Origin of the sequence: Arthrobacter sp. TMP15, assembly GCF_039529835.1 — a bacterium.
In the GTDB taxonomy this organism is placed as follows: domain Bacteria; phylum Actinomycetota; class Actinomycetes; order Actinomycetales; family Micrococcaceae; genus Specibacter.
In genome coordinates this window covers 690,696-747,736 of sequence record NZ_CP154262.1, presented here as the reverse complement: position 1 = coordinate 747,736, position 57,041 = coordinate 690,696, and the positions used below count along the sequence as shown (strand labels likewise).

At 58.5% G+C, this 57,041-nt stretch carries 54 protein-coding genes, 1 tRNA gene and 2 riboswitches (2 of these 57 cut by a window edge); of the genes, 29 read left to right on the top strand and 26 right to left on the bottom strand.

All coding sequences use genetic code 11. The annotated features are described in order from the left end of the window. Together AAFM46_RS03315 and AAFM46_RS03310 are read right to left on the bottom strand one after the other, a co-directional pair. Positions 1–101 carry the beginning of a lipoyl domain-containing protein gene (locus AAFM46_RS03315; RefSeq protein WP_283530777.1) on the bottom strand. It extends 142 nt beyond the left edge of the window, so 101 of the gene's 243 nt are visible here — the first part of the coding sequence; the start codon lies at positions 99–101; its stop codon lies beyond the left edge, outside the window. A 101-nt stretch (positions 102–202) separates the two neighbouring features. Continuing rightward, positions 203–346 (bottom strand): hypothetical protein, encoded by a 144-nt coding sequence (locus tag AAFM46_RS03310; RefSeq protein WP_283530778.1) that lies wholly within the window; start codon positions 344–346, stop codon positions 203–205. A 152-nt stretch (positions 347–498) separates the two neighbouring features. Between AAFM46_RS03310 and AAFM46_RS03305 the strand changes: the two genes are divergently transcribed. Then, the gene (locus AAFM46_RS03305) at positions 499–1,593 is read left to right on the top strand and encodes a VIT1/CCC1 transporter family protein (RefSeq protein ID WP_343319554.1); all 1,095 of its coding nucleotides are present in this window, start codon (positions 499–501) and stop codon (positions 1,591–1,593) included. 90 nt (positions 1,594–1,683) lie between these two features. Here the strand turns inward: AAFM46_RS03305 and AAFM46_RS03300 are convergent, their stop codons facing one another. After that, positions 1,684–2,829, bottom strand: coding sequence for an LOG family protein (locus AAFM46_RS03300; protein WP_343319553.1), 1,146 nt, complete (start codon positions 2,827–2,829; stop codon positions 1,684–1,686). Between the two features lie 81 nt (positions 2,830–2,910). On the opposite strand from AAFM46_RS03300, the gene AAFM46_RS03295 reads away from it, so the two are divergent. Then, positions 2,911–3,216, top strand: a complete 306-nt coding sequence (locus AAFM46_RS03295) for a rhodanese-like domain-containing protein (protein ID WP_283530781.1) — start codon at positions 2,911–2,913, stop codon at positions 3,214–3,216. Positions 3,217–3,296: 80 nt separating this feature from the next. Here the strand turns inward: AAFM46_RS03295 and sucD are convergent, their stop codons facing one another. From sucD to pcrA, 4 genes are all read right to left on the bottom strand, one after another. Further along, positions 3,297–4,199, bottom strand: coding sequence for a succinate--CoA ligase subunit alpha (gene sucD, locus AAFM46_RS03290; RefSeq protein WP_283530782.1), 903 nt, complete (start codon positions 4,197–4,199; stop codon positions 3,297–3,299). Positions 4,200–4,214: 15 nt separating this feature from the next. Beyond that, complete coding sequence (sucC, locus tag AAFM46_RS03285; protein WP_283530783.1) at positions 4,215–5,384, bottom strand: ADP-forming succinate--CoA ligase subunit beta; 1,170 nt, start codon at positions 5,382–5,384, stop codon at positions 4,215–4,217. Positions 5,385–5,582: 198 nt separating this feature from the next. Further along, the gene (locus tag AAFM46_RS03280) at positions 5,583–6,314 is read right to left on the bottom strand and encodes a hypothetical protein (RefSeq protein ID WP_343319550.1); all 732 of its coding nucleotides are present in this window, start codon (positions 6,312–6,314) and stop codon (positions 5,583–5,585) included. A gap of 4 nt (positions 6,315–6,318) precedes the next feature. Next, positions 6,319–8,889: a DNA helicase PcrA gene (gene pcrA, locus AAFM46_RS03275; protein ID WP_343319548.1), complete on the bottom strand. Its 2,571-nt coding sequence runs from the start codon at positions 8,887–8,889 to the stop codon at positions 6,319–6,321. Here pcrA and AAFM46_RS03270 point away from each other — a divergent pair. Beyond that, complete coding sequence (locus AAFM46_RS03270; protein ID WP_283530786.1) at positions 8,888–9,025, top strand: hypothetical protein; 138 nt, start codon at positions 8,888–8,890, stop codon at positions 9,023–9,025. The two genes, pcrA and AAFM46_RS03270, sit on opposite strands and share 2 nt — an antisense overlap. Positions 9,026–9,038: 13 nt before the next feature. Here AAFM46_RS03270 and AAFM46_RS03265 read toward each other — a convergent pair whose 3' ends face one another. Beyond that, on the bottom strand, positions 9,039–9,902 hold the full coding sequence (locus AAFM46_RS03265) for an inositol monophosphatase (RefSeq protein WP_343319547.1): 864 nt from the start codon (positions 9,900–9,902) through the stop codon (positions 9,039–9,041). A gap of 32 nt (positions 9,903–9,934) precedes the next feature. Between AAFM46_RS03265 and AAFM46_RS03260 the strand changes: the two genes are divergently transcribed. The 5 genes from AAFM46_RS03260 (at position 9,935) to AAFM46_RS03240 (ending at position 12,561) form a co-directional block, all read left to right on the top strand. After that, a complete protein-coding gene (locus tag AAFM46_RS03260; protein ID WP_283530788.1) occupies positions 9,935–10,561 on the top strand; it encodes a hypothetical protein in 627 nt (208 codons plus the stop codon). A gap of 62 nt (positions 10,562–10,623) precedes the next feature. Continuing rightward, positions 10,624–10,695, top strand: a tRNA-Arg gene (locus tag AAFM46_RS03255). A gap of 119 nt (positions 10,696–10,814) precedes the next feature. Next, the gene (gene rarD / locus AAFM46_RS03250; RefSeq protein WP_343319545.1) at positions 10,815–11,744 is read left to right on the top strand and encodes an EamA family transporter RarD; all 930 of its coding nucleotides are present in this window, start codon (positions 10,815–10,817) and stop codon (positions 11,742–11,744) included. A gap of 34 nt (positions 11,745–11,778) precedes the next feature. Beyond that, positions 11,779–12,114, top strand: a complete 336-nt coding sequence (locus AAFM46_RS03245; RefSeq protein WP_343319544.1) for a YnfA family protein — start codon at positions 11,779–11,781, stop codon at positions 12,112–12,114. Positions 12,115–12,138: 24 nt separating this feature from the next. Next, positions 12,139–12,561: an NUDIX domain-containing protein gene (locus AAFM46_RS03240; RefSeq protein WP_343319542.1), complete on the top strand. Its 423-nt coding sequence runs from the start codon at positions 12,139–12,141 to the stop codon at positions 12,559–12,561. A 56-nt stretch (positions 12,562–12,617) separates the two neighbouring features. On the opposite strand, the gene AAFM46_RS03235 is transcribed toward AAFM46_RS03240, so the two are convergent. Continuing rightward, positions 12,618–14,519: an ABC transporter ATP-binding protein gene (locus AAFM46_RS03235; protein ID WP_343319540.1), complete on the bottom strand. Its 1,902-nt coding sequence runs from the start codon at positions 14,517–14,519 to the stop codon at positions 12,618–12,620. 342 nt (positions 14,520–14,861) lie between these two features. On the opposite strand from AAFM46_RS03235, the gene AAFM46_RS03230 reads away from it, so the two are divergent. From AAFM46_RS03230 to AAFM46_RS03205, 6 genes are all read left to right on the top strand, one after another. Continuing rightward, complete coding sequence (locus AAFM46_RS03230) at positions 14,862–15,680, top strand: amino acid ABC transporter substrate-binding protein (RefSeq protein WP_343319539.1); 819 nt, start codon at positions 14,862–14,864, stop codon at positions 15,678–15,680. A gap of 26 nt (positions 15,681–15,706) precedes the next feature. Beyond that, positions 15,707–16,366 (top strand): amino acid ABC transporter permease, encoded by a 660-nt coding sequence (locus AAFM46_RS03225; RefSeq protein ID WP_283530794.1) that lies wholly within the window; start codon positions 15,707–15,709, stop codon positions 16,364–16,366. Continuing rightward, positions 16,353–17,201, top strand: a complete 849-nt coding sequence (locus AAFM46_RS03220; protein ID WP_343319537.1) for an amino acid ABC transporter ATP-binding protein — start codon at positions 16,353–16,355, stop codon at positions 17,199–17,201. Before AAFM46_RS03225 ends, AAFM46_RS03220 begins: the two co-directional genes overlap by 14 nt. A 219-nt stretch (positions 17,202–17,420) precedes the next feature. Next, on the top strand, positions 17,421–18,281 hold the full coding sequence (locus tag AAFM46_RS03215) for a hypothetical protein (protein WP_343319536.1): 861 nt from the start codon (positions 17,421–17,423) through the stop codon (positions 18,279–18,281). Beyond that, complete coding sequence (locus tag AAFM46_RS03210; RefSeq protein WP_343319535.1) at positions 18,278–19,726, top strand: hypothetical protein; 1,449 nt, start codon at positions 18,278–18,280, stop codon at positions 19,724–19,726. The genes AAFM46_RS03215 and AAFM46_RS03210 overlap by 4 nt, the downstream gene beginning before the upstream one ends. Positions 19,727–19,738: 12 nt before the next feature. After that, positions 19,739–20,140, top strand: a complete 402-nt coding sequence (locus tag AAFM46_RS03205) for a hypothetical protein (protein ID WP_343319534.1) — start codon at positions 19,739–19,741, stop codon at positions 20,138–20,140. Here AAFM46_RS03205 and fdhD read toward each other — a convergent pair. Next, the gene (gene fdhD / locus AAFM46_RS03200) at positions 20,137–20,970 is read right to left on the bottom strand and encodes a formate dehydrogenase accessory sulfurtransferase FdhD (RefSeq protein ID WP_343319532.1); all 834 of its coding nucleotides are present in this window, start codon (positions 20,968–20,970) and stop codon (positions 20,137–20,139) included. The genes AAFM46_RS03205 and fdhD overlap by 4 nt on opposite strands. A gap of 65 nt (positions 20,971–21,035) precedes the next feature. Here fdhD and AAFM46_RS03195 point away from each other — a divergent pair, with 65 nt between their 5' ends. Then, positions 21,036–23,369 carry an FdhF/YdeP family oxidoreductase gene (locus AAFM46_RS03195; protein ID WP_343319530.1) on the top strand — a complete coding sequence of 778 codons (2,334 nt, stop codon included), beginning with the start codon at positions 21,036–21,038 and terminating at the stop codon, positions 23,367–23,369. Positions 23,370–23,435: 66 nt separating this feature from the next. On the opposite strand, the gene AAFM46_RS03190 is transcribed toward AAFM46_RS03195, so the two are convergent. The 6 genes from AAFM46_RS03190 to AAFM46_RS03165 all read right to left on the bottom strand — a co-directional run bounded on the left by AAFM46_RS03190 (position 23,436) and on the right by AAFM46_RS03165 (position 28,853). Continuing rightward, positions 23,436–24,701 (bottom strand): molybdopterin molybdotransferase MoeA, encoded by a 1,266-nt coding sequence (locus tag AAFM46_RS03190; RefSeq protein WP_343319528.1) that lies wholly within the window; start codon positions 24,699–24,701, stop codon positions 23,436–23,438. A 10-nt stretch (positions 24,702–24,711) separates the two neighbouring features. Continuing rightward, positions 24,712–25,020 carry a DUF6457 domain-containing protein gene (locus tag AAFM46_RS03185; RefSeq protein ID WP_283530802.1) on the bottom strand — a complete coding sequence of 103 codons (309 nt, stop codon included), beginning with the start codon at positions 25,018–25,020 and terminating at the stop codon, positions 24,712–24,714. 3 nt (positions 25,021–25,023) lie between these two features. Continuing rightward, positions 25,024–25,671 (bottom strand): NTP transferase domain-containing protein, encoded by a 648-nt coding sequence (locus AAFM46_RS03180; protein WP_343319526.1) that lies wholly within the window; start codon positions 25,669–25,671, stop codon positions 25,024–25,026. A gap of 157 nt (positions 25,672–25,828) precedes the next feature. Then, the gene (locus tag AAFM46_RS03175) at positions 25,829–26,623 is read right to left on the bottom strand and encodes an NlpC/P60 family protein (RefSeq protein WP_343319524.1); all 795 of its coding nucleotides are present in this window, start codon (positions 26,621–26,623) and stop codon (positions 25,829–25,831) included. A 4-nt stretch (positions 26,624–26,627) separates the two neighbouring features. Next, a riboswitch (cyclic di-AMP (ydaO/yuaA leader) is annotated at positions 26,628–26,826 on the bottom strand. Positions 26,827–26,977: 151 nt separating this feature from the next. Continuing rightward, positions 26,978–27,793, bottom strand: coding sequence for a M23 family metallopeptidase (locus AAFM46_RS03170; protein ID WP_343319522.1), 816 nt, complete (start codon positions 27,791–27,793; stop codon positions 26,978–26,980). Positions 27,794–27,795: 2 nt separating this feature from the next. Then, a riboswitch (cyclic di-AMP (ydaO/yuaA leader) is annotated at positions 27,796–28,051 on the bottom strand. Positions 28,052–28,157: 106 nt separating this feature from the next. Next, complete coding sequence (locus AAFM46_RS03165) at positions 28,158–28,853, bottom strand: metal-dependent transcriptional regulator (protein ID WP_283530806.1); 696 nt, start codon at positions 28,851–28,853, stop codon at positions 28,158–28,160. 229 nt (positions 28,854–29,082) lie between these two features. Here AAFM46_RS03165 and serC point away from each other — a divergent pair, with 229 nt between their 5' ends. Further along, entirely contained in the window at positions 29,083–30,210 is a 1,128-nt protein-coding gene (gene serC, locus AAFM46_RS03160) for a phosphoserine transaminase (protein ID WP_343319520.1), read from the top strand. A 90-nt stretch (positions 30,211–30,300) separates the two neighbouring features. Here serC and AAFM46_RS03155 read toward each other — a convergent pair whose 3' ends face one another. Both AAFM46_RS03155 and AAFM46_RS03150 read right to left on the bottom strand, forming a co-directional pair. Next, complete coding sequence (locus AAFM46_RS03155; RefSeq protein WP_343319518.1) at positions 30,301–30,849, bottom strand: DUF3027 domain-containing protein; 549 nt, start codon at positions 30,847–30,849, stop codon at positions 30,301–30,303. A gap of 11 nt (positions 30,850–30,860) precedes the next feature. Continuing rightward, a complete protein-coding gene (locus AAFM46_RS03150) occupies positions 30,861–31,241 on the bottom strand; it encodes a cold shock domain-containing protein (RefSeq protein ID WP_283530809.1) in 381 nt (126 codons plus the stop codon). A 200-nt stretch (positions 31,242–31,441) separates the two neighbouring features. On the opposite strand from AAFM46_RS03150, the gene AAFM46_RS03145 reads away from it, so the two are divergent. The 4 genes from AAFM46_RS03145 to AAFM46_RS03130 all read left to right on the top strand — a co-directional run bounded on the left by AAFM46_RS03145 (position 31,442) and on the right by AAFM46_RS03130 (position 36,124). Next, positions 31,442–31,681, top strand: coding sequence for a hypothetical protein (locus AAFM46_RS03145; RefSeq protein WP_343319517.1), 240 nt, complete (start codon positions 31,442–31,444; stop codon positions 31,679–31,681). A gap of 31 nt (positions 31,682–31,712) precedes the next feature. Further along, positions 31,713–33,611: a helicase-associated domain-containing protein gene (locus AAFM46_RS03140; RefSeq protein WP_343319516.1), complete on the top strand. Its 1,899-nt coding sequence runs from the start codon at positions 31,713–31,715 to the stop codon at positions 33,609–33,611. Further along, on the top strand, positions 33,604–35,268 hold the full coding sequence (locus tag AAFM46_RS03135; protein WP_343319515.1) for a DNA repair helicase XPB: 1,665 nt from the start codon (positions 33,604–33,606) through the stop codon (positions 35,266–35,268). The genes AAFM46_RS03140 and AAFM46_RS03135 overlap by 8 nt, the downstream gene beginning before the upstream one ends. 199 nt (positions 35,269–35,467) lie before the next feature. Further along, entirely contained in the window at positions 35,468–36,124 is a 657-nt protein-coding gene (locus AAFM46_RS03130; protein ID WP_343319513.1) for a class I SAM-dependent methyltransferase, read from the top strand. A 189-nt stretch (positions 36,125–36,313) separates the two neighbouring features. Here AAFM46_RS03130 and AAFM46_RS03125 read toward each other — a convergent pair whose 3' ends face one another. After that, positions 36,314–37,768 (bottom strand): sulfatase-like hydrolase/transferase, encoded by a 1,455-nt coding sequence (locus tag AAFM46_RS03125; protein WP_343319512.1) that lies wholly within the window; start codon positions 37,766–37,768, stop codon positions 36,314–36,316. A 41-nt stretch (positions 37,769–37,809) separates the two neighbouring features. After that, on the bottom strand, positions 37,810–38,805 hold the full coding sequence (locus AAFM46_RS03120) for a TIM barrel protein (RefSeq protein ID WP_343319510.1): 996 nt from the start codon (positions 38,803–38,805) through the stop codon (positions 37,810–37,812). Between the two features lie 94 nt (positions 38,806–38,899). Between AAFM46_RS03120 and AAFM46_RS03115 the strand changes: the two genes are divergently transcribed. Then, complete coding sequence (locus AAFM46_RS03115) at positions 38,900–40,369, top strand: sulfatase-like hydrolase/transferase (protein ID WP_343319508.1); 1,470 nt, start codon at positions 38,900–38,902, stop codon at positions 40,367–40,369. 64 nt (positions 40,370–40,433) lie between these two features. Here the strand turns inward: AAFM46_RS03115 and AAFM46_RS03110 are convergent, their stop codons facing one another. From AAFM46_RS03110 to AAFM46_RS03095, 4 genes are read right to left on the bottom strand one after another with little or no spacing between them, the layout of a single operon-like run. Next, positions 40,434–42,254 carry an alpha-L-fucosidase gene (locus AAFM46_RS03110; protein WP_343319506.1) on the bottom strand — a complete coding sequence of 607 codons (1,821 nt, stop codon included), beginning with the start codon at positions 42,252–42,254 and terminating at the stop codon, positions 40,434–40,436. Positions 42,255–42,298: 44 nt separating this feature from the next. Further along, entirely contained in the window at positions 42,299–44,221 is a 1,923-nt protein-coding gene (locus tag AAFM46_RS03105; RefSeq protein ID WP_343320338.1) for a DUF2264 domain-containing protein, read from the bottom strand. Then, positions 44,221–45,213, bottom strand: a complete 993-nt coding sequence (locus AAFM46_RS03100) for a Gfo/Idh/MocA family oxidoreductase (RefSeq protein WP_343319504.1) — start codon at positions 45,211–45,213, stop codon at positions 44,221–44,223. The genes AAFM46_RS03105 and AAFM46_RS03100 overlap by 1 nt, the downstream gene beginning before the upstream one ends. 6 nt (positions 45,214–45,219) lie before the next feature. Next, on the bottom strand, positions 45,220–46,359 hold the full coding sequence (locus AAFM46_RS03095) for a substrate-binding domain-containing protein (protein ID WP_343319502.1): 1,140 nt from the start codon (positions 46,357–46,359) through the stop codon (positions 45,220–45,222). Between the two features lie 295 nt (positions 46,360–46,654). Here AAFM46_RS03095 and AAFM46_RS03090 point away from each other — a divergent pair, with 295 nt between their 5' ends. The 8 genes from AAFM46_RS03090 to AAFM46_RS03055 all read left to right on the top strand — a co-directional run bounded on the left by AAFM46_RS03090 (position 46,655) and on the right by AAFM46_RS03055 (position 55,372). Then, positions 46,655–47,959 carry an ABC transporter substrate-binding protein gene (locus AAFM46_RS03090; protein WP_283530820.1) on the top strand — a complete coding sequence of 435 codons (1,305 nt, stop codon included), beginning with the start codon at positions 46,655–46,657 and terminating at the stop codon, positions 47,957–47,959. Further along, on the top strand, positions 47,959–48,924 hold the full coding sequence (locus tag AAFM46_RS03085) for a sugar ABC transporter permease (RefSeq protein WP_343319501.1): 966 nt from the start codon (positions 47,959–47,961) through the stop codon (positions 48,922–48,924). Before AAFM46_RS03090 ends, AAFM46_RS03085 begins: the two co-directional genes overlap by 1 nt. A gap of 9 nt (positions 48,925–48,933) precedes the next feature. Further along, a complete protein-coding gene (locus AAFM46_RS03080) occupies positions 48,934–49,857 on the top strand; it encodes a carbohydrate ABC transporter permease (RefSeq protein ID WP_343319499.1) in 924 nt (307 codons plus the stop codon). A gap of 7 nt (positions 49,858–49,864) precedes the next feature. Continuing rightward, positions 49,865–51,292 (top strand): sulfatase, encoded by a 1,428-nt coding sequence (locus AAFM46_RS03075; RefSeq protein ID WP_343319497.1) that lies wholly within the window; start codon positions 49,865–49,867, stop codon positions 51,290–51,292. Further along, positions 51,289–52,617 (top strand): sulfatase-like hydrolase/transferase, encoded by a 1,329-nt coding sequence (locus AAFM46_RS03070; protein ID WP_343319496.1) that lies wholly within the window; start codon positions 51,289–51,291, stop codon positions 52,615–52,617. The genes AAFM46_RS03075 and AAFM46_RS03070 overlap by 4 nt, the downstream gene beginning before the upstream one ends. Before the next feature lie 87 nt (positions 52,618–52,704). Further along, a complete protein-coding gene (locus tag AAFM46_RS03065) occupies positions 52,705–53,415 on the top strand; it encodes a response regulator transcription factor (protein ID WP_283530876.1) in 711 nt (236 codons plus the stop codon). Positions 53,416–53,439: 24 nt separating this feature from the next. Further along, the gene (locus AAFM46_RS03060; RefSeq protein ID WP_343319494.1) at positions 53,440–54,942 is read left to right on the top strand and encodes a HAMP domain-containing sensor histidine kinase; all 1,503 of its coding nucleotides are present in this window, start codon (positions 53,440–53,442) and stop codon (positions 54,940–54,942) included. 94 nt (positions 54,943–55,036) lie between these two features. Continuing rightward, positions 55,037–55,372, top strand: coding sequence for a WXG100 family type VII secretion target (locus AAFM46_RS03055; protein ID WP_343319492.1), 336 nt, complete (start codon positions 55,037–55,039; stop codon positions 55,370–55,372). A gap of 60 nt (positions 55,373–55,432) precedes the next feature. Here the strand turns inward: AAFM46_RS03055 and AAFM46_RS03050 are convergent, their stop codons facing one another. Together AAFM46_RS03050 and groL are read right to left on the bottom strand one after the other, a co-directional pair. Then, positions 55,433–56,467 (bottom strand): RNase H family protein, encoded by a 1,035-nt coding sequence (locus AAFM46_RS03050; RefSeq protein ID WP_343319490.1) that lies wholly within the window; start codon positions 56,465–56,467, stop codon positions 55,433–55,435. 320 nt (positions 56,468–56,787) lie between these two features. Next, positions 56,788–57,041, bottom strand: partial view of a chaperonin GroEL gene (groL, locus tag AAFM46_RS03045; protein WP_283530829.1) — the final stretch only. The gene runs 1,375 nt beyond the window's last position; the window shows 254 of its 1,629 coding nt (coding positions 1,376–1,629); the start codon falls outside the window, past its right edge; its stop codon occupies positions 56,788–56,790.

Below are 57,041 nucleotides of genomic sequence, written 5' to 3'. Positions count from 1 at the left end.
TGTTTTTCAGCAACCATCTCACCATCTGCAACGTGCCAGGTTGCCAGCACACCAGGCTCAGTTGCATCTCCTGTCATCATGGGAAAGAGGACTTCATTCACTTCGCTACCGCCTTTTCGAACCGTGGTCCCGATGCGCGGGGCCCATTGGCATCACAGCCTATGCGAGTTCACAGCCGAAAGTAATGGCGGGGCGTGCGGAGCTATTTCTTGTTCTTCGCTGCGGTTACTGCTGCTGCCCAGCTCGCGCCCAAGCCGGCACTAATGGTTGATGCCATGACCATCATGCCGGCGTTGGACTTGACCAGCCCGGCGATGAAGAGGGCCACCCTGCAAGCCAGTCCCATGGCGTTGCATCAACTGCACGAAAATACTTTCTATAATTTGTTTCTTGTGGGGGTAACTTCCGGGATCCCGAAACTTTTTCGCTAGGACTACCGGCCGGAAATCAGCCCGGATCCGGGCTACAGTAAGGGCTGACTTTAAGGAGTACGCCCACGTGTCTGAACCTATCCCCACACCAGCGCAGATCAAGCGGTGGCGCCAGTATTTGGCCGATGAGCGCGCCGAGGCTGCCGTCTACCGCGACCTGGCCAAGCGCCGTGACGGTGAAGAAAAGCTGATCCTGCTGGCGCTGGCCACAGCGGAAGGCCGCCACGAGAAACACTGGCTGGACTTACTCGGCGAGCATGTTGGCCCCCCTAGGCGTTCCTCAAATCGCAACCAAGTATTGGGTTTTCTGGCCCGCCGTTTCGGCTCTGTATTTGTGCTTGCCCTAGCGCAGCGTTCGGAATCAAGATCACCCTACGCAAGCGATGCTGACGCCACTGATGCCATGGCAGCCGATGAGTCAATCCATGAAGAAGTAATTCGTGGGCTCTCCGCCAGGGGCCGCACCAGGCTCTCCGGTTCTTTTCGGGCTGCCGTTTTTGGCGCCAATGACGGGCTCGTTAGCAACCTGTCGCTGGTGGTGGGCATGGCGGCCACCGGAGTTGGCAGCCAAGTGGTGCTCTTTAGCGGTATTGCCGGTTTGTTGGCAGGGGCATTGTCCATGGGCGCGGGAGAATTTGTGTCCGTGCGTTCTCAGCGGGAAATGCTTGACGCGTCAGCGCCAACTCAGATCACCCTCACAGCAGCGTCATCGCTTGACCTGGAAAATAATGAACTTGTGCTTGTTTATTTAGCCAGGGGCATGACACGCGAAGCTGCCGAACACCGGGCTGCCGAACGCCTCAGCGAACTAGCCTGTGATTGTGATCCAAGCCTGTCCGCCTCCACCGAAAATGTTGAATCAGCACAGGAACTTCAGACTCTGGGTACGGCCTGGGGCGCGGCAAGTTCAAGTTTCTGCTTCTTTGCGTCAGGCGCTGTCATTCCCATCCTGCCGTTCGTATTCGGCATGACCGGCTTTGGCGCCCTTGCCCTTGCCTGCGCTTTGGTGGGGTTGACGCTGCTAGGAACCGGCGCCATTGTGGGCCTACTTTCTGGTGCTTCACCGCTATGGCGCGGAATTCGACAACTAGCCATCGGAATGGGCGCCGCCGCAGCTACATATCTGCTGGGGATCCTCTTCGGTGGCTTAGTAGGCGCGTAGCGGTCCCCCACCCCCACGCTCGCTCACTCCACGTCGTGTTTTGGCCCACGCTCGCTCACTCCAAGTCGTGTTTTGCGCCACGCTCGCTCACTACGCGCGAGTTCGATTCACCGAATGGGAGTTAACCAGCACTTCACAGGCTTCCTCCACAGACTCCACCACATGAACAAAGCTGTCCATAGCCCGGCCAGCTGCCAATGTCTTCAGAAGCGGCAACACTGGAACCTCCGCCTCCCAGTAGTGACGCCCAACTAACACCATAGGAGTCACTGCCTGCTCGGGAGCATAGTAGTTCTCGCAGGCATCCTGAAAGATCTCCTGCACGGTGCCGGCAGCTCCTGGCAGGAAAACTATTCCGCCACGGGAACGCTCAAGTAAGATCGCCTCGCGTAAGGCGTTGGTGAAATATTTGGCGATCTTCGTGGCGAACATGTTGGGTGGCTCGTGTCCGTAAAACCAGGTGGGGACCCCTAAAGTGTCAGCACCCTCCGGATGCTCCTGACACACCCTGTACGCAGCCCGGGCCCACTCGGTGACCGACGGACGGAAGCCGGGAACGGCTGCCAAGGTGAGAAGGGCACTTTCCAAGGTTCCGGCGTCGTACATGGAAAGATAGGCACCCAGATTAGCCGCCTCCATAGCACCGGGGCCGCCGCCAGTTGCCACAAGAAATCCTGCCTTACTCAGGGCGCGGCCCAGCCATGCCGCTTGGGCATATTGGGCGCTACCTCGCTTCGCCGCGTGGCCGCCCATGACACCCACAACAGGGACCAAGATCTGCCCTAAGAAATCATCAAGTGCGTCAGATATGGCGTGATCATGCATGGCGGTGGCCATCGAGGCATGCAGCCCGGACGCGCGGCCAGTCTGCAGGGTCCATTGGTAGATGAGAGCATCTGGGACCGTCTCATACTGTGCGTGGGCAATACCTCTAAAGAGCTCCTCGCCCGTGTAAAGGTGCCCGCGGTAGGCGTTGAAAGGGACGTGCGGCAGCGTGGGGAAGATCAATGCACCTTGGCTGCGCAGCAAATCCTCAATGCCCGGATCGAAGCGGCACCCCATGAAAACAGCCCCCGCAGCGCACACAGTTGATAGCTCCACAGCCCGACCACGCAGATCTACGGACTGAACGTGCCAGCCGCGCATCGATTTCACGCCACCATCGATCAGCTGGTCAAATTCTCTCAGGTCTTCAATTTCAATGTCCCTGGCGCGGGGTGCAAGTGGTGAATTCACGCCTCTAGCCTAGTCTGGAAGTGATATTTCTTCTTCGACGCCGGCTCCGTATTGGGGCTGGCACCATTTTCAGGAGCACCCATGCAAGAGATCACCCCGGCCGATATCTTGGCCGCAGACCCGGATGTCCAAATCATCGACGTCCGCGAAGCCTCAGAACTAGCTACGGGAATGATCGAGGATGCTGTCCATATCCCTTCCGGTGAGATTCTCCAGCGTGTGGGGGAACTAGATAAGTCCCGACGCATCATTGCTGTTTGTCACGGAGGAGGACGCAGCGAAAAAGTTGCACAAGCACTGACAGCACGTGGGTACAACGCTGACACCCTTGGCGGTGGAATGACAGGCTGGGAGGCACAGGGCCTGCCAACGGTTCCAGAGCAGTAGCACCACCAAAGGGCAGAAAAAAGCGCGGCTACACCACAAGAAATTCGTGATGTAGCCGCGCTTTTAGCGATGCAGAAGACTTACAGTGCCGCGTAAACTTCGCGCAGCAGTGTGGCTGTCTCGGACGGCGTCTTGCCAACCTTGACACCGGCAGCCTCGAGGGCTTCCTTCTTGGCCTGTGCCGTGCCCGCGGAGCCGGAGACGATGGCGCCGGCGTGGCCCATGGTCTTGCCCTCGGGAGCGGTGAAGCCTGCAACGTAGCCAACAACAGGCTTGGTGACGTGAGCCTTGATGTATTCAGCGGCGCGCTCTTCAGCGTCGCCACCAATTTCACCGATCATGACGATGGCCTTGGTCTCCGGGTCTGCCTCAAATGCAGCCAGCGCGTCAATGTGCGTGGTGCCGATGACGGGGTCGCCACCGATGCCGATCGCTGAGGAGAAGCCCAGATCGCGCAGTTCGTACATCATCTGGTAGGTCAGGGTACCGGACTTGGAAACCAAGCCGATGGGGCCCTTCTGAGTGATGTTGTTTGGCGTGATGCCAACCAGTGCTTCACCGGGGGTGATGATGCCGGGGCAGTTGGGCCCAATGATGCGGGTGATCTGGTTGCCGTTCGCATCAACCTTGGACTGAGCCAATGCCCAGAACTCGGCTGAGTCCTGAACCGGCACGCCTTCGGTGATAACAACAACCAGGGGCACGCCAGCTTCGATGGCTTCAACCACAGCGTCCTTGGTGAATGCCGGGGGCACAAACACGATGGAAACATCTGCGCCGGTCTTGGCGACAGCTTCGGTCACGGTGCCGTAAACGGGCAGTTCAACATCACCGTGGGTAACCGTGGTGCCGGCCTTGCGTGCGTTCACGCCACCAACAACCTGGGTACCAGCCTTGAGCATCAGGGCGGTGTGCTTGGTGCCTTCGCCGCCGGTGATGCCCTGGACGATGACCTTAGAGTCCTTGTTCAAGAAAATAGACATGTGTTTTCTAAACCTCTACTTTGCAGCGTGGGCGAGTTCGGCAGCCTTATCGGCGCCCTCGTCCATCGTGGCGGCCAGGGTGACCAACGGGTGGTTGGCTTCGTTGAGGATGCGGCGGCCCTCTTCAACGTTGTTGCCGTCGAGACGGACTACCAGCGGCTTGTTGGCAGCTGAGCCCAGCTCGGCCAGTGCGCCAACAATGCCCTTGGCAACAGCGTCACAGGCGGTGATTCCACCGAAGACGTTGACGAAAACGCTCTTCACCTGAGGGTCGTTGAGGATGACGTCCAAACCAGCGGCCATGACCTCTGCGGATGCTCCACCGCCAATGTCCAGGAAGTTGGCGGGCTTGACGCCGCCATGCTTTTCGCCAGCGTAGGCAACAACATCCAGCGTGGACATAACCAGGCCGGCACCGTTGCCGATAACTCCAACTTCGCCGTCGAGCTTGACGTAGTTCAAGCCGGCAGCCTTAGCCTTGGCTTCCAAAGGATTTGCAGCGGCTGCATCCTCTAGCTCAGCGTGGTGCGGGTTGCGGAATTCGGCATTCTCATCGATGGAGACCTTGCCGTCCAGCGCAACGATGTCCCCTGCTCCGGTGAGAACCAGCGGGTTAACTTCAACCAACGTGGCGTCTTCTTTCTTGAAGACGTCCCACAGCTTGATGATGGCTGCCGCAACCTTCGGCGCCAATTCGGCCTTGAAGCCTGCTGCTGCCACAATCTCATCGGCCTTGGCGGCGTCGATGCCCACAGCGGGGTCAACAGCAACGCGAGCCAGGGCTTCCGGACGTTCCACGGCCAAGACCTCGATCTCCACGCCGCCTTCCACCGAGCACATGGCCAGGTAGTTGCGGTTGGCGCGGTCCAACAGAACTGAGAAGTAGAACTCCTCAGCGATGTCGGCACCTTGAGCGATCATGACCGTATTAACGGTGTGACCTTTGATGTCCATGCCAAGAATGGCGGAGGCGTACTCAAACGCTTCGTCAGCGTTTTTAGCAACCTTCACGCCGCCGGCCTTGCCGCGGCCACCGACCTTTACCTGTGCCTTGACGACTGTGACGCCGCCAATTTTCTCGGCTGCTGCCTTTGCTTCTTCAGGGGTGTGCGCCACGATGCCGGCCAACACGGGAACGCCGTGAGCCTCAAACATGTCGCGCGCCTGGTATTCAAACAGGTCCACGGATTTGTGTCCTTCTACGTCGAAGTAGTGATTTTGAGGGGCGTTGACCCCTTTCACACATTACCGCGTAGTTGGTAAAGCACATACTTCACTCATGCGCCACCACCAGAATTGGTTATTCAGCTCACAATGGAGCCCGTTCAGCGCACGACGGCGTGACCCGGCTCGCATACAGGGGCACCGTTCGCTGGGCTCACGTTATTTCATGCTGGAGGCGCTTGTGGTGGGGGTGGGGCTCTGCTCTGTCTTTTTCTCCGGGCTGAACAGTTCATACTTACCGGGGGAAATGAAAAACCCGGTTCCATTGGCCAAGTTTGCGCACGCAACGCCATCATCCATGGGTGAGCAGCGGTACCCTTGCTCATCCATGGCCAGTCCCGGCGGCAGCACCGGGATGCTGCCCATCTCTTGATTCACTGTTCCATCAGCACCAAAGGCGGCTTCAACGGCTGTGACACCTGCTCGACAACCACCGTAAGTGGCCTTGTCCGGATACAGCACGGCCGTACCACCAAGCAATCCAACGTTGGTTCCGGCGCAGGATTCATGGTCATCCGCGGCTTGTATCTGCGGGTAAGTAACCATTTGGCAGTTCACCACAGGAATTATGGGTGCAGCGTCATTGGCCTTGTCACTAAAGTTTTTTGGTTCCCAGGGTTGATTTAGGTTGCCCGCTTTGGCTGAGGTGAAAACACAGGCGATGTTCCGTGTATCGGTGATGAACTGTGGCAGTTCGGCGGGGGTATCCTCCTCACCTGGCTGGCCAACCGGTGTGTCTTTGAGCCGGTCCAGGTATGTTTGTGCTGCCGTGGAGCTGTGGGTGGCGGTGGGTTCCCCGTTCCCCACAGGCACTGTTATACAGCCAGAGAGTACTAGGGTTGCCGCCACCGCAGTCATCAAGGCAGCAACAATCCGTGCGTGTGCACCCATGGCCTTATCCATCCACCTTGACCACGGGCGCATAACGCAGCAGCAGGCGTTTTTCGCCAATTTCAAAGCGCACTTTTGCCACCGACTTATCTCCGGCGCCGCTGACTTCTAACACTGTGCCGTTACCAAAGCTTGTGTGATTGACCTTGTCGCCAACGGTGACTGAAACGACTTCTTTTTGCGGCTGTACACGTCCGGCAGCGGTCCTGGCCGAAATACTTGGCGGCAACACTCCTGAATCACGCCCACCAACTGCCGACCCGGCACCCCAGGACGACCCCGAATACCGGCTACTGCCAAAGTTCCCGGCAAGGGGGGCCGCACGTGTAGTGCCTTCACGTTTCCACTGAATAAGTTCGGCCGGAACTTCATCAATAAACTGGCTGGCCGGGTTGTACTGACTTTGACCCCACAAACTACGCATTTCCGAGCGGGTCAGGTAGAGCCGTTTGCGCGCTCGAGTCAGGCCCACGTAAGCCAAACGCCTTTCCTCGGCAAGTTCCTTTGGATCCGTGGCGGAGCGTGCATGGGGGAACAAACCATGTTCCATTCCGGTCAAAAATACCACCGGAAACTCAAGGCCCTTGGCCGTGTGCAGCGTCATCAATGTCACCACTCCGAGCCGTTTGGCCTCGGCAACAGCCGCTGCGGCCTCGGCTTCGGAGCCGCCAGGAGCGTCAGGAATCTGGTCAGCATCAGCAACCAAGGAGACCTGCTCGAGGAACTCACCCAGGGTCCCTTCTGGATTTTCCTGCCCAAATTCACGCACGACGGCGAGAAGTTCGGCCAGGTTCTCCACGCGTGACTCATCTTGTGGATCGGTGCTGTTACGCAACGCAACGAGGTAGCCGGTTTGCTCAAGGACCGCCTCAAGCGCGGTGGCGGGGGTGGCTGTTGCCGCCACTTCACCAAGATCCGCCATCATTTTAACGAAGACGTTCACAGCGTTCAGGGACCGTGAAGCGATGCCGGGGGCTTCCTGCGCCCGTACCAGCGCGGCCGAGAAGGAGATCCGCTCCCGCTCCGCCAGTGCTGCAACAGCGCCTTCTGCACGGTCACCGATCCCCCGCTTGGGTTCGTTGAGAATTCGGCGCAGGTTCACATCGTCGTCCGGGTTTACCAGCGCGCGAAGATAGGCCAGTGCATCCTTGATCTCCTTACGCTCATAGAAACGAGTTCCGCCCACAACACGGTAGGGCAGCCCAACCCGGACCAGAATGTCCTCAATGGCACGGGACTGCGCGTTGGTGCGGTAGAAGATGGCGACATCGCCTGGACGAACATCAGTTTCGTCCTGGAGCCTGTCGATTTCCTTGGCGATGAATCTGGCTTCCTCATGCTCGGATTCGGCCACGTAGCCGATGATCTTTTCGCCATCACCCTCAGCGGTCCACAACCGTTTTTCCCGGCGGTTGGGGTTGCGGGAGATCACTGCATTGGCGGCGCTGAGAATGTTCTGTGTGGAGCGGTAATTTTGTTCCAACTTGATGGTGTCCGCGCTGGGATAATCCTGCTCAAATTCCACAATGTTGCGGATGTCTGCGCCACGGAATGCATAGATGGACTGATCGGAATCGCCTACAACGGTCAATTCTGCGGGGGCTACGCTGGCTGGATCAGCCATGTCAGCGCCAGCATCTGTTCCCACTATTTCCCGGACAAGTGCATATTGGGCGTGGTTGGTGTCCTGGTACTCGTCAACCAAAACATGCCGGAAACGGCGCCTGTAATAATCCGCCACCCCGGGAAATGCCCGGAACATATACACGGTTTGAGCAATAAGGTCATCAAAGTCCATGGCGTTAGCCTGGCGCAGACGTTGGGTGTACCCCTTATAGACCTCGGCAACGGCGGCGGCGAAGGGTTCGTTGAAATTGGTGTTGAGCGAATTCTCTTCATCATCGATGAGCTCATTTTTCAACGCCGAAATTTTGTGCATGATGGCCTTGGGCGCAAACTTCTTCGGGTCCAGGTCCAGCCCCTTGGACACCAGCGTAATGAGCCGCAAAGAATCGGCGGAGTCGTAGATGGAGAAGTTGGAATTATGTCCAATGGTTTTGGCTTCGCGGCGCAAAATTCGCACACAGGACGAGTGGAACGTTGAAATCCACATACTTTTGGCCGCATCACCAATGAGCGCCTCGATGCGCTCACGCATCTCCGCAGCAGCCTTGTTCGTGAAAGTGATCGCCAGAATTTGGCCAGGATGCGCCTGCCCGGTAGCTAACAGGTAGGCGATCCGGTGGCTGAGGACCCGGGTTTTGCCCGAGCCGGCACCCGCCACAATCAGCAGCGGGGCACCAGTATGCACAACGGCCGCTTCCTGCTGCGGGTTCATCCCCTCCAGTAATTCAGCGGGATCCGGCCAGCGCCGGGCCGAGCTGATCCCCTGCTCTCTGGCAGATGCTCGCAATTGCTGATCTTGGCCATCGCCAAGAACGGGGCTCTCGCCACTAAATTCGGGCGCGTCAGCCCCGGGATCGTCCTGGTCAAAGGCCTGCCACGCAGGCAGTCCGGCTCCCGGGCTGAGCTTTGGTTTGGACTTTTCGGGGTAAGGGTCAAACAACATATCCATGGTGCCATCCAGTGTAGTTCGCCCCACTGACAAAGCCCGACAGGGTCCCGCACCGCCCGTTGAGGTTGGAGATAATGACGTCCGTGAGGAACGAGCGGACGTCATTATCTCCAACCTCAACGGCCAAATCGGGTAAGACTGGTCCGTATTTAGGCGGGCAGGACGCCGAGTTCAAGCGCCACTTTGAGCTGCGCCACAGCACCGGAGGGTCCGGCAACGTACCAGTGAAGACCATTGACGTGCACGACGGCGGTGTCCCCGCCCGCCGCTTCAACGATCCCTTTGCCTGGCAGCCAGTCCCATGACGGGCAACTGTGTTGAAACCACACGCCCAATTCGCCCTGCGCCACCCGCGCCAGATCGCAGGAGCCGGACCCCAGCATGCGCAGGGTGGCCGGCAGTTGCGCTGCGCTCTTCCACGGCACAGCCGCACGGGGCTCGGCAAGCCAGCCAGGATGGATGTAGCTTCCGGCAGAAAGCTCACCCAGTTCTTGACGGGTATCAACATGAATTGGTTGGCCGTTCAGCGTGGCGGGCTGGGTGGTTCCGCCCAGCCACAGTTTGTCCTCGTCCAGCTGGTAGACGGCTCCCAGGAGTACCTCAGCGGTGGTGAGCCTATCCGTCGTCGTGCCTAAAGTAGATATCCCTAAATCAGGGGAAGGCCCAGTCAACGCCAAGGCTGCGCACCAATAAGTGGAGCCGCTGGCAAAGTTGTAGGTGCCATCCACGGGGTCGATCACCCAGCAGCGTCCTGAGGTGCCGCGATAGCCGGCACCTTCTTCACCCAGGATGGAATCACCCGGCCGGGCTTGTCGCAATTCTTCGAAGATGTACTTTTCTGCGGCAAGGTCCGCGGCTGTCACAAAGTCCGCTGTATTTGTTTTTACCTGGCTACCGGCGTTCAAGGCGCCAAGGCCCTGGGCACGGATCAACTGGGCCACTTCGCCGGCATGGCGCAGCAGCTTCGCCGCCAATTCGCTGTCACTGGGCGCGGAGCCCTTATCTATTGCCATGGGACCAGCCTAATCTGCGCGATAATGGTTCCATGGCTAAAACTCCCGCGCAGCGTGCCGCAAAACATGGCAAGGCTGCAACGCCGCCCAGCACTCCCGTTGTCAATGCAAGCACCGAACGTTCCCCACAGAAGGCCCAAGGCAATGCGAACCTCATTCTCATTGCCGGTTCTGTGGCCAGCCTGTTCCTGTTCTGGTATTTTCATCTGCTGACACTAAACCAAATGAGCGATCTGGCTGGGGGTTTGGCCATGCCTGATTCCATGGTTTTCGGCTTTAATGTGAGCCACGTTGAGGCCTTGCGTGCCGCGATGAATTCCGATGCCTTAGGCCAGCTCCAGTTTGTCCACAAGACCGCTGGAATGTTGTTTCCGTTGGTGTTTGGTTTGGTTGCTATGACCATGATCGCCATGAATGTTGCCAAAAAATCTCTGCGTCGGGTGCTGTGGACGCTCCCGATTCTGTTTGCAGTGGTTCAATTGTGGGCCAATATTGTCATCGATAACATGCTTGGTGCCGAAGTGTTGGAAGCCGGTTCCGTCTCACTGGCTTCTGCACTTGTGGTAGCTAGTTGGACGTTTTTAGTGCTGACACTGGCCGGAATAGGCGTGGCCCTGTTTATGGGCCGCAAACCAAAACCCGCTGCTGTGCGCCAATAGCGCGCCTGCCTCCTGGCACCCATTTTTTCCTTGCCTGCCAGTTCCGCTAAGCTGGTTGACGCGCCTCTGTAGTCCAATGGATAAGACAGCCCTCTCCTAAAGGGCAGATCCGGGTTCGATCCCCGGCGGGGGCACTTTTCATGCCCGCATTTAGCAGGTGGGCTAAGCTACATGCACTCCCACGTCCGCGGTTGCCGTTTCTTTGGCATACGCGAGCTGGCATTCTTCAGTTATGAACAGTAAGGATGGGCCAATGACTTCAAGTACGGGCCCGGTTCCACCCGCTGCCAGTTCCCCGCACAGCACGGTTGGCCGCGGAGTGCTCGTTTCCTTGATCGCTTCAGTGCTTTTCGCCGTCATTTTCCTGCTGGCCGGTCTGCTGCCTGGTTGGGGTGCGGAGGAGATCTTTGGTTGGCGGGTAGTCCTGACGCTGCTCACGCTCTCTTGTATTCTCCCGTTTCTTGCATGGTGGCGGGCCGAGGTCACAGCATTGGCGATGCGCCTACGACGCCGGCCAACTCTTCTTTTGTTAGGGGTACTGGCGGCCGGGTTAGTGGGCGTTCAGCTGTGGCTGTTCATGTGGGCGCCCCTGAACAACATGGCGCTGTCAGTGTCCTTTGGCTATTTTCTGTTGCCACTGACCATGGTGTTGGCCGGTCGGTTATTTTTTGCGGAAAGACTGAGCCCGCTGCGAAAGTTCGCTGTTGGCGCTGCGGCGTTGGGCGTGGCTCATGAAGCCTTCTCTGCAGGCGGATTGACCTGGCCCACTCTTGTTGTGTGCCTGGGCTATCCGGTCTATTTCGTGTTACGGCGTAAGGCTGGCTTCGACAATTTGGCAGCTTTTTTTGGCGAACTCATTGTTCTGCTGCCGTTGGGCATCTACTTCATTATTGCGGGGCCACACGGGCTGGGCGCCGGCTCCACTTTGAGCACTGACGGGCTCTGGGCGGCTTGGTCAATCGGTGTGCTGGGCGGACTTGCCATGGCTGTGTATTTGTTAGCCAGTAAATGGCTGCCGCTATCCCTGTTTGGGCTCCTGAGCTATGTGGAACCAGTGCTGCTGGTGGGGGTTTCAGTCCTCTTGGGAGAAATTTTGGGCTGGTCTGCCCTTCTGACATATGGCCCGATCCTGCTGGCATTGTTATTCCTTGGCCTGGACAGCCGCCGCGGCGCACCGCGGTAGAGCTCTCAGGCATAAGCGCCTGAGAGAATGAGGCATGGCCATCACTAAAACTATTGTTCTGTTCATCTTGGCTGCGGTCACTGAAATTGGTGGCGCATGGCTGGTCTGGCAGGCAGTGCGTGAAGACAAGGCCTGGTGGTGGGCGGCTCTGGGCGTGGTAGCACTTGGTGCGTACGGTTTCATCGCGGCACTTCAACCAGAGGCTAACTTCGGCCGGGTGCTGGCAGCCTACGGTGGGGTCTTCATTGCCGGATCGTTGATCTGGGCCATGATCTTCGATAAATTCATACCCGACCGCTGGGACATTATTGGCGCACTCATCGCCATCGGTGGTGACGGCATTATCATGTTTGCACCACGGCCGGCCTAGTACGTAAAAGTGCGGATCAACAACGTGAAAAATATTCTCCACGTGTCAGCCGTCTGTCTATACGATCACGCTGGACGGCTCCTGACAGTACGTAAATCGGGCACCACAAAGTTCATGCATCCCGGCGGAAAGCCTGAGCCCGGTGAAAGCGCGGCCCAGGCTGGGTCCCGTGAAGTAGCTGAAGAAGTGGGCATCGAAATTCCTGCAGCCACGTTGGAACTTCTTGGCATCTGGAGCGGCACAGCTGCCAATGAATCCAACACAGACATTGTGGCCACGGTGTTCACAGCCCCCGGCAGCTGGGACGCCGCCTCAATACACCCCTCGGCGGAAATAGCTGAGCTGCGCTGGCTGGACTTGACGCACGTCACCGAGGTACACGATCTTGCCCCGCTTCTAACGCAATACGTGTTGCCGATACTCACCGGCCGCGAACAGCACCCCTAATCAGGCACGGCCAGACCGCTCGCTCCGTTGCCTCACGCGCGGCTCACCGGTAATCGCTAGCCGTCTTCAGGCACCGCAGCATCGGCAACGGCCGCTACGGCTTGAGAGAACTGGGTGTCATGAAGTTCGGCATACCGTCCACCTCGACCAATCAGCTCGTCATGGGTGCCGCGTTCAACAATGCGTCCGGCTTCCAACACCAAAATGACATCGGCGCTGCGGATAGTGGAAAGCCTGTGCGCAATGACAAGGGCAGTACGCCCTTCCAACGCTTCACCAAGGGCCGCCTGCACGGCCGCCTCATTCGTGGAGTCCAACGCTGCCGTGGCCTCATCCAAAATCACTACGGCAGGCTGCACAAGAAGTAGACGTGCAATGGTCAGCCGCTGACGTTCACCACCGGAAAGTCGGTACCCGCGCTCCCCCACAACCGTGTCAAGACCGTCAGGCAACGACTTGGCGAAGTCTTCCAATCGGGCCCGGTGCAGCACATCCCAAATCTGCGCATCAGTGGCGTTTGGTTGAGCCAATCTCAGGTTGGAGCGGATCGACTCGTGGAACAAGTGTCCGTCCTGGGTCACCATGCCCACCCCTGCCCGGAGACCATCGAAGGACAGATCCCGCACGTCCACGCCACCAAGCGTCACAGAGCCTGAATCGACGTCGTACAACCGCGAAAGTAGCTGGGCGATGGTAGATTTTCCCGCTCCTGAAGAACCCACAAGGGCAATGGTTTGGCCCGGTTCGGCGCGGAAGGAAATCCCGTGCAAAACATCCTCACCGCCGCGAGTGTCCAACGTGGCCACGTCCTCCAGAGACGCCAGGGAAACCTTGTCCGCAGATGGGTAGGCAAAGCGCACATCGTGGAATTCAAGGCCTACAGGTCCAGACGGCAGGGCAATGGTCTTGGACTTTTCGGCGATCAAAGGCTTCAAATCCAGGATCTCAAAGACCCGATCGAAGCTCACCAGCGCGCTCATGATGTCCACGCGGGCATTGGCCAGGGCGGTGAGCGGAGCGTAAAGGCGGGTCAACAGCAATGCCAGTACCACCACGTCGCCCGGGCTCAGTGTGCCGCCGATTGCTAGCGCGCCACCGAGGCCGTAGACGAGCGCCAATGCCAGTGAGGAAACCAGCATCAGCGCTGTGAAGAACACAAACTGCAAGATGGCCGTGCGCACGCCAATCTCGCGGACCCTGTTAGCGCGTGAGGCAAACTCACGAGATTCCTCAGCAGGACGGCCAAACAATTTCACCAACGTGGCGCCCGGAGCGGAGAAACGCTCAGTCATCTGGGTGCTCATGTCCGCGTTCAAATCTGCTGCTTCCCGACGCAGCCCAGCCAACCGCGAGCCAAAACGGCGCGCCGGCATGAGGAAGATCGGCAGTAGCACCAGGGCCAGGACAGTCACCAGCCATGACGTGTTCAGCATGACAATCAACGTCAAAATCAGCTGGACCGAGTTGGAGACAATGCCTGAGAGCGTCCCACTAAAGGCCTGCTGGGCGCCGATGACATCGCTGTTGAGACGGCTGACAAGTGCACCTGTGCGGGTTCGGGTGAAAAATGCAATAGGCATCCGCTGTACGTGGTCAAAGACCGCCGTGCGCAAATCCAAAATGACGCCTTCGCCCAAATTCGCTGAGATCCATCGGATCACCAGCGAGAGCCCGGCGTCCAAGACGGCCACGATGGCTATCAGGACTGCCAGTTTCACCACCACATTAATAGCAGTTTTCGCCTCGATGGCATCAATAACCCGCCCCGCCAGCACCGGGGTGGCCACGGCCAGCGCAGCAGAAATCACCGACAGCACCACGAAGATCAGGAGTTTGCGGCTGTAGGGCTTGGCAAAGAGAACTGTCCGACGCAAGGTGTCTTTGGAAATTCCGCCGTTGGACTTGTCCGAGCGCATGGTGCTCCAAAGTGAGCTCCACGCAGCGCCTTCCATACTCATGCGTGTGTTCCTTAATAGTTAAGAGGGCAAGGTACAAGCTTAAACCCCTGACACAGCCAAAGAAATTCCCGGCCCCTGATTCCGCTGCGGGCGCGCGTTGGAGACTTCCTAAACAGAGAATAGAGCTTGCCTGGCAAGCGACTCCTAGGCCACCATAGAAGCGTGAGTCAACTCACCCGCTTCATAAATGAGTAACAATGGGAAATATTCCCTCTTGGTTTGAGGTTTCCCAGTGATAGCGTCCATTTACGGGCCAACCGCGACCCAACAACTTCGCGGCCTCATGGACCTTTCATATTGAACAATCCTGAATGGTCCTGAACAGCAAAGGAACACACAGCTATGAATCGTCGCAGCATTGGACTCGTTGGCCTGCTAGCCGCCACTTCTTTGGTCCTCGCCGCGTGCGGTGGCACTAGTGGCGGCGCGGACAGCGGCGCGGACAGCGGCGCGGACACGTCCCTGAGTAGCGTCAAAGATGCTGGCACGATCGTTTTTGCCACAGAGGGGACGTACAAGCCGTTCAGCTTCCACGAAGGCGGCGCTGGGGCCCTGACCGGCTACGACGTGGATGTTGCCACTGCGGTAGCCAAGAAGCTGGGTGTGGAAGCAAAATTTGAGGAAACTCAATTTGAATCCATCTTTGCCGGGCTTGAAGCCGGTCGTTTTGACGCGGTCGCCAATCAGGTCACAATCGATCCCAAGCGTCAGGAGAAGTACAGTTTTTCCACCCCGTACACTATCTCCCAGGGCGTCATTGTGACCAAGGACAGCAACACCGACATCTCCTCTTTTGATGATCTCAAAGGTAAAACAACAGCCCAGTCGCTATCAAGCAACTGGTACACGCTAGCCACCGAAAGTGGAGCCAACGTGGAGTCCGTCGAGGGGTGGGCGCAGTCCGTCTCATTGTTGAAGGATGGTCGCGTGGACGCGATCGTCAATGACAAGCTCACATTCTTAGACTACGAGGTCACCACGCCCAACTCCGGTCTAAAGATTGCCGCCACCACCAAGGAATCCTCCGAATCCGCTTTCGCCTTCCGCAAGGGCTCCACAGCCCTGACCGACGCGGTGGATACGGCCATCGCCGAGCTCAAGTCCGACGGTTCATTGGCGAAACTCAGCGAAAAGTACTTTGGCCAAGATGTCAGCCAGTAGCCCCGCCCTGAAGCGGGAGGCCCGCCATGGACTTTGATCTGTTTTGGAGTTCCCTTGGCCCCTTGCTATTGGGAGCCATTCAAGGCACCATCCCACTGGCCCTGGCCTCCTTCGCGCTGGGGTTAGTGATAGCCCTTGTCATCGCGATCATGCGCATCAGCCCTAACAAGTTGGCCAACACGGTGGGACGGGTATACATCTCGCTTGTCCGCGGAACTCCACTGCTGGTCCAGCTATTCGTGATCTTCTACGGCCTGCCGGCCATTGGGGTGAAGATTGACCCCTGGCCCAGTGCGATTATCGCCTTCTCGCTAAATGTGGGTGGTTACGCCGCAGAAATTATTCGGGCCGCCATCCTCTCGGTACCTCGCGGCCAGTGGGAAGCCGGGCACATGATTGGCATGACCCGCAATCAAGCCTTGCTGCGGATTATCCTTCCCCAAGCCGCCCGTGTTTCCGTCCCACCGCTGTCCAACACCTTCATTTCGCTGGTTAAGGATACCTCCCTGGCCTCACTAATCCTTGTGACCGAGTTGTTCCGAGTTGCCCAGCAAGTGGCGGCTTTCAGCAGGGAATTCATGCTGCTCTATCTTGAAGCGGCACTCATTTACTGGGTCATCTGCCTTGTTCTTTCAACGGCCCAGACCAGTGTGGAAAAGAGGTTGGACCGCTATGTCGCCCACTGATATGCCACCCACTGACATCTCCGCCGCCGGCCCCGTGCTTGCCGTGCGCGGCCTCAGCAAGTCCTTCGGCACTAACCAAGTGCTCCGTGGCATCGACTTGGAGGTACCGCGCGGGAAGGTGGTGGCCCTGATTGGCCCATCCGGTTCAGGCAAGACCACCATTCTGCGATCCCTGAACGGACTGGAAATCCCCGACGCCGGAACCGTCACCGTGGGAGCACGGGACACACCAGCTACAAGCCGCCAAGGCGCAGAAAAACCGTTGATCGTTGACTTTGGCGGAACTGCACCGTCCAAGAAGGAGCGGGCCAGGGCGCTCTCCGCCCTGCGCGACCGCAGCGCCATGGTGTTCCAGCAATACAACCTTTTCCCTCATATGACAGTGCTGGAAAATGTCACTGAGGGTCCCGTTCAGGTGCAAAAGCGGCCCCGTGCCGAGGCCGTGGCGGAGGCGGAGTCGTTGCTGGCGCGAGTGGGGATGCTGGAGAAGAAGGACGCCCACCCCTTTGAGCTATCTGGCGGACAGCAGCAACGCGTTGGTATTGTTCGGGCGCTGGCCTTGAGGCCGCAGCTGTTGCTCTTCGACGAGCCAACCTCTTCGCTGGACCCAGAGTTGGTTGACGAGGTTTTAGCTGTCATCCAGGAACTAGCCGAGGAAGGTTGGACCATGGTGATAGTTACCCATGAGTTGGCGTTCGCCCGTCAAACAGCCGACGAGGTGGTCTTTATGGACGGCGGCGTTGTGGTTGAACGAGGACCGGCCAGCCAGGTACTGCGCAATCCGAAAGAAGAACGCACGCAGGCGTTTGTCCGGCGACTCCTGCACGAAACCTAACCCGCCCCTGCCGAGGTTGGAGATAACAACACCTCGCCCCCGCCGAGGTTGGAGATAAACCTCAACGGAGGGTTCGGGTTTATCTCCAACCTCGGCGGGGGAAGGGGAGCGGGGCTGGGCAGGGAATGGGCAGCTCACCCCATCGCTATCAAAGCGGCGGTGGCGTAGCTTGGTACAAAGTTGATTCATTTCCAGTCCAACCTGCAGCAGGGGAATTTCATGACCAACCCAGCCACACCTCGCCCAATCGTTTTGCGCCGTGTCCAGCTCAGTACCGCCGCATGGCAGCTCCTCTGCGAATCAACCAGCACCACGCTTGGGTTGGAGACCCCAGCGAGCGCACAAGCCCCTGATGCTCCTAACACCCCAGCTGAACTGAGTACAGAAGCCGCAGCAGCTGCGTGGGATGAGCTAAATGCGCTTGACATGTCCCCGGCACCAGGTGAGATCAAACGTCAGTGGACGGGCGCCGTCGCACTTCTTCTCACTGCGCCGATTACTATCACTGCCCGAGCAAGCTACCAGGGAGTCAGTACAACCAGTGTTCTTGGTTTGCGCGCCGGGCGCGGTCTGGCCGCCCACCAACGGCATCTATCCGAAAGCGGGGAGCAGGGCACAGTCATAACCGGCAGCGAAGACAGCATGGAAATCACGCTTTTCGACGAAGAGAACGTATGGGGTGCGGCGGCGCGTCTTCTGCCGCCCCTTGAGGTGATCCAGGCAGGCGCGAAGGCGGCGCCCTTGAACTCGGAGCCGACGCTGGTGGTGGGCCCGGACAGTGATCCTGGCGCATTGCCACAAGCGGCCGCCGCCCTGATCAATGACGAGGACGCCAACGTCACTCTCAGCGTTGTCACGGCAAAGGAAGGGCTGCCCTCTCGGATCTGGGCTGGTATGTGGACGGTCAAGGACGAGCAGCTCTTTTCAGTGACAAGCGGCACCGAAGCCGCTCCTGAATTACGTCTGACCGAAGTTCCAGCCGGACACATTGCCAATGAACTTCTCTTCGCCGTGGTGGGCGCACATGACGCCCTGACAGCGGCAGCAAATGCCCCAACAGGGACGGATAAGAGACAATGAGCGCCGGAATGTACGGACTTGACCCGCAAGACTGCCACGATCTGGCGAAGCTCCTGAAAAATTCGGCACACCAGCTGGAGCGCACCGGGGCTCAGCTAAACCAGACTGTCACCCGCACTGGTTGGCAGGGACCTGACAGCCAACGGTTCCGATCACAATGGCCGGGGAACCGCAGCCGTTTGAATCAAACCGCCAAGGACCTGGAAGACATTGCAACAGTGGTGCTTCGCGAGATTGCTGAGCAGGAACGAGCTAGCTCCGTCAATGCTGGTGGCGGGAGTCTCTGGGACGGCCTGGTCGATGCCGGCAAAGGCTTATGGGACGATTTCACGGACGGGGTCGGTAACGCAATAGACACTGTTGGGGACGGTTTGGGCTGGTTGGGTGCTCATGCTGAGGGCAACTTCACCCAGGCCACGGGCACCTTCCTGACCAACCTGAACCACCTTGGCAATATGGGCCTTGATATTTTCTCAGGTAATCCCCCGTCAGTGTCCGGGCTGTTTGCCCAGATTGTTCTCACCGGCGGCTCCGGAGCCAATTCGCTCTTCGTGCAAAGCACTGGCGGGCTCCTGAACATGCACCTTTTCGATGACGGATCGCCCTTAGTTGGCGACCCTCAAGACATCCTGCAGAGTTCCAAGAACCCCCTGCAAATGCCAACCTCCGTTGCCTCCATTTTTGGAAGCGTTGAAGACGCCTACGCTATGGCCGACGTGCCTGGGACCGAGGACGGCGACATCCGAATCATCAGCGTAAAACAAGATGACGATTCGATTGCCTACATTGTTAACATTCCAGGGACGGAACAATGGGGTCCTACCGGCAGTGGTCAGGCGCGGGACCTCACCAGTAACTTGATGCTGGTGGCCGGCCAATCAACCACAGCGCAGCAGGACATTGTCCTTGCCATGGAACGGGCTGGTATTCCCGCGGGGGCACCCGTCATGCTGGCCGGGCACAGTCAGGGCGGCATGTTGGCCGCCCAATTGGGATCAGATCAAGAATTTTTAGACCAATACAACGTCACCAACATCATGACCGTTGGGTCTCCGATCGACACCTCCTCTATTGATCCCGGGATCAATGTGCTCGCAGCCGCGCATGAGGGCGATCTGGTGCCTAAACTTGATTTGGGTGGAGTAGATACGCATCTGTCCATGCCCGGCACACCCTCCAACACCACAGTTGTCACCATGGATGATCCACCCCGTGACACTTTGGGTAATATTTTGCATTACACGCCTTCACCACTGGGGAACTCGGTTCAAAGCATCAGGGACGTCATCAATAACCACGCCACGGAAAACTACGTTTCTGATTTGAAGAACACGTCCAAATATCCTGAGCTGGCCGTCTACGAGCAAGACCCCTCAATGGCACCATTCCTCAGCGACGATCCTGAGCGAGTCACTGGTGTGGATATCCCCGTTGGCCGAAAGTAACCAGGAGTGTTTATGAAGACAGGCAGATTCAGTAGGGTTCTACTCATGGGACTTATTGCTGCACTCTTAGCCAGCTGCAGCACAGGGGCATCATTCGTCAAAGACATGGATGCTTCCCTGAGCCAGGTGGGCGACGTTGTTTCCGCACAAACGCAATACAACAACAGTGCAGGAATGAGCACTCGCATCAACGTACGCATCACAGCATCCACCCGCGCTGATCTCAATACTGTGCTGGAAGACTCCCTGCGAGCCTTCGCCAACGCCTCCGGAAAGACCAAGGGAACCATCTCGGTGGCTTACTACGTTTTCCCCGAAGGTGCCGAAGAGGAAGGCATCCGGCCGGACAAAGTGGGTTTGGCCATCACCCCCACAGTGGATGAAATCCGCGAATATGCTAGGTCGAGCCGCTAGCCCACCCGTCCTGGATGTGTGTACACATTCATGGTGCTCCCGCGGCTGAACCCCACAAGGGTTAACCCGGAGCTACGTGCCAGCTCAACAGCCAGGGACGACGGCGCACTCACGGCCGCGAGCATCGGAACCCCTGCCATCGCGGCCTTCTGAACGAGCTCAAACGAGGCTCTCCCCGACACCTGCAGAATACTTCTAGATAACGGCAGAGTCCGTTCCCGGAAGGCCGCCCCCACAACCTTGTCAACTGCGTTATGCCGTCCCACATCTTCGCGCACTATCAACAGTTCACCCTCTGGAGAAAACAAGCCGGCTGCGTGAACTCCCCCTGTTTTTTCAAACAACTTCTGCTGTTCGCGGAGAGTGTCAGGCAGCCCGGCCAGCACCGACGCCTGCGTCAATGGCGCATTGACGTCACGGCAAATGCCGAAGTGCGAAGATTTCACCACTCCGTCAATGGAGGCCGTACCGCAAATTCCGCAGGCGCTGGTGGTTGTGACGTGCCGCCGTGCTACCTCCAGGGGCAAGGCCACATCAGGGCGCAGTTGCGCCTCAACCACATTGAATGTTTGCACTCCGTTTTCATCCTCGCCGGCACAAAACCGCAGTGAAATCAGTTGCTCGGGCTCAAAGATGAGGCCTTCGGAGATAAGGAAACCTGCTACGAGGTCAAAATCGTCACCAGGGGTACGCATTGTCACAGTGAAGGATTCATGCCCCAACCGGATTTCCAGAGGCTCTTCTGCGGCCAGCGCTTCCTCCCGCACAACCCTCCTGCCATCAGTGATATCAATCTTTGTTGCCTTGACCCGTTGGATCAGCCGTCCCATGAAGTCCTCCAAAAAATATTGCGTCTAAGATCAGACTAGATCCTCCACGGCGAAGGGACCCCCTCATGGCTGGCACAGCGCCGGAAGAAAACATTGATGAGCAAAAGCTCACCATTGGCAATGTACGCAAAAAAGCTGTCGGTATCCCCGGCATCATGCACTCGATGGAAATTTCGCTAAAGCAAATGGGTCCACTGCGCACAGCCCAGACTCTGCTGGCGATCAACCAAAAGGATGGCTTTGACTGTCCCGGCTGCGCCTGGCCAGAAGCAGATAAGCGCCACACAGCCGAGTTCTGTGAGAATGGGGCCAAAGCGGTAGCGGAGGAAGCCACAAAAAGGCGCGTGCCGCCGTCGTTCTTTGCAGAAAATTCTGTGAGTGAGCTACGCGACTGGGACGATTTCCGGCTTGGCCAGCAAGGGCGGCTGACAGATCCGATGTTTTTAGCCGAGGGTTCCGATCACTACGTGCCGATCTCGTGGGAGCGGGCCTTGGGGTTATTGGCCGAAGAACTGTTAACCCTGGATGACCCCAACGAGGCGATTTTCTACACGTCTGGCCGCACCTCAAATGAGGCAGCGTTCCTGTACCAACTGATGGTCCGCGGGCTGGGCACAAACAACCTGCCTGACTGCTCAAATATGTGCCATGAATCCAGCGGGTCGGCGCTGAGCCAGACCATCGGTATTGGCAAGGGGTCAGTTTCCCTTGAAGACATTTACAAGTCTGAACTGATCCTAATCGCCGGACAAAACCCCGGCACCAACCACCCACGCATGCTGACTGCGCTGGAGAAGGCCAAGAAGAACGGGGCGGTGATTGTTGCCATCAACCCGCTCCCCGAAGCCGGGCTGATGCGCTTTGAGAACCCGCAGACACTTCGCGGACTGGCGGGTGGGGGCACCGCGCTGGCCGACGATTTCCTGCAAATTAAACTTGGCGGCGACCAGGCCCTTTTCCAGGGCTTGGGGAAGTTTCTCCTTGAAGAACAGCGCCGGCCGGGATCTCCCCAATTCGGCAGGGTCTTTGACACAGCTTTCATCGACACACACACCACCGGGCTTGGCGAGTATCAAGAACAACTCGAGCAGGTCACGTGGGCGCAGATTGTCACCGCTACGGGTCTGACCGAGACGCAAATCCGAACAACCGGTGAGCGTTTATTGGCCTCCAAAGCCACTGTTGTTTGCTGGGCCATGGGTCTGACCCAACATAAACACTCAGTTGCCATGCTCCGCGACGTGGTGAACGTACTGCTGTTGCAGGGCAATATCGGCAAACCAGGAGCAGGGGTGTGCCCTGTCCGCGGCCACTCAAATGTTCAGGGCGACAGAACCATGGGCATTTTTGAGCGCATGCCCACATCCTTCCATGATGCCCTGGACCGCGAGTTTTCTTTTGCCTCACCCCGCCCCGATGGTTTCGACACGGTAGCCGCCATAGAGGCCATGCGGGATGGAAAAGCGCGTGTCTTTGTGGGTATGGGCGGGAACTTTGTTCGGGCCACCCCGGATTCGGATGTCACCGAAAAGGCTCTGAACAACCTTTCACTGACTGTTCAAATTTCCACCAAACTCAACAAGTCCCACCTGATCACCGGCAGGCAGGCACTGATCCTGCCCACCCTTGGCCGCACCGAACGCGATACCCAGGCCAGCGGCGAACAACGCGTCACCGTGGAGGACTCCATGAGTGCCGTGCATGCCTCGCGCGGGCGTCTTGCTCCTGCCTCGGATAACTTGCGCTCGGAAGTAGCCATAGTGTGCCAGCTTGCCAAGCTACTTTTTGAAACGGACGACGGCGGCACACGCCCGGGTGCCCCTCTCACCGATTGGGGCGCCCTGGCAGGGGATTACAGTTTGATTCGCGCCCACATTGCCGCGGTGGTTCCCGGATTTGAGGACTTTGAGGCGAAGATCAACAAGCCCGGCGGCTTCATTTTGCCGCATGGTCCCCGTGATTCACGGACGTTCACCACCCAGTCGGGCCTGGCCCATTTCACCGCCAATGAACTGCAATATCCGCTGGTTCCAAAGGGGCGACTGCTACTACAAACGCTGCGCTCTCACGACCAGTACAACACCACTATTTATGGCAAGGACGATCGCTACCGCGGCATCAAGAACGGTCGCCGTGTGGTGTTTGTTAACCAATCTGACCTTGATTCGCTCGGCATTGCCGATGGGTCAATGGTTGATCTGGTCTCGGAGTGGAAGGACGGCGTAGACCGTAGGGCGCCTGATTTTCGAGTGGTGGCTTACTCAACCCCGGTTGGCTGCGCGGCCGCCTATTACCCTGAAACCAACGTGCTGGTCCCCCTCGACTCCAAGGCCGATGTTAGCGGCACACCCACGTCAAAGTCAGTTGTGATCAGGTTGGAGCCGCTCACAACCCGTTGAGGTTGGCACCCCCTTCGTTCCTCCGGGGTGTCATCACCTCCAATCTCAACCACTAAGGGGCGGATCTCACTTCCAAGGCAGGGGCATTGCGCTAACGCTCTCCCCCATTTTGGTGCCGTGCGGCGGGACAACCATGACGCCGTCGGCCATTGAAAGTCCACGCATCATGGCGGAGTCGGTGTGCACGCACGGTGATGCCAGCCCGTAAACAAGTCTGTAGGGCATGAGGCGGGTAGGCCCTGTGAATGGCTTCACGGGCGAACCACAGGCGACTTCTGTCAGCGTTGGCTGCGGCAAACTTCCCAACCTAGCCAGCAGCGGTGCGCCCAGGGTCATCAGGCCGATCATGGCCGCTAACGGATTTCCTGGCAAGCCGACGATGAAGCGCCCGTCGGGCAGTTCAGCCAACAGGGTGGGGTGTCCTGGGCGCATGGCAATCTGCGGAATGTGGAAGGTCCCGCCCATTGCGCTGATGGCCTCCCGCAGGAAGTCAGCACTTGATTTACCTGTGGCACCGGTGGTGATGATGACATCAGCTGGATCATCCTCGTCATCCAGAAGTGCTGCAAGCATCGAGTTCAGGGTGTCCCCTGCGCGCTGCAATCCAACAACAGTGCCACCCAGCATGGTGACAACAGCTCCGAGCTGGGGGGAAAATGCGTCGCGCACAAAGCCCGGTGCCGGGATTCCGGAGAGCACAACTTCATCGCCGGTCAGGACAATTTTTACTGCCGGTTTTCCAAGCACGTGAAGCTCATCCAGACCACCAAGGGCCGCCAGGGAAACGTGAGCCGGGTTCAAGGTTGTCCCTGCAGATATCAGGCGTTCACCGGCTTCTGCTTCCTGCCCAACTGGCCGAATATGCTGGGAGTTTTTTGGTTCGCCGGGACGGGCAGCATCCCCGCGAACCAGAACCGGTAGACCGTCGTCATCGATGGATAGTTTGGCGGCCTCACTACGTAAAACCGATTTGGCGCCGCAAGGAATCAAGCCGCCTGTGAGTATAGGGACCGCTTGCCCCGGAGCCAGGCTGTCCCCCTTTTTAGCAATGATCCACGGCGGACTGCCAGCAACAGCCCACCCGTCCATGGCTGATGATGCGTAGTGGGGCATGGCATGACGAGCTAAAACATCTGTGGCAAGGATCCGTCCCACGGCTTCCGCCAGCGGAACCGTGTGCGCTGCCAGCGGCACAGCGACGTCCCACGCTTTCTCGCGGGCCTGGTGCCATGTGTGCGGCAAAATAATAGCGGTTGCCGCGGAGGCACTCTCCTCCACCGGGACGCTCTCAGCAGGGCTCTGTTCGGCATTTGCCGCTCCAGTGTGTTCCACGATGGTGATGCTATTTACCGGTGGCTGTTTCGGCGCTGCCCTCAACGGGCCCTGGTGCCTGCTGCGCCGCAAGCTCCTTGGCCATTCCCAACGCTGCCTTCATGGCCGCATCCTCGCTGGCCTGGCCTGATCCGGCAGCCAGCCCAGCGGCCAGCCCAGCCACAAAAGTTGTTAATGGGGCTGCCGGACGCACGATTGAGTGGGCGGCCACCCCGGCCACGTTCAAGACGGCATGGATATCTACGTCAATATCGGCAATCTCAAAGGCTTCAAGTAGCTTTTGCGTCCAAACCTTCAATATCTCGTCTTGATTTTCCACGTGCTAACCTTTCGCATCCGGTGGCCCCGCAACGATCCCTTGCGCGCGGGCGTCCTCCCAAGTATCTATATCTGCCGTCAGACCCGCGGGCATGACACAGTCGTTGATCTTTACAGTAGCAAGCAAGGAGAAAACTGACGCGTTCTCTAGCCGGTGCGCCGCTCGCGCCGCCGCGACCGCAGCCCGAAGGGAAGCCAAGGGGTAGATCGCGGCCAACGGCTGTTTGCGACCCCCTGTCACGGCCATGACACCTTGATCTTCATTGCATCGCCTCAACGCTGACAGCAGCAACCGCACAACTTCACTGGCGTGGGGCATATCGCAAGCCAGGATCAACACATGGTTGGAGCCGGACGCATCGCCGCTGCGCTCTTCCAAAACTGCCAGACCGGCCGAAATACCCGCGGCGGGACCTGCATACGGGGGGTCCTCTTGCACAGTGACTACAAAATTACGCTGCTGCGATCCAGCAAGCCAGCCAACTACCTTCTCCACAGGGCCTACGACGGCGATCATCGACTGGGGAGTCATCGCTTGTACCGCTGCATCGAGGGTGCGCACCAGCAGGGTCTGCCCATCTCGCATGAGCCCTGCCTTGGGGACACCGCCGAGTCTTTTCGATAAACCCCCGGCCAGGATCACTGCTTGCATGCTCTGCGCATTCTGTTCTTTAAGATGTCCATGGAGTCATGCTAACTGGCTGCTGGTAGATGCCGCTGAGATGGGTTCAAGCACGAGAACGGCAAAAAGAAGAGCTTAAAACAATGAACCCCGTCCGTGGACGGGGTTCATTGGGCAAAAATGTTCTTTAGTGACCCATCGCGATGAAGACAGGACCTGAGCCAACGTTGGCGGAGAATACGGCTGTTGTGAAGCCGTTCCATCCACCGTGTACGGCCTGGCCGTTGCCAATGTAAACAGCGATGTGGGCAAGGCCCGCGCCACCGTCTGCGTAGTAGATCAAGTCACCTGGCTGGGCTTCGGCAGCAGAAACCGTGCGGCCCAAGCTCAAGTAACCAGCGGGCCAGCCGTGGAAGTTAATTCCTGCGGCAGCCAAAGAGTTGCTGGCTAGCGCTGTGCAATCCTGTGCAACACCAAGCTGGGCAAGTGCGGCGCTGGCGATGGTGGCGCCAATCCCACTCTTTGCAACAGGTACGGGTGCTTCTTCAGGAGTATTTGTAGTTACGGTCGGAGCAGCTGCTGGTGCAACTTCCGCGGCCGGAGCAACATTTTTTGCTGGTGTTGCAACAACCTCGTTGCTCTGTGCCTCTACAACTGCCGGCGCTTCAACAACAGGAGCCGGGGTGGAGGTGATGGCGGGAGTGGCGAATGAAATCTTCACCGTTGATGCTGCCGTGATAGCGGAAGCGAGTTCCGTGTTCAAGGACAACGTCGTAGCACCGTCAGAAGCACGCTCCACAGTGGGAGTTGCCGCGTTTGCTGCGATGCCGGATGTCAATACCAGACCAGAAGCTGCTGCGATTACGGCGGCCTGACGGCCAACTCCGCCGACGTTGGAGCTGACGGCTTTCGTAAGGCTGGAGATCGAGCTGGTCTTAACAACCTCGGCGCGGTGGCGCCCGAGGGCAGTGTTTGAAGCCAAGAAGGATTCCTCTCCCAAAGCCTGCGAGGTAAGCTGTCGGATTCGGATGGGAGTCACCCGGCCGCTCCACGTTCACACATCTAAAGAATCATTTCTTTATTTGTGACTAAACGCTTCGCGGCTTCACCCCTAGGACTTTTGCTTGACGCGAAGTCCGATTATTGGTTCCCCCGCCCCTGCCAGACGATTGATACGAACGGACCATGAGTAGTGGCAGAGCTAGGCAATCGACTCACGGACGCTGACTTGATTCGAAGTCGGCGCGATTACGACGGTACAACAGATTTTTCCCAATGTCACGTTCAGGTCACGGTCTTGTGACTAAAACGTAACTAAATGCCCCCTGTGGAGGAATTAAAGCCAGCCCATGGGGTCAACTGGTTCGTCATTGATGATTACTTCAAAGTGCAAATGGGGCCCTGTAGAGGCGCCCGTGGAGCCGCTGAAGCCCACAAGCTCTCCGCGCTCAACATGCTGGCCAACCTTCACGGCATTGGCGCTCATGTGGTTGTAGGACGTTGAAAGTCCATTGCCGTGATCCACCACTACGCGGTTGCCGCCACCATACTGATGCCAACCCGAGAACGTCACGGTGCCGCCGGCCGCTGCAAGAACTTCATTCCCGCTGGCTATGGCAAAGTCTTGGCCCGTGTGCTGTTCACCCATCTGCCCGGTGATGGGACTGATGCGCCCACCGAAGGGCGAGCTTGTCACCAGGTTCTTCAGTGGTGCGCCAAGAGTTCCCTTGGCTGCCTGCGGGGTGACATTGGAGGCGTTTACCTTCAGGGTCTCCTTGAGCATGCCATCAGGATTCAGGGCACTGGCAACCTCGGGTGAGGCAAACGTGATGGGGATTTCCGCACCCGCCGTGACAGCGGTCTCCACTGATACTGCGGAAGAGGCAACAGTATCAATCTGGTGGGCGTCAAGGGCCTGAGCGGAAGGCAGAGTGACAGCCAAGACTAGGCCGGTGGCAGCCATGGCCATGCCAACTCTTTGGCCAGTTCCACTTGCCGCATGAACACGCAGCAGGTGGGCGACCGAAATATTTGAGGGCGAACTTAAACGCTCTGCAGCAATTGCTTCGCGGCGGGTTCCCGGTGTGGAAACAAGCTCGTGAGTTACCGACGGTGACGCGCGACGACGTCCCCGCTGTTTAACTTCTGACACTAAAGACCTCTCTGTAAAACACCTGCGAAGTTAGCTGTCGGATTCGGATCAGAGAGTAAATCTTTTGATCCGGCCCATGCTCTTGGCACACTTTCATGCCTGGCACTCTCTAAAGAGATTGGGCCAGAATGGTGTGCTGCTTTCGAATGTGGGCTTCACCCCAAGGCAGACTGGGTTGTCTGCCGAATGTGGTTCCCCCGCCCCTGCCACAGTGATTGCCGCCCATTGTGCGAAGGCAAGGTTCGGTGTCGCACAATGGTAACGCTTTGATTACGGCGTTGAAATAATACTATACGGTACGACCGGCAAACGTAACAATTTCGTTACCTAGCTTGTCAATAATTTTTACTCAGACCATGGAACTCTAGCTCATTGCAACGAAGACGTGTGAAGCAACTTCAGGCGGCAGTTCCAGGGCTCCCTCAATACCAGGGACGCGGACGGAGACGTATTCCCCCACCTGGGCCAATGAAATTCGCGCTCCGGGACGCAAGCCGCCTTCATCGAGCTGAAGCAACAGCTCCGGCTCAACCTGGATGCGTTCAGAAAGTCTGTGGATCACAACCTGCTGTCCGGGGGAATACGTTGACATGGCCTCTACGAGGGTGACGAGCCCGGCTGCAAATTGCGGCGCAACTTCACCACCCAGCTCCTCTAACCCCGGAATCGGATTTCCGTAGGGTGACTCATTGGGACGGCCAAGTAAGTCAAACAGTCGCTGCTCAACCCTTTCGCTCATCACGTGTTCCCAGCGGCAAGCCTCCTCATGGACGTAAGCCCAATCAAGACCAATCACATCAGCAAGGAGCCTTTCAGCCAGCCGGTGCTTGCGCATCACGCGGGTAGCCTTGTCCCGACCGACAGGTGTGAGCTCTAAATGCCTATCCCCAGAGACTACAACCAAGCCGTCGCGCTCCATACGGCCAATGGTTTGTGAGACGGTGGGGCCCGAATGGTGAAGACGTTCGGCAATGCGTGCCCGCAGTGCCACGATGTTCTCTTCCTCCAGCTCAAGGATGGTCCGCAAATACATTTCGGTCGTGTCAATCAGATCAGCCACGTCAGCATCCTCCTGTTATAGGGCGAGTTTGGAGCAAGGACTTTTATCTCTACGTTAGCCTGATTGCAGCGATCCCGAGAATCCATGTATTTGATTATGGACCCGAGTGCGGGGCTAAGAATATTTCGTTGCAACAGGTCATTTTTCCGCTGAGCCCGGTTCTACGGCAGAATTGGCAAGGACCCCTTGGCACCGACATACCTTCCATCGAATATTTTTGGAGTAACTCGTGAGCGAATCAACGCCCCTCACCATTCCCGCCAACCTGCTTCCGGCTGATGGCCGTTTTGGCGCCGGCCCCTCAAAGGTCCGCCCCGAGCAGGTTGCGGCCCTCTCCGAAGCGGGTTCCGCGCTGCTGGGCACCTCCCACCGGCAGGCGCCTGTGAAGAACCTTGTTGGCGATGTCCGCAACGGTTTAAAGCAGTTCTTTGGTGCCCCGGATGACTACGAGGTGATTCTTGGCGTTGGCGGATCCACAGCGTTCTGGGATGTTGCAGCGTTTGGTCTGGTGGAGGAGAAGGCTCAGCACCTTTCTTTCGGTGAGTTCGGCTCCAAGTTTGCCTCCGCCACCAACAATGCCCCGTTCCTGGCGGCTTCCTCCATCCTCAAGGCCGAGCCCGGAACACGCCCGGTCTCAGTTGCCGAAGCCGGCGTGGACACCTATGCGTGGCCTCAGAACGAAACCTCCACAGGTGTTGCCGCTCCCGTGCAGCGCGTTGCTGGCGCGGATGACGGCGCTTTGGTCCTGATTGATGCAACCTCTGCTGCTGGCGGTCTAGCCGTTGATGTGCGTGAGAGTGATGTTTACTACTTCGCACCGCAAAAGAACTTTGCCTCCGACGGCGGCCTGTGGCTTGGGCTGTTCTCTCCGGCAGCTCTGGAACGGGCAGCACGTATTGGCGCTTCCACCCGGTGGGTTCCTGACTTCTTGAATTTGAACACGGCCATTGATAACTCATTGAAGAACCAGACCTACAACACCCCTGCACTCTCCACCCTTGTCACCTTGAACAACCAGGTGCAGTGGCTGAACGCCAACGGCGGCCTTGACTTTGCTTCAGCACGCACTGCTGATTCGGCCGGACGTTTGTACTCCTGGGCAGCAGCTTCTGCGGTAGCCACGCCGTTTGTGACCAACCCGGAAGACCGCTCCAACGTCATTGTCACTATCGACTTTGACGAGTCCGTGGACGCCGCAGCCGTGGCCAAGGTATTGCGTGCCAACGGGATCGTTGACACTGAGCCGTACCGCAAGCTGGGTCGCAACCAACTCCGCATCGCCACGTTCGTTGCCATCGATCCGGACGATGTCACAGCGTTGACGAAGTGTATTGACTACGTGATCGAGAATATCTAAAAAGTTCACCCGTGCCATAAAAAAGGGGCTCCTTCCAGTGCCTGGAAGAAGCCCCTTTTTTTCGATCACGGCCTATGCCGGAGAAGATGCTTAGTCGGAGTCTACGGCGTCATCATCGGTTACGAACGCTGACGGGTCACCCTCGGCATCGTCGTTAAGCTCCTGCACCGACTCAGCGTCCCCTTCGGGAACCGTCCCGCCGGCAAGCCGTTCAGCAATAGCGTGAGAAGAGCCAGCATCAGCGCTTTCCTGGTCCTCCGGGCGCACCCGCTCAGACCAAGGCACCCAGGCAGGGGCCAGCACGGCATCGCCTGTGGGTAAGAGCCCCACTTCATTGACAGTGGCGGCTTTACTGCGCGAGATCCTCGTCAGCGTGGCAAACCACACCCAGCCCCGGTACCCGGGCTTGAGGGACTCAAACAGGTGCGTCACACACCGCACACCTTCGCTGCGAACACCCACATGTACACCAATCTCGTCGGCACCAGCAATGTCCTGTGCAGCAGTTCGGGCAGCGCGTTCCTCGGCAGCCAGGAAAGCATCAGGCTTCCCAAGACGCCACAGAGGAACGCCGTATAGGCTCTCAGAGTTGGTTTTTGGAGCCGAAGAGAGGGCTGGTTCGCTGGGAAATTCGGTCATGGAGGGCACCGCTATGCGTCGAAGTTGTCGGCAACCTTGCGCAGCGCTGCAGCAATCTTGCTCGCATCACCGTCAGGGTATTTGCCATTGGTCAAAGATCCTACAGAGTTTTCAAGCAGGGAAACCAGGTCCTGCACAATCGGGGCGAGGTCGCGTGCTGGCATGCGCTTGGCCTTCGCCACTGAAGCGCTGCGGTCCAGGATTTTGGCTGCCATGGCTTGAGCGCCCTTGCGGCCATCGGCTACGCCAAACTCCATCCGCATGCCCGGCTTGATGTCGACTGCGTCAGCGGGAAGAGCATTGGCACGCAGGAAAACTTCGCGTCCGTCGTCGGCGGCAATAATGCCGAAACCCTTTTCATTGTCATACCACTTCACTTTGCCAATAGGCACTTGCTTTACCCCTTTGGAGTCTCGTTGGCCGCAATCACGTTCGGTGGCCTGTGCGGTTGAACTTCACCTTGCTCACGCCAAGAAACTCACGGCCGGCACCTGCAGTGAAACATCACACGATTCTACTTGCTCCTAGGTTACCGTGCTGGCAAAACCGCCGCGGCTTTGCCCCATATCTGTCCGCTGTTAGCGTTAACTCCATGAACCCTCATTTTTCCGCCCCGCAAATCGTAAATCGTGGCTGGCAGATGTTCAACTACACGGCTATGGCGATGGCTTTTCTGGCATTGATCGCGCTCATTGTGGTTTTGATCAGCAAATGGGCAGGCGGTGCACCGTGGCCCGGGTTCAACTGGATCGCCATGATCGCCTTGCCCACCGCATTTCTTATGATGGGTGCCAGTGTCCTTCGCTCGGTGACCATTCGACGCAGACTCTGACGTTTTCCCCGCACGTCATGAGCACGTCTTTATGAGTACGCTGGCCGCTTTCGCGGTTGAGTTGGCTGCGCGCAGTGACGCCGAACTGTGCCACCTGCTGCGTCTGCGCCCGGATGCAATGACCCCACCGGTTGCCACATTCGCTGACCTTGCCAGCAGGCTTTCAACCGCACACAGCGTGAATCTGGCGCTGGCGCAGCTGAACCTCCCTCAATTGCAAGTGCTGGCCGCCCTGCCCGCCGGCAAGAATCCCAACTCCTATTCCGCATGGCTGCCAAGTTTGCATCGTCTTGCTCTGATCCTCTCCACTGCCGGGACGCAGGAGGGGGACAAGTACGACGGCGTGCGGCAGGACTTCCTGCCCCTCGCCGCAGTAGCGCCAGTCTTATGCGGGAGCACCTACGGCTCTACTCCCGGTTCTACTCCCGGCCCGGATCTAGAAGGTCCCCTGCAATCATTGGCGCCTGTTTTTCCGCTACCAACAGTGCCGCTCAGTGCGCGGGACAACGCCTGTGGCAGTGCCATGGAAACCTTGTTGCGCAGCATAAGAACACTCATAGAGTTAGCCCAGAACACTCCTCTTGAGGCATTGCGAGGTGGTGGCGCCAGTGTGCGCACGGTGCGTAAAGTTTCAAGAGAACTTCTCTCTAACGACCCGGCAGCGGGGTTTTACCTAGAACTGGCAGCCATGGCCGGTCTGATCACTTTTGACGCTGGCACCCTGAAATGGCAAGTGGCGGAGCATAATTGGCTGGAGCAGGACCGCGCCCAGCAGTGGCTTCAACTCGTTAAGCCATGGCTACACAGTCCCCGTCCAACCCTGCTGAACCCGCCACGCTGCGTCGATAAGGCTGCCAGCACGAGGCCTTTGACTGGAATGGCACACCTTTCGCCGATTTCCCAGAGTGCATCAATGCGCTTCACAGTTCTCTGCGCACTTTCCGCGCTGGCACCCGTTATGAGCGCTGGGGCAGCCGCAGCCGACGGCAAAGCGCCCGTACCCACGCATGTAGCACTCCAGGAATACCTGCGGTGGCGCCATCCCCGCCGGTCAGTTGAAGTCTGCGCCCAACTCCCCGGCGTCCTGGCCGAGCTAGAACTCCTGGGGCTTACTGGAGCGGGCGCACTGAGTGAGCCCGGACAGGCCGTGGCACTGACAGATTGGGACGGTGCTGATGCGGCATTGGGGACGTTGCTGCCAGCTCCCATTGAACACTTCATCATTCAAGGCGATCTGACGGCTGTGGCTCCCGGTTTTCTAGCACCGGCAGTGGCGGCACAACTGAAATTACTGGCAGTCCCTGAGGGCCACGGTGCTGCCGGGATCTTTCGTTTTAGCCAAGCCTCCCTAGAGGGTGCAGTTTCTGCCGGGATGGATGAAGAAGCCATCCTTGGTTTCCTGCTGACGCATTCAAGTACAGCTGTGCCACAATCGTTGAGTTATCTGATTTCAGCCGCCGCACACGGCACAGCAGTGCCCCCGGGTTCCAGGCCGCTTTCCGCAGGAGCAACACACCAAGTGCCAGCGCAGGAAGCCGCCACAGCCGAGGATGAAGAGAGCATCGCAGCACGGGTGGCCACCCAGATTGCACGTCTGCGCAGTCAGCCGCTCTTCTCCGTAGCAGGTGGTGGCGAGTCGGGACCAGCACTTGTCATGGAAGAATTGCGGCAGGCAATAGCGGCAGATGTTGACATCTGGCTGCAGATTGTCACCGCTGCCGGGGAACGTGAGAGGCTCCGGCTCCGTCCACTCTCACTTGTTGCTGGCACGCTAAAGACATTTCTGGCCGGCGGCACTACGGAGCGGCGCTTCAGCATTCATCGCATTATGGCAACGGAACAAGCGGAAGAAATGGCGGAACCGGAGCAACCCGAATCCTCCGATCCCGGTAAAGCCGGCCCACAAAGAAGGAGAGAGCAGCATGGCTGATGGCCCCTTGATTGTGCAAAGCGATAAAACAATTTTGCTGGAAGTGGCCCATCCGGATTCCAGTGCCGCACGCCACGCCATAGCCGCCTTTGCCGAGCTGGAACGCGCCCCGGAACACATGCACAGCTACCGGATCACTCCCCTCGGGCTGTGGAACGCCAGAGCAGCAGGGCTCGATGCCGAACATGTTGTTGATACGCTGCTGAGCTACTCTCGCTACCCGGTGCCACACGCTCTGCTCCTTGACGTTGCCGAGGTCATGGCACGTTACGGGCGGTTGCGGTTGGAAAAGGACGCCCATCATGGTCTTGTGCTGCGCAGCGAGGACGAGCTGATCCTGGCCGAGGTCTGCCATGTCAAGAAAGTTGCGTCTTTGCTTGGTGCCCGCATAGATCCACTGACAGTTGTGGTCCATGGGGCTGCACGCGGTGAGCTTAAGCAGCTGCTACTCAAGGCCGGTTGGCCTGCCGAGGACCTGGCCGGCTACGTTGACGGTACTGCGCATTTGATTGCGTTGAATGAAAATATGGAACCCACCCCGTGGGCGCTGCGCCCATACCAACGTGTGGCAGTAGAGAATTTTTGGGCTGGCGGATCCGGTGTGGTGGTTTTGCCGTGTGGGGCAGGCAAAACGCTGGTGGGCGCCGCGGCCATGGCCGCTTCCGGTACCACCACACTGATCTTGGTGACCAATACGCTCTCGGCCCGGCAGTGGAAGGCTGAGCTGCTCAAACGCACAACGTTGACTGAGTCAGAAATTGGCGAGTATTCCGGTACTGTTAAAGAATTACGCCCTGTCACGATCGCCACCTACCAGGTCCTGACAACCAAGCGCAATGGCACCTACCCGCATATGAACCTTCTCAATGACAATAACTGGGGTTTGTTGATCTATGACGAGGTTCATCTGCTGCCCGCCCCGATCTTCCGTATGACCGCTGAGCTGCAGGCGCGCCGCAGGCTGGGACTGACGGCCACCTTGGTGCGTGAAGATGGCCGCGAGGGCGAAGTTTTCGCACTGATCGGGCCCAAACGCTATGACGCCCCGTGGAAGGAAATCGAGGCGCAGGGCTATATTGCCCCGGCCGACTGCGTTGAGGTTCGTGTGGATCTGGCCCGTTCGGAGCGGTTGGCTTACGCTACGGTGGACGACGGCGGGAAGTACCGTTTGTGTGCCACCTCGCTGGCTAAATCTGTGGTTACCCAGCAACTGGTTGCCGCCCATGCAGGAGAGCAGATTTTAGTGATCGGGCAGTACATTGACCAGCTTGATGAGCTGGCTGCTCGTCTGGCCGCACCACTGATCAAGGGCACAACCGACGTCAAGGAGCGGGAGCGGCTTTTCGCGGAGTTCCGGGCAGGGCGCTTATCAACTCTTGTGGTGTCCAAGGTGGCGAATTTTTCCATCGACCTGCCAGAGGCTTCCGTTGCCATTCAGGTCTCCGGGGCGTTCGGCTCCCGGCAGGAGGAGGCCCAGCGATTGGGCCGGCTCATGCGTCCTAAAGCTGATGGACGCACAGCGCGGTTTTACACCCTGGTGGCCCGCGACACTGTGGACGCCGATTTTGCCGCGAAACGTCAGCGTTTCCTGGCCGAGCAAGGCTATGCGTACCGCATCATGGACGCCAAAGACGCCGCCTCCCCTCCGCCCCCCTAACCACCATCGCTCGCTCACTTAACGTGGACTTTCCCCCATCCCTCGCTCACATAAAGCGCACTTATTTCTAACGCTCGCTCACTAACTGCACCCCACTAACTGCACACTGTGCCGGCACGCTCCACAAGAGTAGGATCGAGAAAAGCCGAGGTTCCCGGGAGAGTAAGAGGTACCCGGTTCCAGAATTCTGGAAGGGGCCATGAAATACGAAGAGTCCGTTGCCGAACACTACGCCCACGGCAACGTTGAAGAGCGGCTACTGGGCATTATCCGGGCCGCGGGCGGGGACACTAGAAACTTTTCCCAAGCCGATCTGCACGGCGCGGACCAACTTCATATTGGCGGCTCCGCAGCTACCGCACGGATCGCAGCCCGCGCAGGCATTTACGCAGGAAGCCGTGTCATTGATCTGGGCTCCGGCATTGGGGCAGTGTCCAGGTACCTGGCCCAAGAATTCGGTGCCACTGTCCATGGAATTGATCTGACGCCACAATTTGTTGCCACAGCCCGCTCCCTGACCGAACGCACAGGGTTGTCCGCCCATGTGACATTTAGTCAGGGCAGTATCTTGGCTCTGCCTTTCGAAAATGGGAGCTTTGATGCGGCGCTCATGGTGCATGTGGGAATGAACATCCCCGCCAAAGACAAGGTCTTTGCAGAGGCTGCGCGTGTTCTGCGCCCCGGCGGCGTTTTGGCGCTCTACGACATCATGCTTCTGGGAGGGGACGTGGAAGAGTATCCACTGCCATGGGCCACAACTGCAGATACCTCGTTTATACAACCACCCCTTGCCTACAGCGATGCGCTGGCACAGGCTGGATTCAGCGTGGATGTTGAAGCGAAACCCTTAGCCTAAGGCATTGAGTTTCTGCAGGGAGTTTTGAGCGTTGGCGGACCTCCCGGTCTGGAGGGGGCCGCCTTGGTCAATCTGCTGGCCGGCTTTGAATCGGGATTGCTGGGACCCGTGGAAATCTACGCCCATCTTCCCTGAGCTCCACGCGTCAAAGCCAGCACCATCATCTGGATGGGCCACATTTGGCGGGGTTCACACTGACAGTGAGTGTTCCCCGTTCACGCCAGCAGCCCATGCCTGGTGCAGAGCGGTGAGTTCGGCTACCAAGGCAGGCTCGGCGTCGTGCAAGTTAGTGGTTTCTGCTGGATCGGCTGCCAGATTACACAGGAAGTAACCGCTGCCAGGTTCGGCACGCTCAACATCCCGGATGGCGTCTGCCACCGGCGATTCAGGCTCCACCCACTGCAGCTTCCAGTCGCCTTTACGCACCGACCATTGCCAGCCGCAATCCCAATGAAGAGCTTCGTGCCCGCCCTGCAGGAAACCTTGTGAATCACTCATACCTGCTTCACAGGATGCGCCCAGCAAATCCCGGCCCAGCAAATCCCGCCCGTCGCAGTGGGCGTACACGGCAGGGTCCGCCCCAGCAGCCGCGAGCGCCGTAGGCACAATATCCATGGCACTGGTGAGGCCAGCATGAGTGGTGCCTGCGCGAACATTGTTGGGCCAACGGAGAATAAACGGCACCCGCACTCCGCCTTCCCACAGCGTGTATTTAGTGCCGCGCAGAGGCAAATTGACTCCGTAGTTGCAGGTGGAACCACCATTGTCCGTCAGGTATATGACGATCGTGTCTTCGGCAAGCCCCAACTCATCAAGCTGGTCCAGTATCAGCCCGATCTGCCCATCCATCAATTCCAGCTGAGCCAGGTAATACGCTCTACCATTTTCCAGGTGGGGACTGATGGCGCCGTCGTACCAGTCAAGGTACTGACTTGCTCCGGGATTCCAATCTTCATAGGCTGGCAGCCCGCGTTTCTTTAGTTCATCCGCAGGTAGCTGCCAGCAAAAGTTGTGGACGGCGTTGAACGCAACAGTTGCCAGAAACGGTTTGTTGGCATGTTCAGCCACGAACTCCCGGGTACGTTCGCCAATGGCATCGGTGAGGAAGCCTTCCAACTCTTGGGGTTCCTCACCATTCCACAGTGGCTGGACAGCCATGGGACCTGCCGCCTCACCATACTCATCAACGGCTTCTTCTGAGTGGTGCAGGTAATTGAGCCGGCCCATGGATTCCCCGGCGAGGCCGTAGAACGATTCGTCATAACCATGCTGGGGCGGAGTGCCGCGGTCCCCATGATGTTCGGTGCCATAGTGCACTTTGCCGAAGTAGCCGGTGGTGTAATCCTGTGCCCGCATCAGTTCGGCAATAGTTGGCACATTGGCTGGCGAAATCTCGGAATCGGTGAACCACCGAGCACCCCAGCGCTGCTGATAGCTGCCCGCCGCCAACCCCGCCCTCGACGGGGAGCAAATGGGTGCCGTGACGTAGGCATTGCTGCAGGAGACCCCTTCTGCTGCCAGTCGGTCAAGGGCCGGAGTGCTCACATCAGCTTGCACGCCCAGAATGGAACGGTCGGCATAGCCGTGGTCATCGGAGATGATGATCATGATGTTGGGCTGGCGCTGTGCATTCTTGGACGGCATGAAAAAATCCTTAGTTCGGGTGCGATTCTGTCCGGCTAAAACTACTTGCTGTTTTGATTCTCAGGTTCGGCCAGTGCCGTCTTAAGCGAGGCCAGCGCAGTGGAGACGTGGGGTAGCTCCGGATACCAGGCACGCTCCCACTCAAGTGAAATCCACGGGTCCGAATTTCCGTGATCTGAAGCGATCTTCTGCGCCAGGGCGTGCATGGCAGCCAGAGGAAGCTCGCCCTCCCCCGGCAGCGTGAGCGTAACTGTGTGCGAGCCCGGTTGCCGCACCCCATCCTTGAACTGGGCATAGGCCAGCCAATCGGTCAGCAGCGAGGCAGTCACCTCCGGCGCTTCGTCATACCGCCAAGGGTGCATGAGATCCCAAATGACCCCAACCGGCGCAGCGGCATCCACGTGGGCCAATATTCGGCAAACATCTGCAGCACGAGGGTGCGAATCGTGCGTCTCCAACAAAATTTTTACCCCGCATGCTGTGGCATGGCTGGCCGCAGCATTAAGCCGGCGTGCACCACGGAGATCCGCAGCAGCCATTTCAGGAGAAGGTTCGACCCCCCGCTGTGTGGGCTCCAGACCTGCACCGGGAAACACCCGCAGTTGGGCGCACTGTCCTTGCCCTGGGTTTTGGGCGGAAAGCTCTGCGGCATGGTCGACGGCGGCCAGTAGTTCCGCGAGCACCGGATCGTTCGCGCCGTCCTCACCGAAAGTACCGGCCTCACCATAAGTACCGTTGCCGGCGGTACCTGTGGGCGCACAAATGCGGACGTAGCTAGCCAGCGCAAGTACCGTCAGGCCGGCGTCGGCCAGCTCGGTGGCCAAAGCCGCTCGCTGGGCCGCATCCATCTGCGGATACACAAACTCGCCCGCCGCCGCGCGCAGCTCAAGTCCGGTGGCTCCGGCGTTGTGGGCTGTAGCAATAACTTGGGCAAGGGAATCCCCTGGGCAGCCCAGGGTGGAGAACGCCAATGGCATGATGCGCCTTTCAACGGGTTGCGGGTCTTGTTCAAGAATAGTCTGGAAAACGCTTTCCATCAATGTTAGAAGCTAAGAAAAAGAACCTGAAGTACCCCTTGAGTCCTCCCGTGGAACACTGATATGACTAGTGTTCCACGTCGTAAGAGGAGCAATGATGACCGGTTCGTCAACCAAACTGTCCACGTCGCCCAATATTGTTTTTATCCTTAGTGATGACCAAGGACCTTGGGCACTGGGTTGCGCTGGCAACGAGGATATTCATACCCCGGTTCTTGATGCTTTGGCATCCGAAGGCACCCGGTTGGAGAACTTCTTTTGCGTCTCACCGGTCTGCTCCCCCGCCCGTGCCAGCCTCATGACCGGGCAGATCCCGTCAAGACACGGCGTGCACGACTATCTCACCGGGATTGAAGTGGGCGCCCAAGCACCGGATTACCTGGCGGGCCAACAGATCTTCACCGACGTGTTGGCGGATAACGGCTACCGGATGGGGCTTTCGGGAAAGTGGCATTTGGGGGCCAATGACGCCCCCCGTAAAGGTTTTGTGCACTGGTATGGGCTTGAAGGCGGCGGCAGTCCCTACACCGGCGCCACCATGTACCGTAACGGCGAGCGCGAAGAAACCAGCACCTACCTCACGGATGCCATCACCGAGGATGCGCACGCGTTCCTGGACCGGGAGGCCGCCCGGGATGAACCGTTCTTTTTGGCCATCAACTACACGGCCCCCCACAAGCCGTGGAAAGGCCAGCACCCCAAGGAATTTGAGGATCTCTACGCCGATTGTGCCTTTGCCAGCTGCCCGCAGGAGGAGCCGCATCCGTGGCAGCCCACAGTGGATGGGGTGGCTGTTGGCGGGGAACCGGATGTGCGCGCTGCGTTGGTTGGGTATTTTGCAGCTGTCAGCGCCATGGATGCTGCCATCGGTGATGTCATAGACCATCTGGAGCGTCTGGGCGTGCGCGAGAATACGCTGATTGTTTTCAGCAGCGACAACGGCTTTAACGCCGGCCATCACGGGGTGTGGGGCAAGGGCAATGGCACCTTCCCACAAAATATGTACGATTCCTCCGTGAAGGTCCCTGCCATTTTCAACTGGCCCGGGCGTATCGCTGCCGGCCCGGTGCGCGCGGAGCTGCTCTCGGCGTACGACGTCGCCGCCACCATTTTGGCGCTGGTGGGGCTGGACCCAACGCCTTTTGAAACCGGCCCGGGACGCTCCTTTGCCCCGCTCTTGGAGCTCAGCGCCGATGACGTGGCGAGTTCGGCGGCGCGTGCGGATTCCGCCGTCGTGGTTTATGACGAGTACGGGCCCGTACGGATGATCCGTACGCAGGACCGCAAGTATGTCCATCGCCACCCCCACGGTCCGCATGAGCTCTACGATCTGGCCGCAGATCCCGGCGAGCGTGTGAACTTGATGGACGACGCCGAACCCCACCCCGCGCTGGCAGGTTTGCGTTCGCGCATGGCTGGCTGGTTCGCACAGCACGGTGTGCCAGAGTTTGATGGTGCTGCGCTGGCCGTTGCCGGAGCCGGCCAGCACAGCCCACTGGCATTCCCCGAGGGAAGCCCGGATCCGCTGGGTGCTTTCAACGCACCTTTTTGGGACGGAGCCTAGGCCCCCTGGTTCAACCCGGTGTCAGGGTTATAGCAGGGGGCGCTCGGGGTCCCGGCAACCCTTCTTACGCTGGCGTGATGAGCTCAAGTCTCAACCCGATCATGTTCACTCCCGCTGGATCCCATTTCGAGTCAACAACGGGCAGATCTTTGATGCTCAGGTTCTGTTGTCCCTGCCCGGACACGGTGATTCGCCCAATCTCGCTGCGCACCACCTTCCAATAATGCAGGATCGGGTAAAGCTCGTCGCCGTCCCTGTGCAGCGTGAACGGGGTGCGGCCAGTTTCCGTTTCCAGCGTCCCCGTCAAGCCATCGGCCCACCATTGCGGGTTGAAATTGCCGAACGTTTCCTTGCTCAGCAGCACCACACGGTACTCGCCCGGGGAAGCCATCGTGAAGCTCCAGCGCAGTGATTCATCGGGGCCAGTTTCAGCGTTCCATATATCAAGTCGAAGCGGTGATCCTGGGACCTGCCTAATATCCTGGGCGATAATCGGGGCCTTGGCGAAAGTCAGCTCTACCGTCCGCGGAAGGTCATCGGTGGGCTCAGCCAGTTCCAGAGTCAGAAGCGGCCCCGCACCGCTGCTTTCATTCAGGGAGAAGTTCAGCAGGGAGCCTGCGCCAAGATCACGCACGGAGTCAGGCGCTACCGTAATACCGTTCAGGGACAGTTCCTTTTTTCCAGAATCGGTAACGTGCAGATAAATCGAGGATCCGCGGGTAGCTACCTGGCCCCAGTCAAAGGTGGCGGGAAAGGGCGATGGTCCGGCGCCGCGGATGGCCGGAACCGCTCGCTGCATCCAGGTTCCGATGCCCGCGAACTGCTCCTGGGCCTGCTTTGGAATGGCGCCGTTGGCGTCGGGCCCGGCGTTGAGCAGCAGATTTCCGCCGCGACTCACCGTGTAGGCCAGAGTCTCACAGAGGCTGGCTACCGGCTTCCAGCCCGATGCCAGCTGGGAGAATCCCCAGCTGTCGTTGGTGGTGGCAGCCGTCTCCCACGCCTGCGCAGGCAGGAAGTTATTGAAGTAATTGTCATCCATGGAGTTGTAATCGGCGTCAACTCCTCCACCAAGTCTGCTGTTGATGACGGCGCCCGGTTGCAGTTCCCGCACCAGGTTGAACGCTTCCTGGGCGCATTCGGCAGGGATGCCACGGGGCATGTCAAACCACATCAGTCCGATGCTGCCATAGTTGCTCAGGATTTCGCGTAGCTGCGGCGCTGCCTTGCGACGCCAGTAACGCTGAAAGTCTCCCTCATCGGTGTCGAAGTCCCAGCTATTGCAGCTGGGCCCCACCGCATCCGGGTCTTCCCAATCGATGGTTTGGGAGTAATAGATTCCCAACATGACGCCATACTCGTCACAGGCTTGGGCTATTTCGGCCAACGGGTCGCGATTAAACGGTGTGGCGTCAACGATGTTATAGGCGGATACCTGCGAGTGGTACATGGCGAATCCGTCATGGTGTTTGGCTGTGTACACAAAATACTTCGCCCCAGCTTCCGCGGCCGTGCGGACCCAGTCCCGGGCATTGAATTCAGTGGGGTTGAATGACTTGGCCAGCTCGGCATACTCGGAAAGGGGGATTTTGGCCTTGAATTGGATCCATTCGGCCAGCCCTTCAACGTGCTTTCCTTCCCAGAGCCCACCCAGAGTGGCGGATATGCCCCAGTGCACAAAGAAACCAAATTTTGACTCCGCCCATGGCTGCCGCCGCGCAATGTCTTCGGGGCCTTGGCGCACCACCGATGGGCCGTGGATGCCTTCATCGGCCGTTGGTGCGGCAAAGGCAGACTTGGTCGATTTTGCGGGGAGCGTCGAAGGTATGTTCAGGAAATTACCCTCGGTTGGCCGATCCCGCGTCCCATTGCTGGTTGGAAAATTCATGATGTTCACTGAGGTCCAATACTGGTTATTTTTTGTTGATGACGCTAATTTTCGGGTGGGTTCCAACGGAAAACGCCTTGGTTGATGGAATCGGCCGGCCAAGTTGCTTTTCGTTGCCACGGCAAAACTACAGTGCGGTTTCTGAACCGCAGTTGCACCCCGTCCGGTGCCCACTGCCATTGAAGCTCCAACGCCATTGAGCGCAGACGGGCCAATGTCACATCCAGGCCAATGAGTGCCATCAGCGTGAGTTCGTTGGAGGCCAGCGGCGGGAATTGCAGCAGTGGCAACCCAGAGTGTGCGCCAAGTATGGTGCCCTCGCCATGAACAACGTGGGGCTCCGCCTCCGCAGTGGCCTCCAATAGGAGGACACTGGAGAGCGCCCCGGGCTTGATGCCGACCTGGGCCCCTCCACCATTAACAAGGGTTTCCGGGGCCGCATCGGTGCTGCACAGGTAGCCGGAGAGGGCGGGTGTAAGTCCCACCACACCGGTGAGCTTGGCTGCCCGGACTTCCACGCCGTCGAGCACGGCGAAGGAGTTCTGGACCAAAACGTCCCTGCCGGCAGCATCCAACGCGAAGGTACTGGATCCGCCACCGGAGCGGACACTGCCTCCGTGCAGGCCTCGATGCCTGCTACTGGAGCCGTCGTGTCTAATGAAAATATCGTTATCTCGCTCGCCCGAGCCGGGTTCCAGCCAAGGAACAGTTGAGGTGGAAAATGCCAAGCGTCGGTACAGTGGATCATCCTTTTGCGGGTGTCCGTCACTTCCGGCGTTAAGCACCCGCACAGTTCCTGTAGCAGCGGTGCCAACAGCCAACCAGCCGGGTCCGCTCATCGGTAGTGTGTAGTCCCCTTGCTCAACAGGCAAAGGCTGTTCTTGTTCAGTCCAAACCGGATGATCAGCGGGCAGCAGCAATCCCAAAAAGCCCTTGGCGGCCCACTGCGGGGAACCCGGTGCGTTGTACGACTGCAAAATACTGCTGTTGGTTTCATGCCAACCCAGAGTAAGTACGCCATCCGGAGCAGCCCCGCCGTCGAGAAAGTATTTCAGCACCCCCGAGGCAATTCGGCGGGTTTGACCGGGGGAAACCACCGTGATTCCTTCCCGCATCGCCATCCAGAAGGGGGCGGCAACACCCCAGCGATACAGCAAGGAGCGGCCTTGAATCAAAGGTGCCCCATTTGCACCAAAGAGATGGCTGTAGCCATGCACAAACTGTCCCAGTCGGTCCCGGTAGACCTTCCTGCGCCCCGTGGCTGCATCCTCCCCCAACAAATCGAGGATGAAGAAGGGGTACACATGGAAGGTCCAGGCGTTGTAGTGGTCGAACCGGCGACCCTCACCATCTGAGTACCAGCCGTCGCCCACATACCAATCCTCTATCCTGGCCAGCGCGGCTTCGATTCCGGCACCGTCGTACGCGTAGCCTGCAGAACCCAGAAAAGCTTGGATCGTTGCGGCGAACATGACGTGGTTGTTGTCGGCTCCGAAAGATTGAGCCGAATCCCCCAGCCATGCGGCAGTGTTATCCCGCACTCTTTGCGGCACCACAGCCCAAATCCATTTCCGGCTCAGGTGGAGTCCCAGCGCCACGGCTGTGGCCTCCACAGTGGTTTGCGAATGAGCTGTCAGTTTTGGCCAGCGTTCATCTGAAGATGGATCAGTGCCTGCATCGAGGGCTTGGGCATACCACTGCGCCAGCTGTGCCGTTACTTCTGCCGCTGGACCGCCATCGCCGGCAGCACCGGAGAGACGAAGCGCCGCCAACAAAAATGTTCTTGCAAAGCCTTCCAGGAGCTCATCCGGGCTCTGTTCATACACACTGGGGAAATGCACTTGAGCGCCACGAGGAGAGGAATATCTCTTGGCCGCAGCGATTTGTTCATCGGCTGCCGCCTCCCAGTGAGCCCGGCTCAAACCTGTAAAAGGAGCTTGTGCCCAGTCGGGGCTGGGCAAGTTCATCACGCTGATGCCAGGGTAGACGCCAACACCGCCGGCGCACCAGTGCTTGCGGAGTCGTAGGCGGCAAGTACCAGTTCCACCACATGTTTGGCGTGTTCAATGCTCACACTGGGTTCCGCTCCGCCCACAGCGGCAACGAAATCGGCCAACTGTGCGGTGAAAGCGTTTTGGATGTCATCCGCGCTCGTGGTGTGCAAAGTACTCCGCACGCCGTTAATTTCCATGAACGTTCCATGCCGTGGATCAACTGTGATGGTGCCAAACTCGCCCACAACTAGCATCTCATCAATGTGTCGGGGTGTGTCAGAAACGATCGTGACGCGCAACTGAACGCCATTGGCCAGTCGCAGTTCCATGGCACCGTCGGTTTCAACAGCGGCGCCAAATCGGCTGAGCGTGGTGGCAGTTATTTTTACCGCTGGGGCCCCTCCTATCCAAAGACTGCGATCCAAACAGTGAGCACCAATGTTGATCAGTGCTCCACCTCCTGAAACAGCCTTGTCAAAGAACCACTCTGGGCGTGTGCCGGGACGGTAGTCGGTACTGCGGTAGTCATGGATCATCAATACCCGTCCCAGCTTCCCGCTCTTCAGTGCTTTCTGAGTCGCCATCTTCTCCGACATAAAGTGCTGGATCATGCCAATCACCATGACTACGTTGGCACTGGCACAAGCATTTTCCATAAGGATGCAGTCGGCAAGGGTCGTTGCCATAGGCTTCTCTACGAGCACATGAACACCGTGTGCGGCTGCCGCCAGAACCATATCCTTGTGCAGACTGTGCGGGGTATTGATAACAACCGCATCCACCGCTCCGGCAGCTAGCATCGTGTTGTAGTCCGTGAAGACGGCAGCGCCCCACTGTTGAGCAACGGCTGCGGCAACATCCTCTTGTAAATCACAAACAGCGCTTAGCTCAACGCCGTCAAGGACCGATGCGCCATGTGCGTGGAGGCCAGCTACGGCGCCTGCGCCAACAATTCCCAATCGCATTTACACTCATTCCTCTTCGTGCTGCGCGGATTGCCTCTTGGCACCGCAAGATTCTCTAATAACCAGCCGCGGACGCAGCCGGACTTGGTGGATAGGGCAGTCATCACCCTCCACCAGACGGCGGAGTAGGATCTCCGCAGCCATTTTTCCCATCCTGTGCTTGGCAGGTGCCACAGCAGTCAAGGGGACCTCGGCAAGGTCCGCTAATTCGTCATCGTAGGAGACAAGGGCCAGCTCTTCGGGTATGTTAATTCCGGCTCGGCGTGCTGCAGCTTCCAAAAATGTTGCTTCCCTATCACCGAAAACCAGGGCAGCTGTGATCCCAGCGGCGCGAAGTTGGTCCAGCATGTGTTCAGCTTCGCCAGCTTCCCACTCCTCCCTCGGTGCCGGAAGCACCAACGGGGCAAAACCCAGATCCTTGGCACAGCGTTCGTAGCCGGCCACAATGGCCGGTTCGGTGGGAGTATGGCTGCGTGTCAGCAACCCCACCCTGCGGTGACCTAAATCGACAAGGTGACGGACGGCGTCGTACGCTCCACCTTGGTGATCCGAGCACACGTGCTCGGTCCTGTCCCCCGGCCCCAGATCCATCAGGCTGCGCTCCAAAAGAACCACTGGCACATTCAGTGCAGCCAGTTCACGAACCCGCTGCTGCGGATCCCCGATCCCGCTCAGAGTAGGCACAAGAATCAGTCCGTCAACACCAGAGTCGATGAGGAAGTCAATACTTGCATTTTCTCGTTCCGGTTCGTAATTGTAGGTTGAGAGTTGCAGTGAAACATCGTGGGCAGAGAGTGTTTCTTCGATACCTTTGAGTACGCGCGGATAATACAGTTGAGTGTCCGGCAGCAGAACCCCCACCCGCAGCCGAGTTCGGCGGCGCGCCAGTGGACGTTCCGAGACGAAACTTCCCGCACCCTGGCGGCGAACAACAATTCCTTCCTGCACAAGTTCATCGAAAGCACGCCTGACAGTTGTCAAGGACAAAGAAGTCTCGGCAGCAAGCTGGGCTTCGGTGGGCAACTTGGCTCCTGCCGCCCATGTGCCGGCCAAAATACCGCGACGGAGCTCATCGGCCAGTGCCTGAAACTTCAGTTCACGGGAGTCAGTGTCACGCACGGTCCCGGATTTTGTCCGTCTAGTCACGGTGCACTTCTCCTCACTGTCTACTCATCATGTGGTGGCGGGCACGCTTCGACCCCACTTGTGATGAGCATGACAGATGTATAAGTAATGAATAAAGGTGTAATTAGCAATATTGAACCTTAAAGCTGCCGCTTAAGTCCAATATTCCGCCAATTTTACGGTCTACCTAACTCCGAGACGTTTCACAAATTTCAAATTAGTTTTCAAGTACACCTTGATTCCTATCTTTGCTGACTGTTTGAGTCATGTCACTGAGTCGTGATCTACGGCACAACAACTTCACGAGGTGTCTTCTATGAGTACTAAATCCAGAATTGTACAAACGTTGGCCGTGCTGGCTGGCGCATCAATGGCCCTGACGGCCTGCGGAGGTGGCGGCAGCGACGCCGGAGCAAAGGACAACGGTACAGTGACGTACTGGTCCATGTGGAAGGTTGGCGAGGCACAGCAAAAAGTACTCGCAAGCGCCATCGCCGATTTCGAAAAGGAAACCGGCAACAAGGTTGACGTGCAGTGGCAGGGCCGCACCAACACGAAAAAGATCATTCCTGCACTGAACACCAATAACGTCCCGGACATCATTGACGGCTCCAACGCCAACCTTGATATCGCCCTGGGCAGCACCGGACAGGCACTGCCCATGACGGATGCCTATAACACCGAGATCGACGGCAAGAAGCTCTCCGAGCTCATTCCGACCAAGTTCGCCGCCGTGAGCAACATCAAAGGCAAAGACGGCGAACCGTGGATGGTGCCCTACAGCCTCACTTCGGACGGCATCTGGTTCGACGCCGAGAAGAACCCGGACCTGGTGACGAACCCCCCGGCCTCTTGGGAGGACTTTATAAGTCTCCTTGACAAGCAAAAGGCCGCCGGGCAGACACCCATTGCTGCAGACGGTGACATTGCCGGCTACAGCGCCTACTGGTTCGTCAGCGCACTAGTCCACAGCGAGGGCCCCGGTGCGTTCAACAAGATTGTCACTGATAAGTCGGGCGCCGGCTGGGACTCCCCCGCAGTACTGGCCGCAGCCAAAACGGTGCAGCAGCTCGTGGACAACGGTTACCTGATCAATGGCTACAACGCCAGCAAGTGGCCTGCTCAGCAGCAGGCTTGGGCCACCGGCGGGGCAGATCTGCTCTTCAACGGCTCCTGGATCCCCACGGAGACTGGCACGTACGCCTCACCCGGATTCAAGTATGAATCCTTTCCGTACCCGGCCGTAGCCGGCCAGCCCAGCATGGCACGCACGGACTTCACCGGCTTCGCCATTCCCAAGAAGGCAAAGAATCCTGCCGCCGCCCAGGAGTTGGCTGCGTTCCTGATGAACAAGAAGAACCAGGACGCTATGGGCACAGTAGCCAAGGTCCTTCCCGTCCGCGCAGATGCCGCTATTTCACCGGAGCTCGCCGCGCTTAAGAAGAACATTGACGGCGCCAAGGAGATCTACCTGGGCAACGATGGTGTCACCGCTCCGGGCTACTTGGAGAAGAACTTTAACCCGACCGATGATCAGTTGTTCCTGGGCAAGATTGATGCCGGCGAGTTTGTCTCCAAAATGAAGTCGGAGACCATCGCTTACTGGAAGGCGCAGGGCTAATGTCTGCCTCGACTCTCAAGCGCACCCGTCGCAACCCTGCTCCGGCTCTCAAGCCGGGGCAGGGCCGGGGCGGAAGCAGCATTGAACGCCAGCGCCGCAAGCTTCTGGTACCGTTCGTCGGACCGGCTTTCCTCTTCTACACCGTCTTGTTCATCGTTCCCACGATAGCGGCACTCTGGATCAGTCTTAACGAATGGGCCGGTTCTGGTCCCATGACCTTCGTGGGTTTCAAGAACTACGTTAAAGTCTTCCAAGACCCGTTGTTCTTGAAGTCCTTCGGAAACACGCTGCTCCTTTTGTTCGTGGTGGGTGCGGCAATCTTCATCCTGGCCTTTGCCATGACGCTGGTTCTTCGGGACATGGCTGCAAAGAGAATAGCTCGCAACGTCATCTTTTTCCCCCATCTGATCAATGCTCTTGTCTTTGGCATCCTGGCCGGTTTCATCTTCAACCCAGGTGGCATGGTCAACAGCCTGCTCAAGCCTTTGGGTGTCACGGAACCGCCGGCTTGGCTTGCCCAGGACAATATTTTTCCGTTGATCATGGCCACCATGGTCCTGACCACCACAGGCTACTTCACCACCATCATCATGGCCGGAGTAGACAGGATCCCGCCTTACTTCTATGAGGACTGCGCTCTTGCCGGCGCAACAGCGCTCCAGCGTCTCCGGTACGTCATTCTGCCGCTGACCTGGGACGTTTTCGGCACTTGTGCCGTGCTGTGGACAATCTCCTCCGTCAAGATCTTTGAAATCATCTGGGTCTTTGGCGGCAGCAGCGGCGCGGGCCTGCCACCCACCCAAACCTGGTCCGTGGCCGTGTACACCTACGTCACAGCGTTCTCCGGCATGTCCACCCCGGCCTATGGTGCCGCCACAGCATCAGCCATCATTTCTTTGGCCTTGGTTACCGTACTGGTGGTGCTCCTGCGCCGTGCCATGCGCCGTGACGCCATTGAGTTCTAAGGAATCCTCATGACAACCCTTACCTCGTCTCCATCCGAGAAAGCCGCTCCACCGCCAATCCGTCGCAAAAGAAACCGTGGCGGCGTCAGTCCCGCCCTGCAGGCCGATCACAACTGGGTCCGCAGCCTCGGTGTGTTTATTCTGTGGGCTGTGGTGGTGTTATTCATCGCCATGCTCGTCTGGACAGTGCTGCAGGCCTTCCGCGACACCCATGCAATCTTGGAAAGCCCATGGGGTCTGCCAACATCGTTCAACTTCGATAACTTCGCCACGGCCTGGAATGTCAGCGGTTTCGCGTTGGCCACGCTTAACAGTGTTTTGACCACGGCGGTGTCCTCGTTCGTGTGCGTGGCCGTGGCCGCACCTGCCGCCTACTACCTCAGCCGGGTGGAGAACCGTCTCACCGATGGCCTGAGCTTGTACTTCATTCTTGGACTGGGAATCCCAGCCCAGGTCATCTTAATTCCGCTCTTTGTCATGTTGGACAAGGTGCACCTGACCAACAGCCTGATCGGCTTGAACTTGGTTTACATCGGTTTGTCGTTGCCATTCACGGTTTTTTTGTTGACGGCCTTCTTCCGCAGTCTCCCCCTTGAAATGGAGGAAGCGGCTGCACTGGACGGCGCGTCCGCCCTGCGCACCTTTATCCAGGTCACCCTGCCCCTGGCCAAAGGTGGCATCCTCACCGCCTTTGTGCTGCTGGTGGTGGGGAGCTGGAATGAAACCCTGCTGGCGCTGACCCTGCTCCAGAGCACCGAAAAGTACACTCTGCCAGTAGCCTTGATCTCGTTCGTTCAGCAGCAGACCTACTCCGGTGCAGACTGGGGCGGACTCTTTGCGGGTCTATGCATCGTGATCCTGCCCATGCTGGCCATCTACATCTGGCTGGGCCGTCGCCTGACGGAGGGCCTGACCTTGGGGATGGGCAAGTAGAACCCCAATGGTAGAACAACCAAATCTGCTGTTCGTGATCGCTGACCAGTTCCGGGCCATGTGCCTGGAGCCGGGCGGCGATGCGGTTTCCACCCCCTTTTTGGATGCCTTGGCGTCCGACGGCGTATCCCTGGCCCACGCTGTTAGCAGCTACCCGGTGTGCAGCCCGCACCGGGCCATGATGATGAGCGGGCAATACCCTGCCGCCAATGGAGTCACACACAATGTGAACTCTGAAACTGCTACGTGGGGTGTTGGGCTTCGCCCCGACGCCCCGTCATGGGCTGCCGTGCTCAGGGATGCCGGCTACGCCACCGGATACATTGGCAAGTGGCACTTGGAGGCACCTGTTCCTGCCGATGCGATTTACGGCACCGGGCCCTTGGAAGATGGCCGCTACTGGGATGCCTACTCCCCCCTTGACCGGCGGCACGGCTTTGATTTTTGGTACTCCTACGGCTGCTGTGACGAGCACTTGACCCCGCATTATTGGACCGGCCACGCCGAACGGCATGAGCGGGTGGACGTTCAGGGCTGGTCAGCCGGGCATGAAACGGATGTGGCACTGGACTTCCTGCGCAGGGCCGGCACAGCACCCGGCGGCTCTGGCACAGCACCCGGCGGCGCGCCGTTTGCCCTCACCGTGTCCTGGAACCCGCCGCACCAGCCCTTCGACCAACTCCCCGAAGGCTATGACACCAGCTATGCCGGGCTGCCCGCTTCGGAGCTGCTCAACCGGCCCAACGTTGATCTGGATTCTGACATTAGCCGGGAAGCGGCAGGCATAGCCGCGCTATATTACGCAGCCGTCAGTGCCATTGACGTCCAAGTGGGGCGGTTGCTTCAGGCTCTTGAGGAACTGGATCTGGCCCGGAATACCCTTGTCATTTTTACCTCCGATCATGGGCAACAGATGGGCAGCCACAGCCTGCTGTACAAAAATGTGCCCTACGAAGAGTCCATGCGCATCCCCTTTGTGATGCGCGGCCCCGAAGAGTTCTCTGCCAAAGCCGCCGCCACCACGGTACTTTCCAGCGTGGATATTGCCCCTACTCTTTTGGGGCTGCTTGGCGTTGCCCACAGCATTCCAGCCCAGATGCACGGCCGCAACCTAGCACCCCTGCTGTGCACAGGAGCGGGTCTAGCCCCGGACGACGGGGAAGCGGCACTGTACTTCTACTATCCACGAAATGCCGAAGACGAGGACCTTCGCGGCCTCAGGACCCGCACCACAAAGTTCATTGCGGGTTTCCATCCCGAACGTGGCCTCACCACTGGCCTATACAATCTGGTGGACGATCCGTTCGAGCTTGACAACATCTCAGACCCGGTGTTGGTGCGCAGTCATGCTGCGGCGTTGGAGGAAGCACTTTCTGCAGCCGATCAGCAATGGACCGGAGCACCAGCTCTGCGGGATTTGGTGGCTAGCGCATGAATATCTTACTGATCATGGCGGATGAATTTGCAGCTCATGCTTTGACACGGGTCCGCTCCACGGATGAGCACTTCCGCACTCCTCACCTTGACCGGCTGGCCACGTCATCGACAACTTTTACGCAGGCGTACACGCCCTTTCCTTTATGCGTGCCGGCTCGCAGCGCCATGGTCACCGGCCGGTATCCGCACCAGCTGGGGGTCATTTCCAATGCGAAGGCATCCCCTGCGGGCGCGGAGCCCACCGAGGAACCCGGACATGGAACAAACTCGTTGGGGCACTGGTTCACAGCGGCCGGGTATGACTGCGCATATGCAGGAAAATGGCACGCCCTCCAAGCCAGTGCCACGGAGGCTGACGGTTTCACCCCCATCCACCCCTTCGGTGACGAGGGCTTGGTTCAGGCCTGCAGTACCTGGCTGGACGGCAGGAAAGATACCCGTCCCTTCTTCTTGGTTGCTTCCTTCGATGACCCCCACACGATCTGTGAATACGCCCGCTCCCAGCCGATGCCGTACGGAAACATACCCCCTGTCCCCGTGGCGGACGCCCCTGCCCTGCCTGCAAATTTTCCTCCTGCGCCTTATTCTCCGGAGGCACTATCCATGGAGCAAGTGGCAGCCGCACGCGTCTATGGCACCAACGGTTTCAGCCCCGATGAATGGCGAGGTTACCGGCATGTGTACGCGGCACTTGTGGAGCGCGTTGACCAACGCATGGGGCAACTGCTGGAGCGGATCGATTTGGCAAGCACCGCCGTCGTACTAATTAGCGATCACGGCGACGGCGATGCCTCTCATGCCTGGAACCAAAAGACCGCGCTATACCAAGAATGCATCAAGGTGCCGTTCATGGTACATGTTCCGGGGCAGCGCGCTGCGGTGATCGACGCACCCGTCCCGGCGGTTCTGGGGCTCCTGCCGACCCTGTGCCAGGTGGCGGGGATTCCAGCTCCGGGGGGACTCGCCGTACCCTCTGTGCTGGAAGCCACAACCGCTCCGGTGGTGGTGCAAACCTCATTTAGCGATGGGGCTGCGCTTCCCGGCGCAGGAACCACCGGGCGGGCACTTATTCTGCGAAATTGGAAATATGTTGTGTACAGCTGGGGTAGGAATCGGGAGCAGCTGCATAATCTGGACATAGACCCCGGCGAACAGCGAAACCTGGCCGTTGAGCGGGACCATGAACCAGTGCTTGAATCCATGCGTCAAGAGTTGCTTGACTGGGCACTGACCACCGGTGATACCGCTTTTTTGAAAAAGCTCGTGCTACCGAAATTTGCCTCCGCTGATCAACATCGAGAAATTTTTATGCTCCCTTATTAGCGCCTGAGAAGTCGCTGGGCGTATGCTGACAGTATCTACCCACGGAATCTTCAGCGTATTCCCAGCCAATGGTCGGAGACTGAAATGGTGAAAAAGATCGGACCTGAAGCCAAGTTGCTCGTAGTTGATGACGAGCCCAATATTCGTGAACTGCTCTCAACGTCCCTGCGATTCGCAGGGTTTGAGGTCATTGCGGCCGCCAACGGCCGCGAAGCCCTCGCCGCAGCCGAAGAACACAACCCCGACCTTGCTGTGCTGGATGTGATGCTCCCGGACATGGACGGTTTTACTGTGACCCGCAGACTGCGTGCTGCTGGCCGGCATTTTCCTGTCCTGTTCCTCACTGCCCGCGATGACACTGAGGACAAGGTCACGGGCCTGACAGTGGGTGGCGATGATTACGTCACCAAGCCGTTCAGCCTGGATGAGGTGGTGGCTCGCATCCGCGCAGTGCTGCGCCGTACTCAACCCATGGAAGATGACGACGCCGTTCTCCGTGTTGCCGATTTGGAGCTCGACGACGACGCCCACGAGGTGCGCCGGGCAGGGAAAACGGTGGAGCTCTCCCCCACCGAGTTCAAACTTCTGCGCTACCTCATGCTCAACCCCAACCGGGTGCTTTCCAAAGCCCAAATCCTTGACCACGTCTGGGAATACGACTTCAATGGCGACGCCTCCATCGTGGAGTCTTACATCTCCTACCTGCGCCGCAAGATCGATACCGATGCTGAACTTCCTGCTCTCATCCAAACCAAGCGCGGCGTGGGCTACGTGCTGCGAACGGCCGACAAGCGCTAGCGCAGCGCCAAGACATTGATTACGTTGTGGAAGAACGCCTCCCTGCGCTCACAACTGGTGGCCATCATCAGTGCCTTGTTGAGTGTGTCCTTGTTGGCGCTGGGGTCAACAACGTTTCTCTTGCTGCACTCCTTCCTGGAAGACCAGATGGACACGCAGCTGACAACGTTTCAAAAGTCGATCATTGGCCATGGCACGGTGGATTCCCAAAACACCGGGCAAACACCGTTCAGCTTTGACTACTATGTGGGCTTCCACTTTGCCGACGGCTCCCTAGCTGACCAAAACCGTTCCGGTAAGGACAAGCCCGTCTACCCGCCTTTTACAGTGGCACAAGCCAAGGAATTGAACGGGAAACCATTCACAGTAGCCAGCAGTGATGGTGGCGCGCCCTGGCGCATCACCATTGTGGCGCCCCAAAAGTTCAACTACGGTCCCTCCGAAATCACCGATACGCGGCCAGAGTATCTCGGTTATGTGGTGGTAGGCCTGCCCTACGAAACCCTCAACAGCACCTTGGAACGGCTCGCCGTGGTGATTGCCGGAGTGGCTATTTTGACCATCACGTTGGGCACTATGATCGCGTATTGGACGGTGACAAGATCCTTTAGGCCTTTGGCAAGGGTGGAGAAAACTGCTGCGGCAATTGCTGCCGGTGACCTCTCTCGCCGTGTGGACATTGAGAATCCAAACACTGAAGTAGGCCGCCTGTCAGGATCCCTGAACACCATGTTGGCCCATATTGAGCACGCGTTTGCAGCGCGGACAGCCTCCGAAACGAAGATGCGTCGATTTGTGGCGGATGCCTCGCATGAGCTCCGCACCCCGTTGGTTACCATTCGAGGTTTTTCCGAGCTCTACCGGCACGGTGCCCTGCAAACTCCAGACGACGTTGGCACCGCGATGGGGCGGATCGAGAGTGAGGCCAAACGTATGGGCGAACTCGTTGAGGACCTGCTGGTGCTTGCACGCATCGACGAGCAGCGCCCGCTGCAACTCAAACCCGTAGACCTGCTGATCATTGGCCACGATGCAGTGCTTGATGCGCGCGCGTCAGCTCAGGAGCGGTCCTTCGCCGTCGTAGGGCTCGACGGCGGTCCGGGCACCCCTGCGCCCAGTATCGGAGACGAAGCAAAATTGCGTCAGGTTGTCACCAACCTCATGGGCAACGCGTTGCGCCACACACCTGAGGGGACGCCGATCGAAATTATGGTTGGCACCAAGGCTGCGGATACCGGAACCTCTTCTGTAATTAAGATTCGTGATCATGGCCCCGGTATTTCCGAAGAAGAAGCCCCACGGGTCTTTGAGCGTTTTTATCGTGCGGACTCTTCCCGTGATCGCAACACCGGCGGCAGCGGTCTGGGCCTGGCCATTGTCTCAGCTATTGTGGCATCGCATAAAGGCACCGTTCGCCTTGAACAAACACCTGGCGGAGGCGCCACTCTGGCCATCGAACTGCCCTTTGCCCCGATGAACGCAGAAGAACACGGCAGCGATGACGCATCTGGTGCTGATTCTGATTAATTCCTCCACAGTGTGCCTTGGCGGCCCGCTCGTCCACTGAAGCACCGGCGTGGCTTTCCGTGGCAGAATACTGCTCCTAGGCTGGAACTTGTCAATGAATTCAAACGATTTTCACTTCACAGACAAGGTTCCACTCATGGCACAGTTCAACGTTAACAGCGACGACTTGGCGCTGAAGAGCACGGCCGTTAAAGGATCCGTGGATAGGATCCGCCTTGAGGTGGACGCCATGAAGCGCAACCTCTTGGATTTACAGTCCACGTGGACAGGGACGGCGGCCACAAACTTTCACGCACTCATGCAGGAGTGGCATGCCACTGAGCTCAGGGTTGAAGCGTCGCTGGAGAGTATCAACAGCGCCTTATCCATGGCGGCCACACAATACGCCCAGGCAGAAGATGCCAACACACGAATGTTCACCGCACGGTAGCGTTGCCCGCGCCGAACGGCACCGCCCTCACAGAAAACGTAGAGCTAACCAGCTCCTGTCCTAAACCTCGGCAGTGCCCTGGTGGTGGCGCAGACGCCACGCTCCGCTGTCTCGCTGCCACAGAGAACTCCGTAACGAAGATCTAGGCTGCGAGCTCTTCTCAACCTGCGCAACGCTGCGGTAGCTCAGAAGAGCCGTTACGGTATCAATCTTGACCAACGAAAGGACTTCCAGGTCTGTGCTGGTAGCTTCCTCATCCTGGAGCATATCCAGGATCTCCTGCCGGGACCAGCGGCGCCCTGAGACACCAATTTCTTCAAAATCTGGATGCAAAAGTTCCCCCGTACGCAGTGGATCTGCACGAACAGCCGGGTCCAGAAGCTCACGCTCAAGTTCCACGACCGTTTCTAAGCCATCCTCAGCGCGAGCGGTAAAGGCCGGATCGGCCTCGTCGTCCAACATGGAAAACAGGTCGGGCTGTTCAAGTTCGTCCAGCAGCAGCCTGCCCTGGGCGGGGACAACGGAGTCAGGGTTCTTTGAAGCATGGGAGAAGCTGCCAGCACTCTTGCCTGCCTCGGCACTGCCGTTGGCTGAAGCCGAGCTGGCTTGTTCGGAAGTGGTCTGTGCCGAACCCGGGTAGCCCGGGCCCTGCTCCGGGGCCCGCTTGGCCTGGTAAGCAGTGGCAGCCGCACGTGCCCGGTCATCTGCGGCCTCATTGAGCTCGTGGCCGGCATGGCCCTTGACCCATTCAAAAGTGAATTTACGGTCTTTGATTACGGCATCGATCTCTTTAAGGATCTCAACGTTCAACACTGGTTTACCGTCAGACTTGCGCCAACCTTTACGCTTCCAACCGGGCATCCACTTCGTGACGCTATTGATGACGTACTGGCTGTCACAGAGAATGTGCAGCGGCTCCTCCGGCAAGTGCGCTGTGGAGATGAAGAGGTCCAGCACTGCCATGAGCTCACCCATGTTGTTGGTGCCGTGCGGCCAGCCACCTGCCCGCCAGCAGTTCTCATCAACGTACCAAGCCCAGCCAGCGGGACCGGGATTCCCTAACGCCGAACCATCGGCAGCAGCAACAATTGTCATAAGTCCATACTTTCAGACTCCACTGACATCTCCATGCCGAAGCGCGGCATCAGTGTCCACCGTTTGAGCAAACGAAAGGCGCCACTGCCTGTCACGGACGTGATTTCGTGTAGTTTCCACGAAACCATATGGCCCGTAAGGCAATGGCGCCTTTGTTTGAAGACTAAAACCCTATGAAAGCGAGAGCGCCTGGGCCCACAGCTCCGAGGGGCCCCAACGCGGGTCGCTCGCGACCCGCACCTAGAGGAGCGCCTGGGCCCACAGCTCCGAGGGGCCCCAATGCGGGTCGCTCGCGACCCGCATTGGGGAGGAGCTGGGGACTAGAAGCCGCCCATACCGCCCATGTCGTCTCCGCCGCCGCCAGCCGGGGCAGCCTTTTCAGGCTTGTCGGCTACAACAGCTTCGGTGGTCAGGAACAGGCCGGCAATGGAAGCCGCGTTCTGCAGTGCAGAGCGGGTTACCTTTACCGGGTCGTTGACTCCGGCAGCAAGCAGGTCTTCATACTCGCCTGTTGCAGCGTTTAGACCGTGTCCAACAGGCAAGCTGCGAACCTTGTCGACAACAACGCCGGGCT

Excerpts from the sequence above, each read along its gene's own strand:
- AAFM46_RS03245 (WP_343319544.1), top strand. The coding sequence starts at position 11,779 with ATGGCCATCACTAAAACTATTGTTCTGTTCATCTTGGCTGCGGTCACT.
- AAFM46_RS03090 (WP_283530820.1), top strand. The coding sequence starts at position 46,655 with ATGAGTACTAAATCCAGAATTGTACAAACGTTGGCCGTGCTGGCTGGC.
- AAFM46_RS03270 (WP_283530786.1), top strand. The coding sequence starts at position 8,888 with ATGGTGCCATCCAGTGTAGTTCGCCCCACTGACAAAGCCCGACAGGGT.
- AAFM46_RS03235 (WP_343319540.1), bottom strand. The coding sequence starts at position 14,519 with ATGAGTATGGAAGGCGCTGCGTGGAGCTCACTTTGGAGCACCATGCGC.
- AAFM46_RS03260 (WP_283530788.1), top strand. The coding sequence starts at position 9,935 with ATGGCTAAAACTCCCGCGCAGCGTGCCGCAAAACATGGCAAGGCTGCA.
- AAFM46_RS03135 (WP_343319515.1), top strand. The coding sequence starts at position 33,604 with ATGGCTGATGGCCCCTTGATTGTGCAAAGCGATAAAACAATTTTGCTG.
- AAFM46_RS03130 (WP_343319513.1), top strand. The coding sequence starts at position 35,468 with ATGAAATACGAAGAGTCCGTTGCCGAACACTACGCCCACGGCAACGTT.
- AAFM46_RS03050 (WP_343319490.1), bottom strand. The coding sequence starts at position 56,467 with ATGACAATTGTTGCTGCTGCCGATGGTTCGGCGTTAGGGAATCCCGGT.
- AAFM46_RS03195 (WP_343319530.1), top strand. The coding sequence starts at position 21,036 with ATGGCTGGCACAGCGCCGGAAGAAAACATTGATGAGCAAAAGCTCACC.
- AAFM46_RS03110 (WP_343319506.1), bottom strand. The coding sequence starts at position 42,254 with ATGAATTTTCCAACCAGCAATGGGACGCGGGATCGGCCAACCGAGGGT.
- AAFM46_RS03145 (WP_343319517.1), top strand. The coding sequence starts at position 31,442 with ATGAACCCTCATTTTTCCGCCCCGCAAATCGTAAATCGTGGCTGGCAG.
- AAFM46_RS03125 (WP_343319512.1), bottom strand. The coding sequence starts at position 37,768 with ATGCCGTCCAAGAATGCACAGCGCCAGCCCAACATCATGATCATCATC.
- AAFM46_RS03295 (WP_283530781.1), top strand. The coding sequence starts at position 2,911 with ATGCAAGAGATCACCCCGGCCGATATCTTGGCCGCAGACCCGGATGTC.
- AAFM46_RS03055 (WP_343319492.1), top strand. The coding sequence starts at position 55,037 with ATGAATTCAAACGATTTTCACTTCACAGACAAGGTTCCACTCATGGCA.
- AAFM46_RS03215 (WP_343319536.1), top strand. The coding sequence starts at position 17,421 with ATGACCAACCCAGCCACACCTCGCCCAATCGTTTTGCGCCGTGTCCAG.
- AAFM46_RS03115 (WP_343319508.1), top strand. The coding sequence starts at position 38,900 with ATGATGACCGGTTCGTCAACCAAACTGTCCACGTCGCCCAATATTGTT.
- AAFM46_RS03105 (WP_343320338.1), bottom strand. The coding sequence starts at position 44,221 with ATGAACTTGCCCAGCCCCGACTGGGCACAAGCTCCTTTTACAGGTTTG.
- AAFM46_RS03140 (WP_343319516.1), top strand. The coding sequence starts at position 31,713 with ATGAGTACGCTGGCCGCTTTCGCGGTTGAGTTGGCTGCGCGCAGTGAC.
- AAFM46_RS03100 (WP_343319504.1), bottom strand. The coding sequence starts at position 45,213 with ATGCGATTGGGAATTGTTGGCGCAGGCGCCGTAGCTGGCCTCCACGCA.
- rarD (WP_343319545.1), top strand. The coding sequence starts at position 10,815 with ATGACTTCAAGTACGGGCCCGGTTCCACCCGCTGCCAGTTCCCCGCAC.
- AAFM46_RS03230 (WP_343319539.1), top strand. The coding sequence starts at position 14,862 with ATGAATCGTCGCAGCATTGGACTCGTTGGCCTGCTAGCCGCCACTTCT.
- pcrA (WP_343319548.1), bottom strand. The coding sequence starts at position 8,889 with ATGGATATGTTGTTTGACCCTTACCCCGAAAAGTCCAAACCAAAGCTC.
- AAFM46_RS03070 (WP_343319496.1), top strand. The coding sequence starts at position 51,289 with ATGAATATCTTACTGATCATGGCGGATGAATTTGCAGCTCATGCTTTG.
- AAFM46_RS03225 (WP_283530794.1), top strand. The coding sequence starts at position 15,707 with ATGGACTTTGATCTGTTTTGGAGTTCCCTTGGCCCCTTGCTATTGGGA.
- sucD (WP_283530782.1), bottom strand. The coding sequence starts at position 4,199 with ATGTCTATTTTCTTGAACAAGGACTCTAAGGTCATCGTCCAGGGCATC.
- AAFM46_RS03085 (WP_343319501.1), top strand. The coding sequence starts at position 47,959 with ATGTCTGCCTCGACTCTCAAGCGCACCCGTCGCAACCCTGCTCCGGCT.
- AAFM46_RS03265 (WP_343319547.1), bottom strand. The coding sequence starts at position 9,902 with ATGGCAATAGATAAGGGCTCCGCGCCCAGTGACAGCGAATTGGCGGCG.
- AAFM46_RS03180 (WP_343319526.1), bottom strand. The coding sequence starts at position 25,671 with ATGCAAGCAGTGATCCTGGCCGGGGGTTTATCGAAAAGACTCGGCGGT.
- AAFM46_RS03155 (WP_343319518.1), bottom strand. The coding sequence starts at position 30,849 with ATGACCGAATTTCCCAGCGAACCAGCCCTCTCTTCGGCTCCAAAAACC.
- AAFM46_RS03310 (WP_283530778.1), bottom strand. The coding sequence starts at position 346 with ATGGGACTGGCTTGCAGGGTGGCCCTCTTCATCGCCGGGCTGGTCAAG.
- AAFM46_RS03120 (WP_343319510.1), bottom strand. The coding sequence starts at position 38,805 with ATGGAAAGCGTTTTCCAGACTATTCTTGAACAAGACCCGCAACCCGTT.
- AAFM46_RS03220 (WP_343319537.1), top strand. The coding sequence starts at position 16,353 with ATGTCGCCCACTGATATGCCACCCACTGACATCTCCGCCGCCGGCCCC.
- AAFM46_RS03280 (WP_343319550.1), bottom strand. The coding sequence starts at position 6,314 with ATGGGTGCACACGCACGGATTGTTGCTGCCTTGATGACTGCGGTGGCG.
- AAFM46_RS03080 (WP_343319499.1), top strand. The coding sequence starts at position 48,934 with ATGACAACCCTTACCTCGTCTCCATCCGAGAAAGCCGCTCCACCGCCA.
- AAFM46_RS03075 (WP_343319497.1), top strand. The coding sequence starts at position 49,865 with ATGGTAGAACAACCAAATCTGCTGTTCGTGATCGCTGACCAGTTCCGG.
- AAFM46_RS03210 (WP_343319535.1), top strand. The coding sequence starts at position 18,278 with ATGAGCGCCGGAATGTACGGACTTGACCCGCAAGACTGCCACGATCTG.
- AAFM46_RS03205 (WP_343319534.1), top strand. The coding sequence starts at position 19,739 with ATGAAGACAGGCAGATTCAGTAGGGTTCTACTCATGGGACTTATTGCT.
- fdhD (WP_343319532.1), bottom strand. The coding sequence starts at position 20,970 with ATGGGACGGCTGATCCAACGGGTCAAGGCAACAAAGATTGATATCACT.